This window comes from Streptomyces sp. NPDC053750, assembly GCF_044544295.1.
Lineage (GTDB): Bacteria > Actinomycetota > Actinomycetes > Streptomycetales > Streptomycetaceae > Streptomyces.
This window is the reverse complement of the sequence record NZ_JBITXB010000016.1, coordinates 113,188-160,623: the sequence shown is the minus strand read 5'-3', so window position 1 is coordinate 160,623 and position 47,436 is coordinate 113,188. Positions and strand designations below refer to the sequence as shown.

The window sequence follows — 47,436 nt, the reverse complement described above, 5'->3', positions numbered from 1 at the left end:
ACCCCTACGGGGGGGGGGCCTCCCCGGGGGGGGGGCCCGTTGGGGGGGGGGGGGGGGGGGGGGGGGGGGGGCGCCCCGGGGGGGGGGGGGGGGCCGGGGGGGGGGGGGGGGGGGGGCCCCCCCCCCCCCCCCCCCGCCCGTCGCCGTTTGATCTACCCGTCGGTAGCATCCTGGTCATGGCAGACACGCAGCAGGTTGACGCGAAGGCCGACCGGAGGGCCGAGCGCGAGGCGACCCGGCTCGCCCGGCGGATCGACTCCTTCTCCAAGGCCCACGGCGGCGCCGAGGCACAGGTGGCCTACATCGGCGAGCGCGGGGCCCGGATCGTGCTCGTCGGCGAGGACGGCGGCTGGGGCGACCTCGTCGCGCGCTCCTACGGGACGGCGCAGAAGGCCGTGGAGAAGTCCGGGATCACCGTCCACGAGGACTTCGACGGCGAGTTCGCGGCCAAGGTGACGACGGGCCGCTACGAGTGGTCGCGCATGGCAGGCATCCAGGTGGGCGGGCCGAGCAACACCTGACACCGGGTTCACCCGTTAGGACCGTAGGAAAGCCGTCAGGCACACGGTCCCAGCACGGGGAGCCCGGATGATCGAAACGCCGTCCCTGGTGGACCAGTACTGCCACGGTGTCCTGAGAACGGAGCTGGGCCTCGGCACCTTCGAGGCCCAGCTGGCCCGCACCGAGGGCCCGCCCGCGCCGGGCACCACCCTCTTCGACACCCAGACCGGCTTCGCGGTACGCCGCTGGTGCCCGCCCCTGCTCGGTCTGGAACCCCACTGCCCGCCGGCCCGCTACCTGGCCCGGCGGCGCGAGCTGGGCGTCATGGAGGCCGACCGCAGGCTGCTGCGCGGCAGCGGCATCACGACCTACCTCGTGGACGCGGGTCTGCCGGGCGACCTCACCTCGCCCGCGGAGCTGGCCTCGGCCGCGGCCGCCGACGCCCGCGAGATCGTGCGCCTGGAGCTGCTCGCCGAGCAGGTCGCCGACACCTCCGGCACCGTCGACTCCTTCCTCGCCAACCTCGCCGAGGCCGTGCACGGCGCCGCCGCGGACGCGGTCGCCTTCACCTCCGTCGCGGGCGTACGGCACGGTCTGGCGCTCGCGCCGGAACCGCCGGGCCCGGGGGAGGTGCGCGGCGCCGCCGCCCGCTGGCTGACGGGGCGCGAGGTCGGCGGCGAGCTGAGCGACCCGGTGCTGCTGCGGCACCTGCTGTGGATCGCCGTCGCCTCCGGGCTGCCGCTGCAACTGCACGCGGGCCTCGGCGAGCCGGGCCTGCGCATCGACCGGACCGACCCGGTCCTGCTCACCGACTTCGTCCGGGCCACCGCCGGCCTCGGCACCGACCTGGTCCTCCTGCACGGCTACCCCTACCACCGCCACGCCGCCCACCTCGCCGGCGTCTTCCCGCACGTCTACGCCGACTCGGGTGCCGCCCTGGTGCGCACCGGAGCCCGGGCCGCGACGGTCCTCGCGGAGATCCTGGAGCTGGCCCCCTTCGGCAAGATCCTGTTCTCCAGCGGCGCCCAGGGCCTGCCCGAGCTGCACGTGGTGGGCGCCCGCCTGTTCCGCGAGGCCCTCGGGCGGGTGCTGGGGAACTGGGTGGCCGAGGGGGCGTGGGCGCTGGGGGACGCGCAGCGGGTGGCGGGAATGATCGCGTCGGGGAACGCGGGACGGGTGTACGGACTGGAGTGAGGGACGTACGAACCGGCGTGACGGACTACGGACCGGAGTGACGGGTGTACAGAGCGGAGTGACGCGTCCACACTGGGCGCATGCCGACCGACGCCCTGCTCGACCGCTTCCTCACCGGCCTGACGCCCCTCGCCCCCGTCGCCGTCTGGGCCCACGGCTCGCTGGCCGGCGGTGACTACCAGGAGGGCCGCAGCGACCTCGACCTGATCGCGGTCCTGCCACGTCCGGCCACGACCCGCACGGCCTGGCGCCTGGGGCTGCTCCACGCCCGCCTGCGCGCCGAACCACTGGCCGGGCTGCTGCACTGCACCTACCTGTCGACCGGCACCGTCGAAGACGCCGGGCGGCGCCATCTGACGTGGGCCCACCGGGAGCTCTTCAAGCGGCCGGTCACCCCGGTCACCCGGCGTGAGCTCCACGGTTTCGGCCGCGTCCTGCACGGTGGGACGCCGAAGGAACTGCTGCCGCCGGTGCCGGACACGGAGCTGGCCGAGTTCGTCGTCCGGGACCAGCGGGACTTCTGGCGGCCGACCGTGCGCAAGGCGGAGCTGTGGCGGCAGGACGTCTGGATCGATCTCGGCCTGCTCACCTTCGCCCGTGCCACCGTCACGCTGCGGGACGGCCGCCTGATCTCCAAACGAGAGGCCCTGGAGGAGCTGCCCGCCCTGGGCGCCCCCGGGGAGGTCGTCGAGGACATCGCCGAGCGGCGGTACGGCAACCCGGCGCGGCCCACCGAGGAGTGGACCGCCCGCCGCGCCGAGCTGACCCGGAGCTACCTGGGGCCGGCCATCGACACGCTGGTGGCCGCGTACTCCTGAACCGGCAGCCCGGGCGCCGTGTCCTGCGGCCGTTCGCGCAGCGCCAGCAGCACCCGCAGCGCCGCGATCCACATCACGCACGAGCCGAACATGTGCAGGCCGACCAGGATCTCGGGCAGGTCGGTGAAGTACTGCACATAACCGATGGCACCCTGCGCGAGCAGCACCAGGAACAGGTCACGGGTGCGCGCCAGCGGGCCCTTGGGCGCGTCGACCGCCTTGAGGACGAACCACAGGGCGAACGTCAGCGTCACCACGACCCACGCCAGCACGGCGTGCGCCTTGCTCACCATCTCCCAGTCGACCGGCATCCGCGGGACGTCGCTGGAGTCGCCCGCGTGCGGACCGGCGCCGGTGACCACCGTGCCGACCGCGATCAGCACGGCGGAGACGGCGACCATCACCCACACCAGCTGCTGGATCGCCCTGCCGACCAGGGGGCGCGGCGCCCCGTCGCCCTCCCGGGTCCGCTGCCACATCACGGTCGCGACGGCGATCAGCGCGGTGGACAGCAGGAAGTGGGAGGCGACGGTGTACGGGTTGAGGCCCACGAGGACCACGATGCCGCCGAGGATCGCGTTGCCCATCACGATCCAGAACTGCGTCCAGCCCAGCAGGGTCAGACTGCGCCGGTACGGCTTCTGCGACCGCGCGGCGATGATCGCCCAGCCGACCGCGGCGCACAGCACGTACGTCAGCATGCGGTTGCCGAACTCGATGATGCCGTGGAAGCCCATCTCGCTGGTCGTGGTCAGCGAGTCGTCGGTGCACTTCGGCCAGGTCGGGCAGCCGAGGCCCGAGCCGGTCAGACGTACGGCACCGCCGGTGACGACGATGACCACCGCCATGGCGAGCGCGATGAAGGCCGCCCGCTGGACCGTCCGGGGATGCGGGGTCCAGCGTGCGGCGATGAAGGCGAGCGGGTTGCGCACGGCGGCTGCGGCGTCGGCGCGGGTCACGTTTGGCACGCCGTCCATCGTAGGCGCCCGCTTGTGCACGCTTTCACGAGGGTCGGTCCCGGGCATGTGTCCCTACTCCCAGCGGAAGAACTTCCCGGCCGCCGCAAGCCCGGCGACCGCCCACACGGCCAGGATCCCCAGGTCGCCCCAGGGCATCGAGGCCCCGTGCTGGAGCACGTCCCGCAGCCCGTCCGACAGCGCGGAGATCGGCAGCAGTCCGAGCACGCTCTGCGCCGCGTCCGGGAACTTGTCCAGCGGCACGATGACCCCGCCGCCGACGAGCAGCAGCAGGAAGACCAGGTTGGCGGCGGCCAGCGTGGCCTCCGCCTTCAGCGTGCCCGCCATCAGCAGCCCGAGCCCGGAGAAGGCGGCCGTGCCGAGGACCAGGAGGAGCAGTACGGCGAGCGGGTTGCCCTGCGGCGACCAGCCCAGCGCGAAGGCGATCACGGTCAGCAGCACGATCTGGAGCACCTCGGTGACCAGGACGGAGACCGTCTTCGCGGTCATCAGGCCCCACCGGGGCAGCGGCGACGCGGCCAGCCGCTTCAGCACCCCGTACCGGCGCTCGAAGCCGGTGGCGATGGCCTGCCCGGTGAACGCCGTCGACATCACGGCGAGTGCGAGGACGCCGGGGGCCAGGAAGTCGACGGCCTCGCCCGCCCCGGTGTCGATGATGTCCACGGAGCTGAACAGGACCAGCAGCAGCGTCGGGATGACCACCGTCAGCAGCAGCTGCTCGCCGTTGCGCAGCAGCATCTTCGTCTCGAGCGCGGCCTGCGCCGCGATCATGCGCCCGAGCGGCGCGGCACCGGGCTTCGGCGTGTAGGAGCCGGTGGTCGTCGTCATGAGCGCAGTTCCTTGCCCGTGAGTTCCAGGAAGACGTCCTCCAAGGTGTGCCGCTCCACCGAGATGCGGTCCGGCATCACCCCGTGCTGCGCGCACCAGGAGGTCACCGTCGCGAGCAGCTGCGGGTCGACCTTGCCGTTGACCCGGTAGGTGCCCGGCGTCAGTTCGGCGGCCGAGGAGTCCGCGGGCAGGGCCTTGAGCAGGGAGGCGACGTCCAGTCCGGGACGGCCGGTGAAGCGCAGGGTGTTCTCCGCGCCGCCGCGGCACAGTTCCTCGGGCGAGCCCTGGGCGATGACCCGGCCGGCGTCGATGACGGCGACGTCGTCGGCGAGCTGCTCGGCCTCGTCCATGTGGTGGGTGGTGAGGATGACGGACACGCCGTCGGTGCGCAGGTCCCGGACCAGGTCCCAGGTGGCGCGGCGGGCCTGCGGGTCCAGGCCGGCGGTCGGCTCGTCCAGGAACACCAGCTCCGGGCGGCCGACGACGGCCATCGCGAGGGCGAGCCGCTGCTGCTGCCCGCCGGAGAGCCTGCGGTACGTGGTCCGGCCGCACGAGCCCAGCCCGAGCCGCTCGATCAGGGCGTCGACGTCCAGCGGATGGGCGTGCAGCTTCGCGACGTGGCGCAGCATCTCGTCGGCGCGGGCACCGGAGTAGACGCCGCCGGACTGGAGCATCACGCCGACCCGGGGCCGCAGCTCGGGCCCCTGTCGCACCGGGTCCAGGCCCAGGACGCGCACCGTGCCGGAGTCCGGCTTCCGGTATCCCTCGCAGGTCTCGACCGTGGTCGTCTTTCCCGCCCCGTTGGGGCCGAGTACGGCGGTGACACCCGCCCGGGCCACCAGGTCGAGGCCGTCCACCGCGGTCTTCGTGCCGTACCGCTTCACCAGGGCCTGGACCTGGACCACGGGCTCACTTCGCATGGGTCACGAGTCTAGGTAGGCGCGGGAGCAGGCGGGCGCGGGGGTGCGGGAACTCCTCCGGAGGGGTTGTGGCGCGCGTCCGGAGGGTTCGCGGCGCGCCCGTCACCCGCGGGCCGCGCCACCGGCACGCGCGCCGGGGCGCGCTCACTCCCGCGGCCGGTGCAGCGGCAGCCACCGTTCCGCGTACGCGACCGCGTCCGCCAGTGGGAACAGGCGCACGACCGCCGCGCCGACCCGCCCCCGTACGACGGGCCGGTCCCGTTCGAAGTCGTGCCCCAGCTCGTCGAACCGCTCCGAGGTGATCGACACCTCGGTCACACGCTCCCAGCCCACCGGCCCCGGACGCCCCACCTCCACCAGAGGGGAGGGGATCCGGTACTCGGCGAGGTGGAAGCAGGTGCACGCCTCGTAGCCCGCGCCGAGCAGCAGCACCCGGGCGCCCAGGCGCTCCAGGGCCGCCAGCGGACTCCGCTCGCCCAGCCGGCAGTCCGTCGCGTGCCCGGCCACCACCTCGGCGGCGCGTGGGCCGAGGGCCGCGAAGGACGTCTGCGGGTGGGCGCTGCGCAGGGCACCCGGCCAGGTGCGCACGGTCTCGGGGAGCACGCCGACCCCGCGCGAGGGCGTGATCAGCGGGTCGTAGGCGGGCATGGCGGCCCGCACGGTGTCCCACCACTCCTCGGGTACCGGCGGGCTCTTCCACAGCGCCGGGTCCGAGAGGTCGCCGGTCTGGGTCGGGACCACCAGGGTGCCGTCCGGGCCGAGCGCGTCGAGCAGTCCCTGGACGACCGCGACGGGTCCGCCGCAGACCCAGCCGAGAGAGCTGAGGGAGGAGTGCACGAGGAGGGTGTCACCGGTCCGCACACCCAGCTCGCGCAGCCCGGCGGCGATCGTGCCGCGGGTGACGAGTGGGCCGGTGGGAGGGGGTGTGGGCATGCCGGGGAGTGTCCCGCAGGCCCGGCCGGGACGCCACCGGATTGATCGATCAAAGATCGTTTCCGCAGGTCAGATTAGGTATACCTAAGTGACGCAGGGCACCGTCCGATGATCCGGACGCGGCTTGCCCGGCTCGACGGAATTACGCAACAATGGCGTTGTGAAAAACGTTGGCGAGGCTCCCCAGGAGGAACTCGCGACCGGTGAGCGGTCCACCCGCAACCGCGTCGCGCGCTCCATCCTGGACCACGGGCCCTCGACCGTCGCCGAGCTCGCCGGGCGTCTGGGCCTCACCCAGGCCGCCGTCCGGCGCCACCTCGACGCCCTGGTCGCCGACGACGTGGTCGAAGCCCGTGAACAGCGGGTCTACGGCGCGCGCACGCGTGGACGGCCCGCCAAGGTCTTCGCGCTCACCGACTGCGGCCGGGACGCCTTCGACCAGTCGTACGACAAGCTGGCCGCGGACGCCCTGCGCTGGATCGCCGAGCAGGAGGGCGGGGAGAAGGCGATCGCCGCCTTCGCCCGGGCCCGGATCGCCGGCCAGGGGGGCGCGTACCGCAAGGCGGTCGAGTCGGCGCCCCCGGAGAAGCGCACAGAAGCACTGGCCAAGGCCCTGAGCGCGGACGGGTACGCTGCTACCGCGCGGAGCGCGCCCCACCCCCAGCAGGGCGAGCAGCTGTGCCAGCACCACTGCCCGGTCGCCCACGTCGCCGAGCAGTTCCCGCAGCTGTGCGAGGCGGAGACGGAATATTTCGCCGAGCTGCTCGGTACGCATGTGCAGCGGCTCGCGACCATCGCCCACGGCGACGGGGTCTGCACCACGTTCATTCCGAAGACCTCGCACGAGACTTCACACAAGACCTCGCCTGCGGCGAACCCGCCGCACGCGTCCACGCACACCGCTACCGATATCGCATCTGCAAGCACGGCCGGGAGGAACCCCGCATGACTCTCCCCACGGAGACTGCTCACCCTGAGCTCGAGGGCCTGGGCAAGTACGAATACGGCTGGGCCGACTCCGACACGGCCGGCGCCTCTGCCAGGCGCGGCATCGACGAGGACGTCGTCCGCGACATCTCCGCGAAGAAGAACGAGCCGGAGTGGATGACCAAGCTCCGTCTCAAGGGCCTGCGCCTCTTCGAGAAGAAGCCCATGCCCAACTGGGGCTCGGACCTGTCGGGCATCGACTTCGACAACATCAAGTACTTCGTGCGCTCCACGGAGAAGCAGGCGGAGTCCTGGGAGGACCTGCCCGAGGACATCAAGAACACCTACGACAAGCTCGGCATCCCGGAGGCGGAGAAGCAGCGCCTCGTCGCCGGTGTCGCGGCCCAGTACGAGTCGGAGGTCGTCTACCACCAGATCCGCGAGGACCTGGAGGAGCAGGGCGTCATCTTCCTGGACACGGACACGGCCCTGAAGGAGCACCCGGAGCTCTTCAAGGAGTACTTCGGGACCGTCATCCCCGTCGGTGACAACAAGTTCGCGTCGCTGAACAGCGCCGTGTGGTCCGGCGGCTCCTTCATCTACGTGCCCCCGGGCGTGCACGTCGAGATCCCGCTCCAGGCCTACTTCCGCATCAACACGGAAAACATGGGCCAGTTCGAGCGGACCCTGATCATCGTCGACGAGGGTGCCTACGTGCACTACGTCGAGGGCTGCACCGCCCCGATCTACAAGTCGGACTCGCTGCACTCCGCGGTCGTCGAGATCATCGTCAAGAAGAACGCCCGCTGCCGCTACACGACCATCCAGAACTGGTCGAACAACGTCTACAACCTGGTCACCAAGCGCGCCGTGGCGTACGAGGGCGCGACCATGGAGTGGATCGACGGCAACATCGGCTCCAAGGTGACGATGAAGTACCCGGCCGTCTACCTGATGGGCGAGCACGCCAAGGGCGAGACCCTGTCCATCGCCTTCGCGGGCGAGGGCCAGCACCAGGACGCCGGCTCCAAGATGGTCCACATGGCGCCGAACACGTCCTCCAACATCGTCTCGAAGTCCGTGGCGCGTGGTGGCGGCCGTACGTCCTACCGCGGTCTCGTCGAGATCGGCGAGGGCGCCCACGGCTCCAAGTCGAACGTGCTGTGCGACGCACTGCTCGTCGACACGATCTCGCGCTCCGACACGTACCCGTACGTGGACGTCCGCGAGGACGACGTGTCCATGGGCCACGAGGCGACCGTCTCCAAGGTCTCCGAGGACCAGCTCTTCTACCTGATGAGCCGCGGTCTGACCGAGTTCGAGGCGATGGCGATGATCGTGCGCGGCTTCGTCGAGCCGATCGCGAAGGAGCTGCCCATGGAGTACGCCCTGGAGCTCAACCGGCTGATCGAGCTGCAGATGGAGGGCGCGGTCGGTTAACGGACCGCCCCGAAGCAGTCGCCAGATTTCAGACGTAGGAAGAGAGCAGACCGACAGCCATGGCTGAGGCTCAGAACATCCCCGTGGGGTCCACCACCGCGGGCCAGATCGCGGTGGCCGCCGAGTCGACCGTCGCCACGCGCATGAGCGCGCCCCCGTCCTTCGACGTGGCGGACTTCGCGGTCCCCCACGGCCGCGAGGAGGAGTGGCGGTTCACGCCGCTGGAGCGGCTGCGCGGGCTGCACGACGGCACCGCGGTCGCGACCGGCGACGGTGTGAAGGTCGACGTCGAGGCGCCCGAGGGCGTCGTCGTCGAGACCGTCGGCCGTGACGACGCGCGCATCGGCAGGGCCGGCACCCCCGTGGACCGGGTCGCCGCCCAGGCCTACTCGGCGTTCGAGAAGGCCGGTGTGATCACCGTCCCCAAGGAGACGGTCCTCACCGAGCCGATCCGCATCGCCGTGCACGGCGAGGGCGGTACCGCCTACGCCCACCAGGTCATCGAGCTGGGAGCCTTCGCCGAGGCCGTGGTCGTCATCGACCACACGGGTGACGCGGTGCTCGCCGCCAACGTCGACTACGTGCTCGGCGACGGCGCCAAGCTGACCGTCGTCTCCGTCCAGGACTGGGACGACAAGGCCGTGCACGTCGGCCAGCACAACGCGCTGATCGGCCGCGACGCCGGCTTCAAGTCGTTCGTCGTCACCTTCGGCGGCGACCTGGTCCGGCTGCACCCGCGCGTCGCCTACGCCGGGCCCGGCGGCGAGGCCGAGCTGTTCGGTCTGTACTTCACCGACGCCGGCCAGCACCAGGAGCACCGCCTCCTGGTCGACCACAATGTCCCGCACTGCAAGTCGAACGTCGTCTACAAGGGCGCGCTCCAGGGCGACGACGCGCACGCCGTCTGGATCGGCGACGTGCTTATCGAGGCCAAGGCCGAGGGCACCGACACCTACGAGATGAACCGCAACCTTGTCCTCACGGACGGCGCGCGGGTCGACTCGGTGCCGAACCTCGAGATCGAGACCGGCGAGATCGTCGGCGCCGGCCACGCCTCCGCCACCGGCCGCTTCGACGACGAGCAGCTCTTCTACCTGATGGCGCGCGGCATCCCCGAGATCGACGCCCGCCGCCTGGTGGTCCGCGGCTTCTTCGCCGAGCTGGTCCAGCAGATCGGCGTGGCGGACATCGAGGAGCGTCTGCTCGCCAAGATCGAAGAGGAGCTGGAGGCGTCGGTCGCATGACCTTCGTACGCGTCTGCGGAGCGGACGAGCTGGAGGAGGACACCCCGAAGCGGGTGGAACTCGACGGCACGCCGATCTCCGTCGTGCGGACCGAGGGCGAGGTCTTCGCGATCCACGACATCTGCTCGCACGCGAACGTCTCGCTCGCCGAGGGCGAGGTCGACGACTGCCACATCGAGTGCTGGCTGCACGGCTCGCGCTTCGACCTCCGCTCGGGCAAGCCCGACAGTCTTCCGGCGACGCGCCCCGTCCCCGTATACCCCGTAAAGATCGAAGGGGACGACGTGCTCGTCTCCCTCACCCAGGAGTCCTGAGGCACCCATGGCAACGCTTGAAATCCGAGACCTGCACGTCACCGTCGAGGCCGACAACGCCACGAAGGAGATCCTCAAGGGCGTCGACCTCACCGTGAAGCAGGGCGAGACGCACGCCATCATGGGCCCCAACGGCTCCGGCAAGTCGACCCTCGCCTACTCGCTCGCGGGTCACCCCAAGTACACGATCACCGGCGGCACCGTCACCCTCGACGGCGAGGACGTCCTCGAGATGTCCGTCGACGAGCGCGCCCGCGCCGGCCTCTTCCTCGCCATGCAGTACCCGGTCGAGGTCCCCGGCGTCTCCGTCTCCAACTTCCTGCGCACCTCCGCCACCGCCGTCCGCGGCGAGGCCCCCAAGCTGCGGCACTGGGTCAAGGAGGTCAAGGAGGCCATGGAGCGCCTCAACATGGACCCCGCCTTCGCCGAGCGCAACGTCAACGAGGGCTTCTCCGGCGGTGAGAAGAAGCGCCACGAGATCCTCCAGCTGGAGCTGCTCAAGCCGAAGGTCGCCATCCTCGACGAGACCGACTCCGGCCTGGACGTCGACGCGCTGCGCGTCGTCTCCGAGGGCGTCAACCGCGTCCGCGAGACCGGTGAGGTCGGCACCCTGCTGATCACGCACTACACGCGCATCCTGCGCTACATCAAGCCCGACTACGTCCACGTCTTCGCCGACGGCCGGATCGCCGAGTCCGGCGGCGCCGAGCTCGCCGACAAGCTGGAGAACGAGGGCTACGAGGCATACACGAAGGGTGGCGCATCCGCGTGACACAGCTGCCGGGCCTCCTCGACACCGAGGCGATCCGCAAGGACTTCCCGATCCTGGACCGCGTGCTCCACGACGGTAAGAAGCTCGTCTACCTCGACAACGCCGCGACCTCGCAGACCCCCCGCCAGGTCATCGACGTGCTCGACGAGTACTACGAGCAGCACAACGCCAACGTCCACCGTGGCGTGCATGTCCTCGCCGAGGAGGCCACGGCGCTGTACGAGGGCGCGCGCGACAAGGTCGCGGAGTTCATCAACGCGCCCTCCCGCGACGAGGTGATCTTCACCAAGAACGCCTCGGAGTCGCTCAACCTCGTGGCCAACATGCTGGGCTGGGCCGACGAGCCCTACCGCGTGGACCACGAGACCGAGATCGTCATCACGGAGATGGAGCACCACTCCAACATCGTGCCGTGGCAGCTGCTGGCGCAGCGCACCGGCGCAAAGCTCCGCTGGTTCGGCCTGACCGACGACGGCCGCCTGGACCTGTCCAACATCGACGAGGTCATCACGGAGAAGACGAAGATCGTCTCCTTCGTGCTGGTCTCCAACATCCTGGGCACCCAGAACCCGGTCGAGGCGATCGTGCGCCGCGCCCAGGAGGTCGGCGCGCTCGTCTGCATCGACGCCTCCCAGGCCGCGCCGCACATGCCGCTGGACGTACAGGCCCTCCAGGCCGACTTCGTGGCCTTCACCGGCCACAAGATGTGCGGCCCGACGGGCATCGGCGTCCTGTGGGGCCGCCAGGAGCTCCTGGAGGACCTCCCGCCCTTCCTCGGCGGCGGCGAGATGATCGAGACCGTCTCGATGCACTCCTCGACGTACGCCCCGGCGCCCCACAAGTTCGAGGCGGGCACGCCCCCGATCGCGCAGGCGGTCGGCCTCGGCGCGGCGATCGACTACCTCCAGTCGATCGGCATGGACAAGATCCTCGCCCATGAGCACGCGCTCACCGAGTACGCGGTGAAGCGGCTGCTGGAGGTCCCCGACCTGCGCATCATCGGCCCCACCACGGCCGAGGAGCGGGGCGCGGCGATCTCCTTCACGCTCGGCGACATCCACCCGCACGACGTGGGCCAGGTGCTGGACGAGCAGGGCATAGCGGTTCGCGTCGGCCACCACTGCGCGCGACCGGTCTGCCTGCGGTACGGAATTCCTGCGACCACGCGAGCGTCGTTCTATCTGTACTCCACGCCGGCCGAGATCGACGCGCTGGTCGACGGCCTGGAGCACGTACGGAACTTCTTCGGCTGACGGGACGAGCGAAGAGCATGAAGCTGGACTCCATGTACCAGGAAGTCATCCTGGACCACTACAAGAACCCGCACGGGCGGGGCTTGCGGGATGGCGACGCCGAGGTCCACCACGTCAACCCCACCTGCGGGGACGAGATCACGCTCCGCGTGAAGTACGACGGCACGACGATCAGTGACGTCAGTTACGAGGGCCAGGGCTGCTCGATCAGCCAGGCCTCGGCCTCTGTGCTGAACGAGCTGCTGGTCGGCAAGGACCTGGCCCAGGCGCAGAAGATCCAGGAGACCTTCCTGGAGCTGATGCAGTCCAAGGGCAGGCTCGAGCCCGACGACGCGATGGAGGAGGTCCTGGAGGACGCGGTCGCGTTCGCCGGGGTCTCGAAGTACCCGGCCCGGGTCAAGTGCGCCCTGCTGAGCTGGATGGCCTGGAAGGACGCGACGGCCCAGGCGCTGGACGGCGCCGACGCCGAGAAGGAGACGACGGCATGAGCGAGACCGTGGAGATGAAGCCGGCCTCGGAGGAGGAACTCCGCGAGGCCCTGATGGACGTCGTGGACCCCGAGCTGGGCATCGACGTCGTCAACCTGGGCCTGATCTACGGCATCCACGTCGACGACGCGAACATCGCGACCGTCGACATGACCCTGACGTCGGCGGCCTGTCCGCTGACGGACGTGATCGAGGACCAGGCCAAGTCCGCCACGGACGGCCTCGTCAGCGAGCTGCGGATCAACTGGGTCTGGATGCCGCCGTGGGGCCCGGACAAGATCACGGACGACGGGCGCGAGCAGCTGCGCGCGCTCGGGTTCAACGTCTGAGACACACTGCTTGCGAGAACGGCGACGCCCACCGGGCGTCGCCGTTCTTGTGTCTTCGGGTTCCTGTGTGTCCGCGTCCCTCGCTATGTACGCTCGTACACATGGGATATCTGCTCCTGGCCGGAGCCATCGCCGCCGAGGTCGCCGGCACCACCGCCATGAAGTACAGCGAGGGCTTCAGCAGACTGGGCCCCTCCCTGCTGACGGCACTCGCCTACGTCCTCTCCTTCGCGCTGCTCGCCCAGACCCTGAAGGTCCTCGCCGTCGGCACGGCGTACGCCATCTGGGCCGGCGTGGGCACCGCGGCCATCGCCGCGATCGGGGTGGCGTTCATGGGCGAGGGGATGACCGTGACCAAGGCCGCCGGCATCGCGCTGATCATCGTCGGCGTCGTCGTCCTCAACCTGGGCGGCGCGCACTGATGTCCCGCCGCTACGACCCCGAGCGACGACAGCGCATCATCGACGCGGCGATCCGGGTCGTCGGGCGGAAGGGCATCGCCGGCCTGAGCCACCGCACGGTCGCCGCCGAGGCGGACGTGCCTCTCGGCTCCACGACGTACCACTTCGCGACCCTGGACGAGCTCCTGGTCGCCGCCCTGCGCCAGGCCAACGAGGGCTTCGCCGAGGTGGTCGCCGCACACCCGGCCCTGTCGGACCCGGACGCCGACCTGCCCGCGGAGCTCGCCCGCGTCCTCGGCGAGTGGCTCGGCGGCGACCGCACGGGCGTCGAGCTGGAGTACGAGCTGTACCTGGCCGCCCTGCGCCGCCCCGCGCTGCGTCCGGTCGCCGCGGAGTGGGCGGAGGGCGTCGGCGCGCTGCTCGCCGCTCGGACGGACCCGGTGACGGCGCGGGCGCTGGTCGCGGTGCTGGACGGGATCTGTCTGCAGGTCCTGCTGACGGACACGCCGTACGACGAGGAGTACGCGCGGGAGGTGCTGGCGAGGGTGATCCCTGCGACCCCGTGACCACCTCGGGAGCCGCCACCGCTTCCGTACCGCCCGGCAAGCGAGACGCCCGCGGGGCCGACTCGCTTCCACCGGCGGCGGCCGGTTAGGTTGCCCTCATGACCGACACGACTGCTTCCCGTACCACCGGCGCCGTGGCCGCCGGACTTGCCACGATCGCCGCCGACGGCACCGTTCTCGACACCTGGTTCCCCGCCCCCGAACTCGTCGCCGAGCCCGGCCCGTCCGGCACCGAGCGCCTCACCGCCGAGCAGGCGGCCGAACTCCTCGGCGGCGGCGCGACCGCGGCGATCGGTCCGGACGCCCGGCGCGGCGTCGAGGTGGTCGCGGTCCGCACGGTCATCTCCTCGCTGGACGAGAAGCCGGTCGACACGCACGACGTCTACCTGCGCCTGCACCTGCTCTCCCACCGCCTGGTCAAGCCGCACGGCCAGAGCCTGGACGGCGTCTTCGCCCACCTCGCCAACGTCGCCTGGACCTCGCTCGGCCCGGTCGCCGTCGACGACATCGAGAAGGTCCGCCTCAACGCCCGCGCCGAGGGCCTGCACCTCCAGGTGACCTCGATCGACAAGTTCCCCCGCATGACGGACTACGTCGCCCCCAAGGGCGTGCGCATCGCCGACGCCGACCGCGTCCGGCTCGGCGCGCACCTGGCCGAGGGCACCACGGTCATGCACGAGGGCTTCGTCAACTTCAACGCGGGCACGCTGGGCACCTCGATGGTCGAGGGCCGCATCTCCGCGGGCGTCGTCGTCGGCGACGGCTCCGACATCGGCGGCGGCGCCTCCACCATGGGCACCCTCTCCGGCGGCGGCAACGTCCGCATCGTCATCGGCGAGCGCTGCCTGGTCGGCGCCGAGGCGGGCGTGGGCATCGCGCTGGGCGACGAGTGCGTGGTCGAGGCCGGCCTCTACGTCACCGCCGGCACCCGCGTGACCATGCCCGACGGCCAGGTCGTCAAGGCCCGCGAACTCTCCGGCGCCTCCAACATCCTCTTCCGCCGCAACTCGGTCACGGGCACGGTCGAGGCCCGCCCGAACAACGCGGTGTGGGGCGGCCTGAACGAGATCCTGCACAGTCACAACTGACATCAGTCACACCTGACACCAGTCACAACTGACGAACACTCCCCTCAGGCCTCCGGGACAGGTGCCTGGGCGACGCCTCGCTCCAGGCACCTCCGGATGAGGTCGGTGGTGGAGACACCCGCCGTGTACTCCACGAGCCGCAACCTCCCCGCGGCGGCGACCGGGCCGAAGACCTCTTCGAGGGCCTCGGGCGAGAGATCGTCCCCGTGCACGACCACCGCGATGTCGTGTTCGTCCAGGAACTCGGTCGTCACGTGTTCCGGAGCGTTCGGAATCACCGCGTCGACGTAGCGGCAGGCCTCGACCACGGCGACCCGCTCGGCCAGGGTCATGACGGGCCGCCGCTTGTACCCGGCCACGACCTCGTCCGAGAGCACGCCGACGATCAGCCGCTCCCCGAAGCCGCGCGCGGCCTTGAGAAGCGCGACGTGTCCCGGGTGGAAGAGATCTCCCACCATGTCGACGTAGACGTTCGTCCGCGTGCTCGTCCCGGCACGGGCAGCGGGCGCCGGAAGGTGGCCGAGATGCCGGCCGACACGCTCACGCAGGAGGAGGTAATCCTCCCACCGCCGCGGCACAGGCCCCGGCGGGCGCTCGACGACACGGGCCGCGGTGACCGTCTGACCGTCCCGGAACTGCTCGCGCGTCAGGTCGAGTTCCACGCCGCTGGGTAGTTGATTCCACCAGTGGAACCCGTGCTGTTCCCCACCGTGGTGGACCTCTCCCACCATCAGGTCCCCACCGAAGACGTCGTTCACGAGCAACGCCGTGATGTCACAGTGCCCCCAGGCCGGGTTGTCGGGCCCCCAGCCGGCCCGGGCGAGATCGTCCGGCGAGCAGGTGTCGGCGGCCCAACTGACGCGGAGAGCCTTGTCGAGGACTTCCAGATTCCAAGGGGTCACGTCCGCAGCATGACAGCCGCCACTGACACGGGGGACACACCTCGTACGGATGACCGGCCATGAACTTCCGTGACCTTCCGGTGGGTTTGGCGGATGAACGGGTGGACGCGGAGTCCGATCAGACGTCGATCCGACGAGACGAGGGGCCTGGTATGACGAACGAGCGGGCGAGGAACGTGGCGCGTTGGCTGGCCGGGGCGGGGGCCGCGGCGCTGGTGTGCTGGGCGCCGGCGGGGGTCGCGCACGCCGACGAGACGACCACCGATTCGCACAACGGGCCCCGGATGGGGCTGGTCAACGCCCACGTGGGGCAGATCGACGACCCGGCGGAGGATGTGCTGGAGCACACGCTGCTGTTCGGTGACGGTTACGCCTGGGACTGAGTGGCTCCGGGGGTCAGAGCCTCGTACGCGCGCAGGAGGGCGTCGGTCGTCTTGCGGTCGGCGGGGCGCAGGGGGCTGCGGACCGGGCCGGCGGGCAGGCCCAGGGCGCCGAGGAGTGCCTTGGTGGTGACCGTGCCGGGCAGGCCCGCCGCCATCATCAGCTCGATGAGCGGGAGCGCCCGGCGCTGGAGCCGGGCGGCCCGCTGCGGGTCGCCCGCGTCGAACGCGTCCAGGACGGCGCGGAGCGGTTCCGGGGCGACGTTCGCGACCGTGCTGACGTACCCCGCGGCGCCGATCGAGTACAGGGGGAGGATCTGCTCGTCGCAGCCCGCGTAGTACGCCAGGTCCGTGCGCGCCAGCACCTTCTGCGTGCCGAGGAGGTCGTAGGAGCAGTCCTTGACGGCGACGATCCGCGGGTGCTCGGCGAGGCGGACCAGTGTGTCGGGTTCGATGCGGGTGCCGGTGCGGGCGGGGATGTCGTAGAGGGCGAGCGGCAGTCCGCAGGCGTCCGCGATCTCCCGGAAGTGTGCCTCCAGGGCGTCCTGCGGGGGCCTGCTGTAGTACGGCGCGACCACCAGCAGTCCGTCCGCGCCGGCCTTCTCCGCCGCCAGCGCCAGTTCCACCGTGTGCCGGGTGTCGGCGGTGCCCACGCCGGCGACGAGTGCCGCCCGGTCCCCGACCGCCTCCCGCACCGCGGTGACCAGCGCCGACTTCTCGGCGTCCGTGGTCGTCGGCGATTCGCCCGTCGTGCCGGACAGCACCAGGCCGTCGCAGCCCCGCGAGACCAGCCGGTCGGCGAGCCGCTGGGCACCGTCCAGGTCGAGGGCGCCCGCCTCGGTGAAGGGCGTGATCATGGCGCACAGCGCGCGGCCGAAGGGACGGGGTGAGGGGCGGTCGCTGCGGTCGTCGTCTGTCGTCATGGGAGTAGTGTCGGCGGGGTCATCTCGTAGCTCCACTTAATTCTTCTACGCGGTACCTGTAAGAGGTGCTGAGGTGTGGGGGTGTGTGCGGCGGCCTGTCAGGGCAGGGGTAGTGCCGTTCGGTCGGGGGTACCCGGGGGGCTCCGAACCGAGAGGAGGCACACCGTGACCGGGACCTTGCACACCAGGCCGGTGCGCGACGAGCACCACTCCGTGGGCGAACTCGTCGGTCAGGCCACCGAACAGCTCTCCCGGCTCGTGCGCCAGGAAGTGGCCCTCGCCAAGATGGAGCTGGCCGAGAAGGGCAAGCGCGCGGGGCGTGGCGGCGGGATGCTCGGCGCCGCGGGCGCCATCGGGTACGTCGGTCTGATCGCGCTGGCCGGTACGGCCATCGCCGCACTCTCGCTGGTACTGCCCGTCTGGGCCGCGGCGCTCATCGTGACGGCGGTGCTCTTCGTGATCGCGGGTGTACTGGCCATGATGGGCCGCGCCCAGCTCCGTCGCGCCGTGCCCCCGAAACCCGAGCAGACCATCGGCAGCGTCAGGGCCGACATGGACCAGATCAGGGAAAGGGCACATCGATGACCGACGCGACGAGCGGGGACGGCACGAAGGCCGGCTCCACCGCGCAGCCAGTGGGTGGGGCCAAGGGGCCCGACGAGTTGCGGCAGCAGATCGAAGAGACCCGCAGCCAGCTCGGCGACACCGTGGAGGAGCTGGCGGGGAAGGCGGATGTGAAGGGCCGCGCCAAGGCCCGGGCCGCCGACCTCAGGGACAAGGCCGGTGCCATGACCGTGCAGCTGCGCAGTTCCGCCGCGCATGCCGGGCACACCGTGCAGGACAAGGCGAGCCGCGCCGGGCACACCGTGCAGGACAAGGCGAGCCGCGCCGGACACGCCGCGCAGGACAAGGCGAGCCGGGCGGGGCACGCCGCGCAGGACAGGGCCGGCCGGGCCGGGCACGCCGTGCAGGAGAAGGCGGGGCAGGCCGGGCACACCGTGCGGGACCGGACGGGGCAGGCCGGGCATGCCGCGGAGCGGCGGGTGCCGGGGCGGGTGCGTGCCGCGGCGCGGGCCGGGCGCGAGCATCCGCGTGTGGTGCTCGCCGTCGGGGCGGCGGCGGGCGCGGTGGTCGCGGTGGGCGTGCTGCGGCGCCGTCAGCACGGGCACTGTTGAGGGCGAGGGTGACGGAGAGAGAGGGGGGCGGCGCGCGGTGCGGCGAGGGGCCCCGGCCGGGGTCCCTCGCCGTGTGCGCGCGTCGTGTGGTGCGTTGCACTTGACCTCAACCTTGGTCGAGGTCGGAGGGTGGTGCCTGCACCCGACGACCACCGATCAGTGGAGGCCGGCATGACCCGCCGTACCGACGCCCACCCCGACCTCGTCCGCCCGGACGTCCAGGCCCCCTTCTTCAGCACCTGGCGGGTGGGCACGCCCGAGCGGCAGCGGCAGACCGTGGACGCCATCGCCCGTACCTGGGAGCGCCGCTCCTGGCCCGCCGACGACCTGCTCGGCTACCACGTCTACACCGGCCACGACGGCAGCACGCTGCTGCACCACTCCCAGTGGGCGAGCGAGCAGGCCTACGAGGCCTTCGTCAAGACGCAACGGCAGGAACGCGTCGACGAGATCGACACCGCCGTGCCGGGCATCGAGCGGCTGGGGCTCGGCAGGTACCGGCACTACCGCAGCCTCACCCGCGAGAACGGCACGGCTCCCGTCCCAGGCTGCATCATCATCGTCGACGTCGAGTTCGAGTCGCCCGATCCCGGACGGCAGCGCGCCTGGGTCGACGCCGTCTTCGAGGCCCTGGCGAGCGAGCCGGAGCCGCGCCCCGGCGGCATCTCCGCCCACTTCCACCTCAGCACCGACGGCACCCGCGTCCTCAACTACGCCGAGTGGGAGAGCGCCCAGGCCCACATCGACGCCCTCGCGGCACCGGGCAACGGCGTCGGCTCGGCGACGCCGCAGTGGGAGCGGGTGCAGAACTGGCCGGGTATGACGAGTGGCGGCGGGGTCAGCCGCTACGACCACGCCCTCGGCCTCGTGCCGCGCTGAACCCGCCCCCGCGCGACGCCGGTCAAGGACGGAACCGCAGCACCTGCGGGTCGTGGTCGCTGACCTGGTCGTGGAACTCGGCGTTGATGTGCACGCTGTCGTACGACAGGTGCCCGCCCCACCGGACCGACGGGCTGACCAGGATCTGGTCGAGGACCTGGCTGTTGCCCTGGTAGACGTACGAGTAACGCTCGCTCCGCGGCAGTGACTTGACCGCCGACCACAGGGCGCCGTCGTCCTCCAGGATGCGGGTCGTCTGCGAGAACTCGAAGTCGTTGATGTCGCCGAGGGCGATGACGTCCGCGTTCCGCTGGGTGGCCAGGACGTCCTTGACGAAGGTGTTGACCACCTTCGCCTGGGCGTGCCGCTGGGTCTCCGAGCTGCGCGACGGCGGCTGGTACTGCGCCGTCAGGCCCTGGTCGCCCCCCTTGGAGTTGAAGTGGTTGGCGATGACGACGACGGTCCGGCCCCGGAAGACGAACTCGCCGGCCAGCGGCTTGCGGCTGTCCTCCCAGGCGGGGTTCGCCGGGTCGACGCGGCCGGGGGAGTGGGTGAGCGCCGCCTTGCCGCGCACCTTCGTCACCCCGGTCGCGGTGGTGGCGTCGCCCGCTCCGCGGTCGGTGAAGGAGACCCGCTCCGGGTTGAACAGGAACGCCTGGCGGATGTTGCCGCCGGGCTGCCCGCCGTCCTCGCCGTCGACCGGGTCGATGCCGCGCCAGTCGTAGCGCGGGCCGCCGGCCGCGACGATCGCGTCGATCAGCTTGCCGACCGTCGCGTCGGCGGCCACCGTGCCGTCGTCCGTCGCGCCGTTGTCGTCCTGGATCTCCTCCAGGGACACGATGTCGGGCGACTTCAGGTTGTGCACGATCGCCTCGGCGTGCGCCGCGAAGGTGTCGTCGGACGGGTCGAGGTTCTCCACGTTGTACGTGGCCACCGCCAGCTCGCGGCTGCTCTGCGCGCGCGTCGACTCGCGGGCGGTGCCCCCGCTCTCCAGCGTGCCGATCTCGCTCGCGACCAGCGTGTAGCCGCCGTACTGGTTGTAGTCCAGCGGGCCCGCGGTGGTGCCGGCGAGGGTGTCGCCCACGTGGGCGTCGGGGAAGTCGGCCGGCTTGCCCAGGGACTGGATCTGGAGGCGGCCGGTGTTCTGGGAGTCGTAGGAGCCGTACACCGTGCCGCCGCGGCGGTTGGCGTTCTCCCAGGGCTTCACCGTGACCCACAGCTCGGTGTAGGGGTCGGAGGCGCCCACGACACGGGCGTCGGCGACCCGGACGTTCATGCCCTCCAGGGACTCGTAGTGGTCCAGGGCGTACTTCGTCGGCCGGAGCGTCAGGCCGTTGACCGAGCCGTTCGCGGCCTCGTCGCCCTCGGGGGCGTACGCGCGCGGCACGGACCGGGCGGAGACGGTCGTCGCGGCCGGGACCGCGTTGCCGCTGGAGACGACGGTGAACGTCGGGCGGGTGATCTCGGTCAACGACTGGTTGCCGGAGGAGGTGCCGCCGGGGACGTACTCCGAGACCGTGCCGGACACGGTGACCGCGTCACCGACGGCGACGCCCTTCGGGGTGGAGCCGGTGAAGACGAAGACGCCCTCACTGGTGGCCGGGTCGGCGTCCGGCTGCGGATCCTGGATCCAGAAACCTCTGGAGCTGCCGTAGCCGCGGACGCCGGTGACGATTCCGGCCACGTCCGTGACCTGCTTGCCCGCGTACGGAGACAGCCGGGTGCTGCCCTGGATGTCGTGGACGCGCACGGAGTCCGCGTGCGCGGGCGAGGTGAGGACGACGGTGGACGTCACCGAGCAGACGGCGGCGACGGTGAGCGCGGCGAGGCGCGCGGAGGACTTGCTGGCCAACGGGATCCCTCCGGGGACGTGACAGAGCGCCGGGACGAGGGTGGGACGTGGGGAGCGAGGGGTCAACAGGGCCGGGCCCACCAGCGCACGGACAGGCCTGAGTGAACACTTGTCCCCCCGCCTTCTACGCGCGTCAATCTCCTGCCTGGTAACGCCCGTTGTCAAGGTTTCGGCCATGTACGGCAGCCGACGGGGAGATGAACCGGGCGGCATGGGTGGAAACCCGTCTAGGCTGAGCGGTTGAGCCGTACGGCGTCCGGATGGCCGTACGGCGGTCAAGGCGTGCGAGGAGAAACAGCCGATGTCAGACAGCTCCACCCTGCCGCCCGCCCGGCTGCGTCCCGAAGCGGAACTGGCCCGCGAGGCGCTGTCCGCACCGGTGCTCGCCAGGGCCGCCCGCTTGGCCCGCTGGGCCGGTCCGGACACCCGCGTCGACGCCGGGGGCGGGCTCGCCGAGGAGCAGCTGCCCGCGGCGGCCGGGGAACTCGGGCTGAGCGGGGACGACGCGGCGGCGTACGCGAGCGAGGCGTGGCGGATCGCCGTGGACACGGGCCTCGTCGAGATCACCGACGAGGAGGCGGGCACCGTCGCGGCGGGCGAGAACCTCGCCCTGCTCACGGGCGGCTCCCCACAGGACGTGCTCGGGGTGTGGCTCACCGCCCTGGAGGCGGTGCTCGCCGACGCGAGCGTGCCCGACCTCGACGACCTGGTCGACGCGATGGCCAAGGGCGGCGAGGTCGACCTGTCGTCCCTCGACTGGGACCCGGAGGCCGAGGCGGAGTTGCTCGACGGGGTGCTCGGCAACCTCTACCTGCTCACCGTCGGCGAGCAGGGTCCCGCCGACGCCGCGGTGCCGCTGCCCGTGCTGGCCGCGTCCGTGATCGTGCCCGGCGACATGGGCGAGCCCACCAACGACGTGCTGGAGCAGGTGTCCGACGCGATGATGCGGCTGGACGACCAGTTCCGGCTGCTGGAGCCGGTCGGGCTCGTCGCGTACCAGCCGGTCGACGAGGACCTGATGGCCGACGCGGACGAGGAGCCCGCGGCGCCGGTCGACGAGGCCGACGTCGCCCGCTACGGCATGGTGCGGCTCACGCCGCTCGGGCTGTACGGCCTGCGTATCCGGCTGCAGGAGGCCGGGTTCACGGCGCCGGCCGTCGGCGACCTCGCCGACAAGGGCGCCGACGCGCTGCTCGACGGCACCGCCCCCTTCCCGCCCGCGTCGGCCCACGCCGAGACCGAGCTGTGGCTGGCCCACCGCGAGCCGCTCGCCGCCGCGCGCGAACTGCTGGCCGCGGCCCGCGGCTCGGACACCGGCGCGCCCCTGCGGCGGCTGCGCTGCCAGCAGGCGCTGTCCCTGGTCGGTGCCGATGCGGAGCCCGCGCTGCGCGAGGTCCTCGACGACGCCGAGCTGGGCGGCCTGGCCCGGGTCTGGCTGACCGAACACGGCGCCCAGGACGTCCCCGCACCGCCGCAGGAGATGGTGTTCTGGCTGACCATCGACACCGTGGCCGCGCAGCTCGCGGCCGAGGGCAACTCCGAGGAGCTGCGCGCGCTGGTGGAGGGCCTGGCCCGGCAGCACAGCGGGTTCTTCGACACGGCCTGGCGGGTCGAGCACCCGGCCACGGCGGACGTGCTGGAGGCGATGGGGCGGCTGCATCCCGACAAGAAGGTGGCCAAGGAGGCCCGGAAGGCGGCGTTCAAGGCTCGGTCGCAGCACGGCGGCTGACCGCAACGGGCGGTGCCCGGTTCACGCCGGTCGGCTGGGCGGGGTGGGTGGCGCGGCCCGGCGTTGCGGGGTGCCTCCCCCACTCCCGGCTTCGCTCGAGCGGGGCGACCCCCACCGCCCACCCGCGCCGCCCCCGGGGGCACGATGGCCCGCGGCTGTGTGAGGAGACGTCGCGCTCAGTTCAACCGCCGTTCAGCCGCGGCCGCCACCGTGTCGCCGGACCGAGGTCCGCCACCCTCCACGGCACGTTCACCGTCACAGGAGACACCATGTCGCTCACCCGTAGGGACTTCGCCGGCCGATCCGCGCTCACCGGCGCCGGGGTCGCGCTGGCGGGCAGTGTCGGCGCCCTCGCCACCGCCCCGAACGCCCTCGCGTCCACGGACACCGAGAGCGTGGGGGAGGAACACGGCCGAGGTCACGGGCACGACGGGGTGGGTTACGGGCCGCTGGTCCCCGACCCGGACGGCATCCTCGCCCTGCCCGCCGGCTTCCGGTACGAGATCATCACCTACTGCGGCCGGACCAGGCTGGAGTCCGGCGAGTACACCCCGTCCAACCACGACGGCACCGCCGCCTTCGACGGCCCGCGCGGCACCACCCTCCTCGTCAACAACCACGAGATCGGCGGCCACCGCGACGACGCGCCGCACCCCGTCCCGCTCACCGAGGGCCTCGTCTACGACCCGGCCGCCGCCGGCGGCTGCACCGTCGTCGAGGTCCGCCGCGGCGGCCACGTCGCCGAATGGGTCGGCATCGCCGGCACCGCCACCAACTGCGCGGGCGGCAGCACCTCGTGGGGCACCTGGCTGACCTGCGAGGAGACCGAGGACAAGGCCGGCGAGGAGGGGATGACCAAGGACCACGGCTACGTCTTCGAGGTCGATCCCGAGGACCGGCGCGCCAACCGCGACCCCAAGCCGATCAAGGCGCTGGGCCGCTACGCCCACGAGGCCGTCGTCATCGACCCCAAGCGCGGCCACACCTACCTCACCGAGGACGCCTCCGGCCCCAACGGCCTCCTCTACCGCTGGACCCCGCCGGAGGGCTTCCGGCACGGTCGCGGCCGGCTGCGCACCCTCGCCGACGACGCCGGGGTCCTCCAGGCCTTCAAGTGCTTCGACTCCGGCGGCAAGTTCGTCGACGACCTCTCCCGCGCGACGAAGACCGGCACCGTCTACGGCGTCGACTGGATCGACGTACCCGACCGGGACGCGAAGACCACGTCCGTGCGCAAGCAGTTCACCGACGGACAGGTCACCCGCGCCCGCAAGCTGGAAGGCATGTGGTGGGCCGACGGCGGCGCCTACATCGTCTCCTCCTACGCCCGTGACGAGAGCCCCGGCCGGCCGCACGACGGCCAGGTCTGGTTCTACGACCCCAAGCGACGCACCCTCACCCTGAAGGTCCTCCTCGGCGTCAACGCCGACCCGTCCGCCGACGGCGCCTTCGACGGCCCCGACAACATCACCGTCTCCCCGTACGGCGGACTCGTCATCGCCGAGGACGGCGACGGCGTCCAGCACCTCTTCGGCGCCACCGACAGCGGGCGCACGTACCCCATCGCCCGCAACGAACTGAACGTCGGCTCCGAAGAGGAACCCGAGTACAGCGAGTTCACCGGCGTCACCTTCTCGCCCGACGGCAAGACCCTCTACGCCAACATCCAGGACCCCGGCATCATGCTTGCCATCACCGGGCCCTGGAAGCGGCAGAAGCGCCGGTAGTTAATTCGCTCGCCCGACCGAGGGTCGCCCTTTTAGAGTAATGAACGTCCAGGTGCGAAGGCAGGACCTACTTCCACTGATAATGGGGCGGCCACGGGTTCGAGTCCCGTCACCGGCACAACGCGCCGGTGTAGCTCAGGGGTTGGAGCACCTTGTCGGTTCCGCCGACCTGAACTCTGGACACCTAGAACTTCATGCACCTCCCGGTGCGCAGGCTGCGGCTACTTCTTCTCCAAAAAGAATCCGATGCCGCCGCCGACTTGATCTCGGGAGGCGCAGCAGATGGTGGGTGCCCGGTGCGCAGGCAGCGGATACTTCCTTTGACCGGACGGTTGCGGGTTCGAATCCCGTCATCGACTTCGGGTCGGTGTAGCTCAATTCGGCAGAGCATCCGATGTTCCCGCCGCCGATTCCGACCTCGGGCACCCTCCTTCTGCCGCGCCTTCCACCGAAAGGAATTCGGGGGAATTCACCATGGCGCGATTCAACACCAAGGCCGCGAAGGCGCAGCCCACCTCGCGTGTGACGTCGACGGGCCGCGTACTGCGCACCTACGAGGGCGGCCGGGGCCGTGAGCGCGACCCGCGCTCCGAGCTTTTTCTGCTGTCCGTCGCGAACTTCGTGTCCCAGCAGACCTTCTACGAGACCGGCGCCGCCCGTGACGACCGGTTCGCCACGCTGGTGCGCGAGCTCGCCGTCTCCGACCCGTCGTGGACGGCCGGCCTGCTCGGCTGGCTGCGCGGGGAGGGCAACCTGCGCACCGCATCGATCGTCGGCGCCGCCGAGTACGTCAAGGCCCGCCTCGACGCCGGTGCCACCGACGGCCCGGCCAACCGGCAGGTCGTCGCCTCCGTCCTCCAGCGGCCCGACGAGCCCGGTGAGCTGCTCGCCTACTGGACGTCGACGTACGGACGTGCCGTGCCCAAGCCGGTCAAGCGGGGGATCGCCGACGCCGTACGGCGGCTCTACCACGGCAAGTCGCTGCTGAAGTACGACACCGCCTCCAAGGGGTACCGCTTCGGCGACATCCTCAACCTGGTGCACGCGGCGCCGGACCCGGACAAGCCGTGGCAGGGCGAACTGTTCCAGTACGCGCTGGACCGCCGGCACAACCCGGACTCCGCGGTGCCGCCCGCCTCGAACCGTGTGCTCACCGCGCACCGTGAGCTGATGGCGCTGCCCGTTCCGGAACGGCGAGCGGTGGTCACGGCGCCCGACGGTGCCGAGCGGCTCGCGGCGGCGGGCATCACCTGGGAGATGCTGGCCGGGTGGCTCCAGGGGCCGATGGACAAGGCGGCCTGGGAGGCCGTGATTCCGTCCATGGGGGCCATGGCGCTCGTCCGCAACCTGCGCAACTTCGACGAGGCCGGGGTCTGTGACGAGGTCGCGGCCCGGGTGGCGGCGCGGATCAGCGACCCGGCCGAGGTGGCGCGCTCGCGGCAGTTCCCGTTCCGCTACCTCGCCGCGTACCGGCACGCGCCGTCGCTGCGCTGGGCGTACCCGCTGGAGCAGGCGCTCGGCCACTCGCTGGCCAACGTGCCCGCACTGCCCGGCCGGACGCTGGTCCTCGTGGACCGCTCGGGCTCGATGTTCTACTCGCGGATGTCGGACCGCTCCGAGCTCAACCGGGCCGACGCGGCGGCGATCTTCGGCACGGCGCTCGCGCTGCGCGCGGCAGACGCGGACCTCGTCGAGTTCGGTACGTCGAGCAACCGCGTGAAGTTCCGCAAGGGCGAGTCGGTGCTGAAGATCCTGGAGCGCTTCGGCGACCTGGGCGGCACCGACACCACCGACGCGGTCCGGCGGCACTACAAGAAGCACGACCGGGTGCTGATCGTCACCGACGAGCAGTACGCGTACAACCGGCACGGCGACCCCACCGAGCAGGTCCCGCCGCACGTCCCGGTCTACACCTGGAACCTCGCCGGCCACCGGGCGGGCCACGGTCCGTCGGGCCAGGCCAACCGGCACACCTTCGGCGGCCTCTCGGACGCCGCCTTCCGGATGGTTCCGCTGCTCGAAGCCGCCCGGGACGCCGACTGGCCCTGGGCCGCCTGATCCCGCGAGCACGGCGTCCCGGTCGTCAGCCGCTCCAGCACGTCTCGAAGGAGCCGACCCACCAGGCCCGCCGCCGACAGGACGCAGAGACGCGCCCCCGCCGCCGTCCACCGGTGGAAGCGGACCCGGAGTGGTCCCCTTCCTCCGTGTGGGCCGGGCGGGGCGCGCGGTAGGGTTCGGCGGAAGACGTCGGTGTGCAGGGAGTAGTGGGATGGCGCAGGTCAGGGCCATGCGCGCGGATGCCCGCCGCAACCGTGAACGGCTGCTGGAGGTCGCGGCGGCGGCCTTCGCCGAGCGCGGTGAAGGCGCTTCCCTGGACGACATCGCCAAGCGTGCGGGAGTCGGGACCGGCACGTTGTACCGGCACTTCCCGACACGGCAGGCGCTGCTGGAGGCCGCCTATCTGGATCGGATCGAGGCGATCGCGGCCCGGGCGGACGTCATCGCGGCCGAACGGGTGCCGGGCGAGGCGCTGCGGGAGTGGCTGAATGAACTGGCCGCCGGGATGATCCAGGTCCGCGGGATGAAGGCGCTGCTCGGCACCGCCGTCACGGCCGGCGACTCGACGGTGGACACGGCCTGCGGCGACTGCCTGCGAGGCGCGGCCGACCGGCTGGTGCGGGCGGCGCAGGAGGCGGGGGCGCTGCGGCCGGATGTCGAGCCGGTCGAGGTGCTGCGGCTGGTGCACGGGGTGGCCACGGCGGCCGGGTCGAGCGAGGGGGAGGGCGGGGAGCCGGCGTCGGTCCTCCGGTACCTGTCGCTGGTGTGGGACGGGCTGCGGGGCGGGGTCGAGTAGCTCACGATGCTCCTTCGTCGCACTCGTCCGACTTCTCGACCTCCTTCGTGAAGGAGACGATCAGACGCTTCATGGCGTCGGCGTCCCGGTGGTCGGAACCGTAGGCCTGAACCCCGGTGTAGAGCTCCTGCCCGTACTTCTCGTCGACGCAGCCTTCCGTCTTGCCGAACGCCTGCCAGTCGGAATACACGTACCGCCCCTCGTCCGCGGTCTCCTCCACCGGCTCGAGGGTCTGGCTGCGGAGGAAGTACGCCGTGTCAGCGCCGCCCTGCCACCAATCCTGGACCGTTCTGACGGCGAGCTTCCCGTCCACGGACGCATCGCACCAGATCGACGCGGGGTTGACCTCGGGCTCGACGGAGAGCTTCTTCCCCGGCGGGAGGAACGGAGTGAGTTCCTCGGCGTCGACGCGTATGCCACAGAGGGTGCCCGGCACGGAGTAGTCCCTGGTCTCTTCGCCGGCGCCGCACCCCGTGACCGTGGGGGCCAGGACGGCGAGGACGACGGCGGCGAGCGCAGGACCGGAGCGTGGTCCGGGGACCGGTCGACGGCGGGTCATGGTGGTACCTCTCGGGGGCTGCTTGGTATCCGGGTGGGGTTCGGCGACTTGGTCAGGACGTTGTCCGGCTGCCCGGGGTACGGCCGTCGACGATCGCCTGGGCGTTGTAGAAGCCCTGTTTGCCGCTGTCCCGAGCCCAGGTCTCGGCGTCGGCGGGGTCGACCATGCCGTACTCTTCCGCGGCCAGCCGAGCCGCCTGGCCCGAGCGGTTGCCGTTGCTCTGCAGGCCGTTCTGCCAGCGCTCGCCCCTCGCGTCCTCGGAGTCCTCCAGTTCCGTGCTCTTGAAGTCCTGGAACACGGATTCGAGGACGGTGCCGGTGACGGTGGTGGTGGCGCCACCCGCGAGGGCTCCGACCCAGGGTGTGGCGACGAAGGAGGTTCCCACGCCGACCGCCGTGCCGAGACCACCGGAGATGCTGCTCTTGACCAGGTCCATCGAATCCTTGTAGGCCTCGTCCTTCTCCTTCCCGGCAGCCGCCAGTTCCTCCTGACGCCCCAGGGCGAGGATGCCGGAGACCTCCCCCGACCTCTCCGCGATCTGCCGCACGACGCCTTCCGTGTCGTCGTCCACGACCTGGCCGGCCGGCAGGTCGGGGTTGAGGTGGTGCTCCATCAGCTGGCTCATGTACGCCTTCTGGCCCACCTCCACCGCCGCGTAGCCATCCGGGTTCTGGCCCACGGTGAAGAGGAGCTTCGTCACGTCCCGTGGATCGAGTACGGCCTCTTCCCCGTACATGGGGTACATCTTCTGCGTCCGCTCCCACGACGTCGACTCGGGGTCGTTCCGGTCCGCGCCGCTGATGGACCGGTTGATGTCCGGGAGGTACTCGGCGGTGATCTGACCCACGCTGTCGATCATGTGTCCGTGCTTGAGCAGACGCTCGTCCGGGTCCTCGCCGATGGACGACACGAGGCGTTCCATGAGCTTGGTCTGCTCGGCGTTGTGGTGCGGTGTGTCCAGGGTCGGCTGCTCCCCGGCTGGGTGACCTGTGGTGGCGGCCTCCAGGGCCATCGCCAGATTGTTCCGGCCCGCGATGCTCTCCTCGTGTTCGGAGTCGAAGTCGGTGGGCCAGTCGCGCTCCTCGAAGAGGTAGTCGAAGTTGGTCAGCGACTTCTTGACCTCCTTGTCGTCCTTCTTCTCGGTGAAGTCGTGGTCCTCGTCCTTGGTGAGGAAGGTGTCGTTGAAGAAGGACGTCGCGGCGTCCGGGTTGTTGGCAAGGGCCTTGAGGTAGCCCGTCATCGGGTCCCAGCCGGTGTCCGTGCCCGTGTGGTTGAGCGTCGCGTCGGGACCCAAACGCTGCCAGGCGCCGTGCCGTCCGTTGTCCGTGAACTTCTTCTCGGTGGCCATGAGCTTGTCGCCGTAGCTGTTCAGGAACCGGTCGTCGTAGTCGCCCCAGCGCATCAGGTTGCTCATCACCTGCCCGCCCAGCGGGAAACCGCCGCCGCGGCCCACGGGCTGGTCGACCAGGGCCACCATGTTGCCCTTCCAGGAGGTCATCGCGGCGCTGTCGCTCTGGGTGGCGCTGGCGAGTGTGAGGCTCAGGTGCTTCTGGAGGTCGTCGAACTGCTCCCGGCGGTCGTGGCGCAGGTCCCACCCCGTGTGCGGGTCGGTGACACCGGTCCAGAAGTCCAGTGTCTTCCGCGGTCCGAGCGTGGTGGCGAAGTGTTCGGCGAACAGCGGGTCGGCGGAGTACTGCTTCAGTCCCGCGTTGAGCCGGTCGAACTCGGCGGTGGAGAGCTTCTCCGGGTCCTTCTTGGCGAGTGCCGCCAGCTCCTCGGCTGTCTCGAGCGCTTCGGCAGCCGTGTCCCGGTCCTGGTAACTGGCGTCGCCGAAACCGTAATTGGTCTGGTCGGCCAGCGCTTTGAGAACCTTGCTGGCGGAATTGTCGCTCTCGGTGGCCTTGCCGAGGATGCCCTGGATCTCGTCGCGCAGGGCGTTGACGTCGCTCTGGGTGTGGGAGGGCGGTGTGTGGCCCTCCGCCGCGCGGTCCGGGTGGACGTTCATGGTGACGGTGAAACCCCCGTCGCCGGTGTCCATTACGGTGAGGTTCTTCTTCAGGCCGCGCTCAATGGCATCCTTCAACTGGTTGTGGTAGCCCCGCAGCTCCCCGGCGGTGTCCTTGAGGATGCTGTGGACGGACCCGGCCTGGGTGTGGGCGTCCTTTATCTCACCGGCCGTCTTGCCGATGAACTCCTTGGAGACGCGTGAGTTCTCACCGGCCCAGTTCGCCTTGTTGGCCGCCTGGCGCAGGCCCTTCTCGGCGTCCTCGGCGAGAGTGTTCAGGTTGCCGACGATGACCGACCAGTCCTCGACGGCGTCGTCGAGCAACTTGAAATTGGCGTGGCGCAGAGTGTCGAGATCCATGAGCGGCCCCCCGTTGTGCGGTTACTTCTTCTTCTCGCCGTAGATCGGATTCTGTTCCCCGGCCGGTCCGACCCGCTCGTCGAAACCGGCGTCGAGGGTGGCGATGCTGCTCATCTGCCGCAGGATGTAGGCCTCGTCACCGTTGTGGATCTTCTTGGTGACCTGCATGTGGTTGGAGATGTGTGCGCAGGCGTCGAGGACGGTGTTCAGCTGCGTGGACCAGCGGTTCGACAGGTGCTGGAGTCCGGAGCCGAGCGCGAAACCCTGCGAGGTCAGGTCGCCGGCCGCCTCGTCAACGCTCGTGTTGTCCAGGCGGGCCTGGTCCCAGAGCTGGTTGTAGAGGGTGTGCGCGTGGCTACCGATCTTGGACAGGTCCTGCTGGTCGACGTTGAGGTCACCCGTCTTACCGGGCGTCGTCGGGGCAGGACCCGGACCGGAGTCGCCGGGATACTGGTTCAGCTGCATGTGGGTCGCGCCGCTCTGTTGGCGTTCGAGCGCTTCACTCTTCAGCTGTTCCCACTCGTCCCACGCCACCGCGCTGAACCCCTGTCCTCTGAAGAAGGTCACCGAAGGGCCACTGCAGGGCCCGGGCTTTGCCAGCATAGTCAATCGTCCTGGAGTGCGAGACTGCTGCTCGAAGTCTTCACAGAACGCCGGGAGCCCGGGGACTGCCGTCACCGGGGTGGGCGCTCCCGGTGCGGCAGCGCCCACCCGGTCGCCTACAGCGCTTTCGCCGCCGGCTTCACCATTCCCCGGACCGTGCGGGACTTGACAAAGTCGCCCATGGCGGTCATCTCCCACTCACCCGAGTACTGCCGGATCAGCTTCGCCATCATCACGCCGGTCTGCGGCTCGGCGCTGGTCAGGTCGAAGCGGACCAGCTCCTCGCCGGTCGCGGCGTCCATGAGACGGCAGTAGGCCTTGGCGACCTCCGTGAACTTCTGGCCGGAGAACGAGTTGACCGTGAAGACCAGGCCGCTGACCTCCTGTGGGAGCCGGCCGAGGTCGACGATGATCACCTCGTCGTCGCCGCCGCCCTCACCGGTGAGGTTGTCGCCGGAGTGCTTGATGGCGCCGCCCACGATCGACAGCTTGCCGAAGTAGCAGCTGTCGATGTGGTTGCGCTGCGGACCGTACGCGATGACCGACGCGTCCAGGTCGATGTCCTTGCCGCGGTACGCCGGCTCCCAGCCGAGGCCCATCTTGACCTGGGAGAGCACCGGACGGCCGCCCTTGACGAGGGAGACGGTCTGGTTCTTCTGGAGGCTGACCCGGCCCTTGTCGAGGTTGATCTTGCCGGTGCCCGGCGCCGGGGCCGGCGGGGCGGCCGGTGCCGCCGGGGGAGCGGCGGGCATGGACGGCGCGGCGGCGGGCGGCGGGGGAGTGGCCGCGTGCGACCGCGCCGGGGGCGCGGGCTGGGCGGGCGCGGCGGGCTGGGCCGGGGCGGCCGGCTCCTCCACGGTGACGCCGAAGTCGGTGGCGATGCCGGCGAGCCCGTTGGCGTAGCCCTGGCCGACGGCGCGGGCCTTCCAGGCGCCGTTGCGCAGATAGACCTCCACGATCACCAGTGCGGTCTCGGTGCCGAGCTGCGGGGGCGTGAAGGTGGCGAGGACGGAGTTGTCGTCCGCGTTGCGGATGGTGGCGGTCGGTTCGATGCCCTGGAAGGTCTGCCCGGCGGCGTCCGGGCTGGCGGTGACGACGATCTTCTCGATGCCCGGCGGGACGGCGGCGGTGTCGACCACGATCGCGTCCGGGGCGGTGCCGCCGCCGGAGCGGTAGGTCACGCCCTGGCCTGTGGGCTGGTTGTAGAAGATGAAGTCGTCGTCGGAGCGCACCTTGCCGTCGGCGGTGAGCAGCAGGCCCGATACGTCGAGCCGCACGGGCGCGGCGACGTCCACCGTCACGCGGGCGGCGGCGAGGGGGATGTTCGAGCCGGGGGTCATAGCTGTCATGCCGGGTGAACGAGCGGGGGCGTTTTACCGTTCCCTTACCCGGGGGCCAATCGGGGTGGAGGCGGGGCGGTGGGGCGCCGGTGGGTTTTCGCCCCCGCCGCCCCTTCCCTTCCCGTCCCTGGGGGCTGCGCCCCCAGACCCCCGCTTTCGGCCTTGACGGCCTCGTCCTCAAACGCCGGACGGGCTGATCCTTCACGGCACGACCACGATCTTCCTTCCCACCCCCGCCGCGAACTGCTCCAGTGCCTGCGGGTAGCGGGCCAGCTCGATGCGGTCGCTGATGAAGACGTCCGGGTCGAGGACGCCGTTCGCGAACAGTTCCGCCGCGCGTTCGTAGCTGTGCAGGACGGCCATGGAGCCGGTGATGGTGATCTCCTGGTTGTAGATGCGGTACGGGTCGATCTGTACGCGCGTCGCGTAGTCGGCCACGCCGAACTGGAGGAACGTGCCCGCCTTGGCGACCCGGTCCAGGCCGTCCTGGATGGCCGCCGCGTTGCCCGTGGCGTCGATGACGAGGTCCCAGCCCTGGGGGCGGTCCAGTTCGTCGGGGGTCGCGGCGGAGGCCGAGACGCCGAGGTCGCGGGCCGTCTGCAAGCGGGTCGGGTTGACGTCGACCATGTCCACGCTGGCCGCCCCGGTGCGCTTGGCCAGCTCCAGCATCATCAGGCCCATCGTGCCGGAGCCGTAGATCAGGACGTGGGCGCCGAGGCGGGACTGGAGGACGTCGTAGCCGCGGACCGCGCAGGAGAGCGGTTCGATCAGGGCCGCGTCCTGGGTACGGACGTGCTCGGGGAGCTTCACGCAGTTCGCGACCGGTGCCACCGCGTACTGGGCCGCGCCGCCCGCCGTTGTGACGCCGATGGCCGCCCAGCGTTCGCAGAGGTTGTTGTGGCCGGTGCGGCAGTAGCGGCACTCGTGGCAGTAGAGGGACGGGTCGACGGCGACCTGGTCGCCGACCGCCACCTCCGTGACCTGGGCGCCGACGCCGACGACCTCGCCGGCGAACTCGTGGCCCGGCACGATGGGGAGCTTGGGCGCGAACTCGCCCTGGAGGATGTGCAGGTCGGTGCCGCACAGGCCGCAGGCGGCGACCTCGACGACGACCTCGCGCGGGCCCGGTGCGGGGTCGGGGACCTCGGTGACGACGGCGCGGCCCACGGACTCGATGACGGCGGCCTTCATTTCACGGCTCCCAACGACAGGCCCTGGACCAGTTTGTCCTGGGCGGCGAACCCCGCGGCGAGCACCGGCAGGGAGATGACGAGCGACGCGGCGCACACCTTGGCCAGGAACAGGCCCTGGCTGGTGATGAAGCCGGTCAGGAAGACGGGGGCGGTCTCGGCGACCACGCCCGTCAGCACCCGGGCGAAGAGCAGTTCGTTCCAGCTGAAGATGAAGCAGATGAGCGACGTGGCGGCGATGCCGGGCAGCGCGATCGGGGCGACCACCCTCGTCAGGATCGTGGGCAGCTTCGCGCCGTCCACCCGTGCCGCCTCGATGATCGCGACCGGGACCTCGGCCAGGAAGGACTGCATCATCCAGACCGCGATCGGCAGGTTCATCGAGGTGTAGAGGATGACCAGCAGCCAGATGTTGTCCAGCAGGTCGGTGTTCTTGGCGAACAGGTAGATCGGCAGCAGGCCCGCCACCACCGGCAGCATCTTGGTGGACAGGAAGAAGAACAGGACGTCCGTCCACTTCTTCACCGGGCGGATGGAGAGGGCGTACGCGGCGGGCAGGGCCAGGACCAGGACGAAGAGGGTCGAGGCGATCGACGCCACCGCCGAGTTGATCAGCGCCGGCCAGGGGCTCGCGCCGCCGTCCGCGCCGAAGAACTCGCGGTAGCCGTCCAGGGTGAGGGAGGCCGCGAAGGACGGCGGGTTGGTGGCGGCGTCCTCCTCCGAGTGGAAGGAGGTCAGGGCCATCCACGCGATGGGAAGGAAGAAGACGATCCCGGCCAGCCATGCCACCAGGCCCAGGCCGGCGCCGGCCCTGCGGCGGACTCGTGCGGGCTGGGCACCGGCGGTGCCGGTGGCGGCGGGTCGTACGGCGGTGGCGCTCATGCGCGGCCGACCTCCTCGCGGAACAGGGACGACACCACGCGCAGCGCGAAGGTCGCGATGATGATCGAGCCGATGACGACCAGGACGCCCGCGGCCGAGGCGAGGCCGTTCTCGTGGGCCTGGTAGAAGCTCTGGTAGACGGTGTAGGGCAGGTTGGCCGTGCCCAGGCCGCCGGACGTGATCGTGAAGACCGCGTCGAAGTTCTGGACGATGTAGATCGAGCCGAGCAGGGCGCCGAGTTCGAGGTAGCGGCGCAGGTGGGGCAGGGTGAGGTGGACGAAGATCTGCCAGTCGCTCGCCCCGTCCACCCGGGCGGCCTCGATCTGCTGCTGGTCGCGGCTCTGCAGTCCGGCCAGCAGGATGAGCATCATGAACGGCGTCCACTGCCACACCAGCGAGGCCTCGACGGCGAGCAGCGGGGTGTCCGAGATCCAGTCCGGCTGTGGCCCGCCGACGTAGTGCAACAGGCCGTTGAGCAGGCCGTATTCGGGGTTGTAGAGGACGTGTTTCCAGAGCAGGGCGGCCGCCACGGGGACCACGAGGAACGGGGCGATCAGGAGGGTGCGGACGACGCCGCGGCCCTTGAACCTGCGGTCGAGGAGCAGGGCGAGGACCAGGCCGAGGACCAGGCTCGCCAGGACGACCGCGACCGTCAGCAGGATCGTCGTCCACACCGACTTGCGCAGGGCCGGGTCGCTCAGGACGTCGCCGTAGTTGGTGAAGCCGGTGAAGTGGCGGGCGTCCGGATAGAGGGCGTTCCAGTCGAAGAAGGAGATCACCAGGGTCGCCACGAAGGGCAGCTGGGTGACCACGATCATGAAGATCAGGGCGGGGAGGAGGGGGGCCCGGGTGGCCCAGGCCTTCAGCCGGGAGTACGGCGGGCGGACGGTGGGGCGGGCGTGGTCGGGTGCGGCCGAGGGGGCCGTGGTCGTGGCGGTCATCGTCCCTCGTACTCCTCGGAGATCTGCTCGGCGAGCTGCTGGGACTTCTTCAGGGCCTCCTCGACGGACTGGCGTCCGGCGATGGCCGCGCTGATCTCCTGGGAGACCTTGGTGCCGAGGTCGGTGAACTCGGGGATGCCGACGAACTGGATGCCGGGCGCGGGGCGCGGCTGGACACCGGGGTCCTTGGGCCTGGCGCCCTCGATGGCCTCCCTGGTCATCTCCTGGAAGGCGGCGGCCTCCTGGCGGTACGCCGGGTTCTCGTACGTCGAGGCGCGCTTGCCGGCCGGCACGTCGGACCAGCCGATCTCGTCGCCGACGAGCTGCTCGTACTCCTTGCTGGACGCCCAGGAGACGAACTTCCAGGCCTTGTCGGCGTTGCGGGAGGCCTTCTGGATGCCCCAGGCCCAGGTGTAGAGCCAGCCGGACGTGTCCGTCTTCTCGACGGGGGCCGGTGCGTAGCCGACCTTGCCCTTGACCGGGGACTGGGCCGAGTCCAGGGAGCCGGCCGCGGAGGTGGCGTCGTACCACATGGCGACCTTGCCCTGCGTCATGTTGTTCAGGCACTCGGCGAAGCCGGACTGGGCGGCGCCGGACTGGCCGTGCTCGCGGACGAGGTCGACATAGAACTTCGTCGCCTTCTCCCACTCGGGCGAGTCGAGACGCGCCTGCCAGTCCTGGTCGAACCAGGTGCCGCCGAAGGTGTTCACGACGGTCGTCAGGGGGGCCATCAGTTCGCCCCAGCCGGGCAGTCCGCGCAGACAGATGCCCTTCATGCCGGGCTCGGCGCCGTCGAGCTGCGCGGCGAGGTCGGCCACCTGGGTCCAGGTGGGGTGCTCGGGCATCGTCAGGCCCTCTTCGGCGAACACGTCCTTGCGGTACATCAGGAAGGACGACTCGCCGTAGAAGGGCTGGCCGTAGAGCTTGCCGTCGTCGCCGGTGAGGGACTCGCGCATCGGCTTCAGGATGTCCTGCTGGTCGTACGCCGGGTCCTCGGCGACGTAGGAGTCCATCGCGTGCAGCCAGTCGTTGCGGGCGTAGATCGGTATCTCGTAGTTGGAGAGGGTGGCGACGTCGTACTGGCCGGCCTGGTTGGCGAAGTCCTGGCTGATCTTGTCGCGGACGTCGTTCTCCGGCAGGACGGTGAAGTTCACCTTGATGCCGGTCTCTTCGGTGAAGTGGTCCGCGGTGAGCTTCTGCAGCTCGACCATCTGGGGGTTGTTGACCATGAGGACGTTGATGGCGTCGCCGCCGGATCCGGCTCCGCCCGCCCCGACCCAGCAGCCGGAGAGCAGCGGGGCGAGCAGCGTCCCTGCGGCGGCCATGGCGAGCGTGGCTCGCGGCAGCCTCCGTCGGCTCTGGGTTCGCATGGATCGCTCCTGAACATATGGGGAGGTATGGGGCAGCGGAGGGTGTGAGGGTGCCCTCCGGGGACGGGAGTCGGTTGGTCAGACGCGGATGACCTGCGGCCCGAGCAGGGAGTAGCGGTGGGCCTCGGCCGTGGGCAGCAGCGTGCTGGTGACGATGGCTTCGAGGGCGCCGATCTCCGCGAACCGGCAGAAGCTGACCGCCCCGAACTTCGTGTGCGTGCCCGCGAAGACGGTGCGGCGGGCGGCCCGGATCGCCTGGGCCTTGACCTCGCTGACGGCGGGGTCGGGGGTGGTGAGGCCGTGTTCGCGGGAGATGCCGTTGGCGCCGATGTACGCCAGGTCGATGACGAATCCGGCCAGCATCTTCGTCGTCCAGTGGTCGACGGTGGCGAGCGTGCCCGAACGGACCCGGCCGCCGAGCAGCAGGACGGAGGTGTCGCCGGCCTCGGCGAGCGCGCCGGCGACGGGCAGGGACGCGGTGACCACGGTCAGCGGGCGGTCCCGGGGGAGGGCCTCGGCGATGAGCCGGGGGGTGAAGCCCTCGTCGACGAAGACCGTCTCGGCGTCGCCGAGCAGTTCGGCCGCCGCGGCGGCGACCCGGCGCTTCTCCGGCACGTGGCTGGTGGCGCGGAAGGCGAGCGTGGTCTCGAAGCCGGCGCTCTCCACGGGGTAGGCGCCGCCGTGGGTGCGGCGGACCAGGCCGTGGTCCTCCAGGGCGCGCAGGTCGCGTCGTACGGTCTCCTTGGCGACGCCCAGGTCGGCGGCGAGCGCGGTGACGTCGACCGAGCCGGTGGCGCGGGCGATCCGCACGATCTCGCGTTGGCGTTCCTCCGCCGTCCTCGTGCCCATGCCCCACACCTGCCTCACCGCCTCGGCGCCGCGTCCTTGCCCGTTCGGGCCCGTGGGGCCCATGGGGGAAGTTCTACAGCGGCCGTGCGGCACTGACCAGGCCTGTTGCGGAGCCGATGCTGCCCGCTTGTGCCCGTTGCGGCCGTCGGGTGCCCGTCTCGGACCTGGGCCGCAGCGGGGCGCGGGGTGAGAACGGGCAGGGCGGATGCCCGTATGCCGAGGCGGGCGGGCCCGTTCGGTGCCCGCCCGCCTCGATGGCCGCCCGGTTCCGGTCAGTACGGCCAGATCGGGGGGTCGGTCACGAAGTGGCCGCCCAGGCGGGCGTGCGCCGGGTTGCCCGGGTCGAGGTCGCCCTGCTCGGCGATCAGCTTCTCGGCGTACGGCTCGGAGTCGTCCTGCGGCTCGTAACCGAGCGCCCGCGCGGAGGTGAGGTCCCACCACAGGCGGGTGTTGGCGGAGGAGCCGTGGACCACGGTGTGCCCGACGTTCTCGGCGGTCAGGGCGGCGTGGAAGAGACGGGCGCCGTCGGCGGGGCTCATCCACACGGAGAGCATGCGCACGCTGGTCGGCTCGGGGAAGCAGGAGCCGATGCGGACGGAGACGGTCTCGATGCCGTGCTTGTCCCAGTAGAGCTGGGCGAGGTCCTCGCCGAAGCACTTGGACAGGCCGTAGAAGGTGTCCGGGCGGCGCGGGGTGTCGATCGGGATGAGGGGGTCGTCGCCCTGGGGGCGCGGGGTGTAGCCGACGGCGTGGTTGGAGGAGGCGAAGACGATGCGGCCGACGCCCTCCTCGCGGGCGGCCTCGTACAGGTTGTACGTCCCCTCGATGTTGGCCGCCAGGATCTTCTCGAACGAGGCTTCCAGGGAGATGCCCGCCAGGTGGATGATCGCGTCGACGCCCCGGACCGCCTCGCGTACGGCCGCCCGGTCGGCGAGGTCGGCGACGATCGCGTCCGGTTCGCCCTCGACCGGGCGCAGGTCGAGCAGACGCAGCCGGTACCCGTGGTCGGGGAGCAGCTCCCGCATCAGGGTGCCGAGGCCGCCGGCGGCGCCGGTGAGCAGGACGGTGCGGGGTGCGGGCATCCTCGGGACTCCTAGGTTCCGGTGGGTCTCGTGAAGCGGCTTCCGACAGGTCTCGTGAAGCGGCAGGCGTGCGGAGGGGCGCCTGGCGTTCATATGCGTGGACACGCTAAGGAACCGGTGGTCAGCCGTCAAGGGCTGGCCTGCTTGACGGTGTTCGCGGGGCCGCTTAGCGTGGGGGCGTTCAGAAATATAGACGCAGATCATGGATATGGAATGGGGAGCGCCCGTGACCACAGCCCCTCTCGCCGCCCGGCTCACCGTGCCCAGCGGGCCGCTGTTCTTCCCCGTCACGGCGTACGCCCCCGGGGGTGAGGTCGACCTCGCCGTCTTCCGCGCGCATGTGCGCCGCGGGGTCGAGGCCGGGGCCGCCGCCGTGTTCGCCTGCTGCGGCACCGGCGAGTTCCACGCCCTCACCCCCGAGGAGTTCCAGGCCTGCGTGCGGGCGGCCGTGGAGGAGACCGCCGGACGGGTGCCCGTCGTGGCGGGCGCGGGCTACGGCACCGCCCTCGCCGTGCACTACGCGCGCCTCGCCGAGGAGGCGGGGGCCGACGGCCTGCTCGCGATGCCGCCGTACCTCGTGGTCCCCGGGCAGGAGGGGCTGCTGCGGCACTACCGGGAGGTGGCCGCGGCGACCTCCCTGCCCGTGATCGTCTACCAGCGCGACAACGCCGTGTTCACCCCTCGGAGCGTGGTCGAACTGGCCCGCACGGACGGGATCGTCGGCCTCAAGGACGGGCTCGGCGACCTCGACCTCATGCAGCGGATCGTCAGCGCCGTGCGCACCGAGGTGCCCGGCGGCGACTTCCTCTACTTCAACGGGCTGCCGACCGCCGAGCAGACCCAGCTCGCCTACGGCGCCCTCGGCGTCACGCTCTACTCGTCCGCCGTGTTCTGCTTCGCCCCCGAGATCGCCCTCGCCTTCCACCGGGCGCTCCGCGCGGGCGACGAGAGCGTCGTGCACCGTCTGCTGGACGGCTTCTACCGGCCGTTCGTCGAACTGCGCGCCCAGGGACGCGGGTACGCCGTCGCCCTGGTCAAGGCGGGCGTGCGGCTGCGCGGCCTGGACGTGGGGGAGGTGCGGCCGCCGCTGCAGGAGCCGGCCGAGGACCATGTGAAGCAGCTCGCCGAGGTGATCGAGCGGGGGTACGCGCTGCTCGACGACGTGGACGCGGCCGTGGACCTGGAGGAGGCCAAGTGAAGGCGTCGGCGTTCGTCTACCCCTGGGACGTCAACGGGGACCCGGAAGCCGCCGGCTTCATCGCGGGCACCGGCGTGGAGCAGGTGACACTCGCCGCCGCCTACCACTCCACCCGCGCCCTCACCCCCCGGCACCCGCGCCACCGCGTCGTCACCGCCGAGTACGCCGCCGTCCTCTACCCGCCGGACGCGGCCCGCTGGGAGGGCCGCGAGCCACGCCCCTACGAGGCCGGCGACTGGGCGCCCGGCGACGCCTGGGGCGAGGCCGCCGCCGCACTCGCGGACGCGGGCCTGGAGGTGCACACCTGGGTCGTCCTCGCCCACAACTCCCGCCTCGGTGCCGAGCAGCCGCACACCTCCGTCGTCAACGCCTACGGCGACCGCTATCCCTGGGCGCCGTGCATCGCGCAGCCCGCCACGCGCGCGTACCTCACCGACCTGGCCGCCGAGGCGGCCGTGCGGCCCGGGGCACGCGGGACCGAACTGGAGTCGCTCGGCTGGTACGGGCTCGCCCACCTGCACGCCCACGACAAGACCGGCGGGGTCGGGCTCGGGGACGCCGGGCAGTACCTGATGTCCCTGTGCTTCTGCCCGGACTGCCGGGAGGGCTACGGCGCGCAGGGCCTCGACCCCGACGGACTGGCCGCCGCCGTGCGCGCCGCGCTGGAGCCGGTGTGGCGGGGGACGGCCGCGTCCGACGGAGGCTGGGCGGGCGTCGAGAAGCTGCTGGGCGAGGCGTCGGCGAACGCCACACGCGCGTGGCGGGACGAAACCGCCCGCACCCTCCAGGAGGCGGCGGTCGCGGCCGTTCGCGCCGCCGCGCCCGACGGCTTCCAGGTCCTGCTGCACGCCGACCCGGTGTCGTACCACTGCGGTGCCAACGCCGGTGTCGACCCCGCGCACATCCTGTCCGTCGCGGACGGCGTGACCGTGCCCTGCACGGGCGGCGCGGGCCTGCTGACCCCGTTCGCCGAACAGGCCCGCCCCGGCGCCGTCCTCGCCGCCAACCTCACCGTGGTCTCCGGCATGGGCGGCAGCCCGCACACCCTCGCCACGGACGCCTCCCGCGCCCGCGACCTGGGCGCGACGGAACTGCGGCTGTATCACGCCGGGCTGGCGTCGGACAGCGACCTGGAGGCGGTACGGGGGGCGCTCGCGGGGCGGTGAACGGGGGTGCGCCGGCGGCCGGGGTGCGAGGGGCGGGCGGAGCCGGTCGGCCCTCGGCTGTCGCCTGTCGGCAGCGTGCCCTCGGCAGGCTCCGGGTGGGTGCGCGAGCGGGGCGGTCCGGTGTGTGACGGTGACCGAGCGGGAACGGCCCGGTTCCGCCCCGCCGACCTCCGGCCGGTGCGCCGGGGCGTCGCCGTGTCAGTCCGGGGCGGTGTCGGACGGTGAGCCGGAGGCCGGGCGGTCCGTGCGTGCCGGGTGGCGGGCGAGCGGGGCCGCCGTCGCCATGAGTGCGGCGGCGACGGCAGGCAGCAGGAGGCGGAGGTCGGTCAGCTCCACCAGGGCCGCGCCCGCGGCCAGTCCGATCACGTTCGGCGTGAAGACCAGGGAGTTGGCCGTCGCGGTGACCCGGCCCAGCAGCTGCCCCGGCGTCTCGTGCTGGACGGCGGTCAGGGCGGCGATCAGCACCGCGGGGAGCCCCGCGCCGATCGCCGCGCTGGAGGCCAGGGCCACCGCGTCGTCCGGGACGGCCCGCACCGCCACCGCCACGGCCAGCAGGGCGATCCCGGCCGCGGCGAACCGCCGCCCGCCCAGCCGCCGCAGCGCCGGGCCCGCCAGCAGCCCGACCAGCACCGACCCGGCGCCCTGGACGGCGTACAGCGCACCGGCGTACGCCGGGGAGTGCCCGAGGGCGTCGACGACGGCGTAGGCCGTGGCGCCGTTGACGCCCGCGCACAGCATCGTGGCGCCACCCGCGAGGACGAGCGGGCGCAGGCGCGGGTGCCCCCACAGGTACCGGGCGCCCTCGGCCGTCCGCCGCCGCCAGTTCGCCGCGGGCCGCTCCGGCGGCGCCTCCCGCACCCGCAGGGCGGCGTACAACCCGGTGGCCAGGACGAACGTCGCCGCGTCCAGCAGCGCCACGCTCGCGCCGCCGTACGCCGCGTACACGCCCGCCCCCGCGAGTGGCGCCACGAGCTTCATGCCCTCCGTGGCGGTCATGCGCAGTCCGTTGAAGTCGCCGAGCAGGCGGGGGTCGACGGCGGCGGCGACGAGCGCCGACTCGGCCGCGTCGTGGACGACGCCCGCCGCGCCGTACAGGAACAGCACCGCGAACAGCAGCCACACCGTGCCCGGCGAGTCCACGGCGAAGAGGGTGAGCAGGAGGCCGGCCACGAGGAGGTTCGTGGCGATCAGCAGCGGCTTGCGGCGGACGCGGTCCGCGAGCGTGCCCAGCGCCGGGCCCGCCGACGCCGGTGCCCACATGGCGAGCATGCACAGCGCCGCGAGCCCGTCCGAGCCCGTGAGGTCCTTGACCCACACACCGGCCGCCAGCCACAGCGCCGAGGTGCCGAACCCGGACACCACCACCCCACTCAGATACAGGCCCGCGTTGCGATCGCGCAGCACGCGGGCCACGGGCCAGGAATGCTGCGCCGTACTCGTTGGAGCCGTTGTCCTTGGCGTCATGCCTGGTCATCGTGGCTCTAAGGGGTGGCGGTCGGCATCGGGAAGATGCCTCGGAAACGGGCGCGGCGGCCGATGATTTTCGCGGGCGTGATCGGTCTACCTCCTCAGAGAGCCGGCCTCACGACCCCGGGAGCATCCGATGACCGACGACACCTCCACCCTCGACCTCGGACCGCAGACGCAGGTCCTCGCCCGCCTCGCCGAGGGCGTGAGCGACGCGCGGCTCGCGGACCCGACACCGTGCCCGGACCTGGCCGTCCGCAACCTGCTCGGCCATCTGACCGGCCTGGCCGTCGCCTTCCGCGACGCCGCGCGCAAGGACCTGGGCGTCACCACCGACACCAGCCCCGAGGCGACCGTGCCGGACATCGGCCCCGGCTGGCGCGAGGAGCTGGCCGAGGTGCTCGGCGAACTCGCCGAGGCGTGGCGCGCGCCGGAGGCCTGGACCGGCATGACCCGGGCCGGCGGCATCGACCTGCCCGGCGCGGTCGCCGGCGCCGTGGCCGCCGACGAGCTGGTGATCCACGGCTGGGACCTGGCCCGCGCGACCGGCCAGGAGTACCGCCCCGACCCGGCCGCCCTGCAGGCGTCGTACGACCTCCTGGCGGCGTCCGCCGAGGAGTCCGACCGGGACACCGGCATGTTCGGTCCCGTCGTCGCCGTCCCCGCCGACGCACCCCTGCTGGAGCGGGCGGTGGGGCTGAGCGGACGCGACCCCGGCTGGACCCGGCCCGCCGAGCGCGACGGAACGCGACGCGCGTAGCGCGCCACAACCGCCACAACTTTCTTTGTCAGAAGCATTGACGCGGCCCAGCGCCCCTCCTACCTTCAACGCGTCGTACTCCGTACGTCATATATGAGACGCGATACGCGAGATCAGATACGCGAGTTGCCCGTTCCGTGTCATGGGATCCGGCCTGCTCGCATCCGGCCCGCGCATCCGACGCGAGATTCCGAGAGGCGCGCATGACCTCTGTGCCCACGCCGATCCCCTCCCGCACGCAGTACGTGCTGGAGGAGATCAAACGCCGCATCCTCACCGGCCGACTGACGCCCGGCCAGGCCCTGGTCGAGACCGACCTCGCCGCACAGTTCGGGGTGTCCAAGACACCGGTGCGCGAGGCGCTCAAGACGCTGGCCGGTACCGGACTGGTCGTGATGAGCCAGTACAAGGGCGTCACGGTGCGCATGGTGGACGCGGACATGGCGCGCGAGGTCTACGACGTGCGGCTGCTCCTGGAGCCCGAGGCGCTCCGGCGCGCGGTGCGCCGGGGCGCCTCCCTGGACGCCGCCCGCGACGCGCTGGCCCGGGCCGACCAGGCCACGGACACGGCCGAACGGTCGCTCGCCAACCGCGAGTTCCACCGCGCCCTGTACGTGCCGTGCGGCAACCCGCTGCTCGGCCGGATGCTCGACGAGGTCCGCGACCAGGCGGCGCTCGTCTCCGCCGTCGCCTGGGCCGCCGACCCCTCCTGGGAGCGGGAGGCGCGCGAGCACCAGGAGATCCTGCGGCTCGCCCTCGCCGGCGACGCGGACGGCGCGGCCCGCGCCCTGCACGCGCACATCGGGTCGTTCGTCGAACGGGCCTTCCCGCACGGGGAATCCGAGGACCAGGACGTCCGGGCGGCACAGGCCCGGAAAGCCCAGGAAGAGGACGGTCAGGCATGACGACGACGTTCGAGACCCAGCGGGCGGCCCTGGCCGACGTGGTGGCGATCCCGGTGACCCCGTTCGCCGAGGACGGCTCCGTCGACCCCGCCACCTACCGGGCCCTGCTGCGTCGCCTTCTCGACGGTGGCATCACGACCCTCACCCCCAACGGCAACACCGGCGAGTTCTACGCCCTCACCCCGGCCGAGCGCAGCCTCGTCACCGAGCTGACCGTCGAGGAGGCCGGTGACCGCGCCGCGATCCTGGTCGGCGTCGGCCACGACGTGCCGACCGCGGTCGCCTCCGCCCGGCACGCCCGCGAACTCGGCGCCCAGATGGTGATGGTCCACCAACCCGTCCACCCCTACGTCTCCCAGGGCGGCTGGGTCGACTACCACCGCGCCATCGCCGAGGCCGTGCCCGAACTGGGCGTCGTGCCCTACATCCGCAACCCCCAGCTCACCGGCGCCCGGCTCGCCGAACTCGCCGACGCCTGCCCCAACGTCATCGGCGTCAAGTACGCCGTCCCGGACGCCGCCCGGTTCGCCGCCTTCGCCCGCGACGCCGGCCTCGACCGCTTCGTGTGGGTCGCGGGACTGGCCGAGCCGTACGCGCCCTCGTACTTCTCGGCGGGCGCCACCGGCTTCACCTCGGGGCTGGTGAACGTCGCCCCGGCCGTTTCGCTGAACATGATCGAAGCGCTTCGATCCGGCGACTACGTGGGCGCCATGAAGGTGTGGGAGCAGATCCGCCGCTTCGAGGAGCTGCGCGCCGCCAACGGCTCCGCCAACAACGTCACCGTCGTCAAGGAGGCCCTCGCCTCGCTGGGCCTGTGCCGCCGGGAGGTCCGCCCGCCGAGCAAGCCGCTCCCCGAGAGCGAGCGCGCCGAGGTCGCCGCCATCGCCGCGGGGTGGTCGGTATGACCGACCGGAAGTCCCCCGAACAACTCAGAAGCCACCAGTGGTACGGCACCGACGGCCTGCGCTCCTTCAGCCACCGCGCCCGCACCCGCCAGCTCGGCTACCTGCCCGAGGAGCACCTCGGCAAGCCGGTCATCGCGATCCTCAACACCTGGTCCGACATCAACCCCTGCCACGTCCACCTGCGCGACCGCGCACAGGCCGTCAAGCGGGGTGTCTGGCAGGCGGGCGGCTTCCCGCTGGAGTTCCCGGTCTCCACGCTCAGCGAGACCTTCCAGAAGCCGACCCCCATGCTCTACCGCAACCTGCTCGCCATGGAGACCGAGGAGCTGCTGCGCTCCTACCCGGTCGACGGCGCCGTGCTGATGGGCGGCTGCGACAAGTCCACCCCCGCCCTGCTCATGGGCGCCGCGTCGGCGGACCTGCCCGCCGTCTTCGTGCCCGCCGGGCCCATGCTCCCCGGACACTGGCGCGGCGAGACCCTCGGTTCCGGCACCGACATGTGGAAGTACTGGGACGACAAGCGGGCCGGCCTCATCGGCGACTGCGAGATGCAGGAGCTGGAGAGCGGCCTGGCCCGCTCGCCCGGCCACTGCATGACGATGGGCACCGCCTCCACGCTGACCGCCGCCGCCGAGGCCCTCGGCGTCACGGTCCCGGGCGCCTCCAGCATCCCGGCCGTCGACTCCGGGCACGACCGGATGGCCGCCGCGGCCGGACTGCGCATCGTCGAGCTCGTCCACAAGGACCGCAGGCTCAGCGACATCCTCACCGCGGATGCCTTCGAGGACGCCGTCACCACCGTGCTCGGCCTCGGCGGCTCCACCAACGCCGTGATCCACCTGATCGCCATGGCGGGCCGCGCCGGGGTCACCCTCACCCTCGACGACTTCGACCGCATCGCCCGCACCGTCCCGGTGCTGGCCAACGTCCGCCCCGGCGGACAGACGTACCTGATGGAGGACTTCCACTTCGCCGGCGGCCTGCCCGGCTTCCTCTCCCGCATCCCGGACCTGCTCCACCTGGACCGGCCCACCGTCTCGCACGACACGATGCGCGAACAGCTGGCGGACGCCCTCGTCCACAACGACGACGTCATCCGCCCGCGGGACAACCCCGTCGCGGACGAGGGCGGGGTCGCCGTCCTGCGCGGCAACCTCTGCCCGGACGGCGCCGTCATCAAGCACATCGCCGCCGAACCGCACCTGCTCAAGCACACCGGCCCGGCGGTCGTCTTCGACGACTACCGGACGATGCAGCGGACCATCAACGACCCGTCGTTGAACATCACCGCGAACAGCGTGCTCGTCCTGCGGGGCGCCGGCCCCAAGGGCGGCCCGGGCATGCCCGAGTACGGGATGCTGCCCATCCCCGACCACCTGCTCAAGCAGGGCGTGCGCGACATGGTCCGGATCTCCGACGCCCGCATGAGCGGCACGAGTTACGGCGCGTGCGTGCTGCACGTGGCGCCCGAGTCGTACGTCGGCGGACCGCTGGCCCTGGTGCGCAGCGGTGACCCCATCACCCTCGACGTCGAGGCGCGCACCCTGCACCTGGGCGTGGACGACGCGGAGCTGGAGCGCCGCAGGGCCGCGTGGACACCGCCGCCCGCCCGCTACGAGCGCGGTTACGGCGCCCTCTACAACGAACAGATCACCCAGGCCGACACCGGCTGCGACTTCGAGTTCCTGGCCCGCCCGGGCAAGGTGCAGGACCCGTACGCGGGCTGAAGCAGCCGACCGCACCCACCCACCACGTTCACGGAAACGGCCGTGGACCCCGCGCCCTTAGAAAGCGCTTCACCCCGCACGAACCACGCACGACGCACCAGAACGGAGAACTGTCATGGCCCAAGCCGCAGCCGTGGCGAAACCGCCCGCGCCACCCCGGCGGCGCCGTGCCTCCGCCACGCCGCGCAGGCTCCCGTACCTGCTGATCGGACCGGCCGCCCTGCTGATGCTGGGCTTCATCGCCTACCCGGTCATCAGCGTCTTCTACTACAGCCTGCAGCACTACAACCCCACCAAGCCCTGGCGGGACGGCTACGCGGGTTTCGACAACTTCGTCAAGATCTTCACCGACGACCCGATGTTCTGGGACACCCTCGTCTTCAGCGCCAAGTGGGTCTTCGTCGAGGTCGGACTGCAACTGCTCTTCGGTCTGGCACTGGCACTCATCGTCAACCAGACCTTCGTGGGCCGCGGCATCGGGCGCGCCATGGTCTTCTCCCCGTGGGCCGTCTCCGGCGTGCTGACCTCCGCGATCTGGGTGCTGCTCTACAACTCCCAGACCGGCATCACCCGTTACCTCGCCGACATGGGCATCGGGGAGTACGGCACCAGCTGGCTGTCGGACACCTCGACCGTGTTCTCCGCGGCGGTCGTCGCCGACCTGTGGCGCGGCGTGCCCTTCTTCGCGATCCTCATCCTCGCCGACCTCCAGT

General features: G+C 71.5%; 47 protein-coding genes and 1 pseudogene (1 of these 48 only partly in view). 29 read left to right on the top strand and 19 right to left on the bottom strand.

All coding sequences use genetic code 11. From position 1 onward, the window contains the following. Positions 1-176: 176 nt before the first annotated feature. The 3 genes from ACIGO6_RS33250 (at position 177) to ACIGO6_RS33240 (ending at position 2,513) form a co-directional block, all read left to right on the top strand. A complete protein-coding gene (locus ACIGO6_RS33250) occupies positions 177-521 on the top strand; it encodes a hypothetical protein (RefSeq protein WP_399882851.1) in 345 nt (114 codons plus the stop codon). A gap of 67 nt (positions 522-588) precedes the next feature. Then, positions 589-1,695 (top strand): amidohydrolase family protein, encoded by a 1,107-nt coding sequence (locus tag ACIGO6_RS33245; RefSeq protein WP_399882849.1) that lies wholly within the window; start codon positions 589-591, stop codon positions 1,693-1,695. Between the two features lie 80 nt (positions 1,696-1,775). Next, positions 1,776-2,513, top strand: a complete 738-nt coding sequence (locus ACIGO6_RS33240) for a nucleotidyltransferase domain-containing protein (RefSeq protein WP_399882847.1) — start codon at positions 1,776-1,778, stop codon at positions 2,511-2,513. Here ACIGO6_RS33240 and ACIGO6_RS33235 read toward each other — a convergent pair. The 4 genes from ACIGO6_RS33235 to ACIGO6_RS33220 all read right to left on the bottom strand — a co-directional run bounded on the left by ACIGO6_RS33235 (position 2,468) and on the right by ACIGO6_RS33220 (position 6,171). Then, positions 2,468-3,490 (bottom strand): heme A synthase, encoded by a 1,023-nt coding sequence (locus ACIGO6_RS33235; RefSeq protein WP_399882845.1) that lies wholly within the window; start codon positions 3,488-3,490, stop codon positions 2,468-2,470. The genes ACIGO6_RS33240 and ACIGO6_RS33235 overlap by 46 nt on opposite strands. Before the next feature lie 54 nt (positions 3,491-3,544). Further along, positions 3,545-4,318: an ABC transporter permease gene (locus ACIGO6_RS33230; RefSeq protein WP_399882843.1), complete on the bottom strand. Its 774-nt coding sequence runs from the start codon at positions 4,316-4,318 to the stop codon at positions 3,545-3,547. After that, positions 4,315-5,238: an ABC transporter ATP-binding protein gene (locus ACIGO6_RS33225; RefSeq protein ID WP_399882841.1), complete on the bottom strand. Its 924-nt coding sequence runs from the start codon at positions 5,236-5,238 to the stop codon at positions 4,315-4,317. Before ACIGO6_RS33225 ends, ACIGO6_RS33230 begins: the two co-directional genes overlap by 4 nt. A gap of 144 nt (positions 5,239-5,382) precedes the next feature. Continuing rightward, the gene (locus ACIGO6_RS33220) at positions 5,383-6,171 is read right to left on the bottom strand and encodes an aminoglycoside N(3)-acetyltransferase (RefSeq protein WP_399882839.1); all 789 of its coding nucleotides are present in this window, start codon (positions 6,169-6,171) and stop codon (positions 5,383-5,385) included. 160 nt (positions 6,172-6,331) lie between these two features. On the opposite strand from ACIGO6_RS33220, the gene ACIGO6_RS33215 reads away from it, so the two are divergent. The 11 genes from ACIGO6_RS33215 to dapD all read left to right on the top strand — a co-directional run bounded on the left by ACIGO6_RS33215 (position 6,332) and on the right by dapD (position 14,993). Next, on the top strand, positions 6,332-7,120 hold the full coding sequence (locus tag ACIGO6_RS33215) for a helix-turn-helix transcriptional regulator (protein WP_399882837.1): 789 nt from the start codon (positions 6,332-6,334) through the stop codon (positions 7,118-7,120). Next, the gene (gene sufB, locus ACIGO6_RS33210) at positions 7,117-8,538 is read left to right on the top strand and encodes a Fe-S cluster assembly protein SufB (protein WP_030403772.1); all 1,422 of its coding nucleotides are present in this window, start codon (positions 7,117-7,119) and stop codon (positions 8,536-8,538) included. Before ACIGO6_RS33215 ends, sufB begins: the two co-directional genes overlap by 4 nt. 59 nt (positions 8,539-8,597) lie before the next feature. Then, entirely contained in the window at positions 8,598-9,782 is a 1,185-nt protein-coding gene (sufD, locus tag ACIGO6_RS33205; RefSeq protein WP_399882834.1) for a Fe-S cluster assembly protein SufD, read from the top strand. Further along, on the top strand, positions 9,779-10,096 hold the full coding sequence (locus tag ACIGO6_RS33200; protein WP_019329250.1) for a non-heme iron oxygenase ferredoxin subunit: 318 nt from the start codon (positions 9,779-9,781) through the stop codon (positions 10,094-10,096). Before sufD ends, ACIGO6_RS33200 begins: the two co-directional genes overlap by 4 nt. A gap of 7 nt (positions 10,097-10,103) precedes the next feature. After that, the gene (gene sufC, locus ACIGO6_RS33195) at positions 10,104-10,868 is read left to right on the top strand and encodes a Fe-S cluster assembly ATPase SufC (protein WP_399882832.1); all 765 of its coding nucleotides are present in this window, start codon (positions 10,104-10,106) and stop codon (positions 10,866-10,868) included. After that, complete coding sequence (locus ACIGO6_RS33190) at positions 10,865-12,121, top strand: cysteine desulfurase (RefSeq protein ID WP_399882830.1); 1,257 nt, start codon at positions 10,865-10,867, stop codon at positions 12,119-12,121. Before sufC ends, ACIGO6_RS33190 begins: the two co-directional genes overlap by 4 nt. 17 nt (positions 12,122-12,138) lie before the next feature. Further along, positions 12,139-12,609 carry a Fe-S cluster assembly sulfur transfer protein SufU gene (gene sufU / locus ACIGO6_RS33185; RefSeq protein ID WP_399882828.1) on the top strand — a complete coding sequence of 157 codons (471 nt, stop codon included), beginning with the start codon at positions 12,139-12,141 and terminating at the stop codon, positions 12,607-12,609. Beyond that, a complete protein-coding gene (locus tag ACIGO6_RS33180) occupies positions 12,606-12,938 on the top strand; it encodes a metal-sulfur cluster assembly factor (RefSeq protein WP_030403776.1) in 333 nt (110 codons plus the stop codon). The genes sufU and ACIGO6_RS33180 overlap by 4 nt, the downstream gene beginning before the upstream one ends. A 101-nt stretch (positions 12,939-13,039) precedes the next feature. Further along, positions 13,040-13,360, top strand: a complete 321-nt coding sequence (locus ACIGO6_RS33175; RefSeq protein ID WP_395572624.1) for a DMT family transporter — start codon at positions 13,040-13,042, stop codon at positions 13,358-13,360. After that, positions 13,360-13,905: a TetR/AcrR family transcriptional regulator gene (locus ACIGO6_RS33170; protein ID WP_399882825.1), complete on the top strand. Its 546-nt coding sequence runs from the start codon at positions 13,360-13,362 to the stop codon at positions 13,903-13,905. Before ACIGO6_RS33175 ends, ACIGO6_RS33170 begins: the two co-directional genes overlap by 1 nt. A gap of 98 nt (positions 13,906-14,003) precedes the next feature. Next, positions 14,004-14,993 carry a 2,3,4,5-tetrahydropyridine-2,6-dicarboxylate N-succinyltransferase gene (gene dapD, locus ACIGO6_RS33165; protein WP_399882823.1) on the top strand — a complete coding sequence of 330 codons (990 nt, stop codon included), beginning with the start codon at positions 14,004-14,006 and terminating at the stop codon, positions 14,991-14,993. A 44-nt stretch (positions 14,994-15,037) separates the two neighbouring features. Here dapD and ACIGO6_RS33160 read toward each other — a convergent pair whose 3' ends face one another. Together ACIGO6_RS33160 and ACIGO6_RS33155 are read right to left on the bottom strand one after the other, a co-directional pair. Further along, positions 15,038-15,451 (bottom strand): adenylyltransferase/cytidyltransferase family protein, encoded by a 414-nt coding sequence (locus tag ACIGO6_RS33160; RefSeq protein WP_399882859.1) that lies wholly within the window; start codon positions 15,449-15,451, stop codon positions 15,038-15,040. A 42-nt stretch (positions 15,452-15,493) separates the two neighbouring features. Then, positions 15,494-15,895: pseudogene (locus ACIGO6_RS33155) on the bottom strand (hypothetical protein); the annotation flags it as partial. 152 nt (positions 15,896-16,047) lie between these two features. Here ACIGO6_RS33155 and ACIGO6_RS33150 point away from each other — a divergent pair. Beyond that, positions 16,048-16,278, top strand: a complete 231-nt coding sequence (locus ACIGO6_RS33150; protein ID WP_399882821.1) for a hypothetical protein — start codon at positions 16,048-16,050, stop codon at positions 16,276-16,278. Here ACIGO6_RS33150 and dapA read toward each other — a convergent pair. Beyond that, complete coding sequence (gene dapA / locus ACIGO6_RS33145; RefSeq protein ID WP_399882819.1) at positions 16,263-17,198, bottom strand: 4-hydroxy-tetrahydrodipicolinate synthase; 936 nt, start codon at positions 17,196-17,198, stop codon at positions 16,263-16,265. The two genes, ACIGO6_RS33150 and dapA, sit on opposite strands and share 16 nt — an antisense overlap. A 165-nt stretch (positions 17,199-17,363) precedes the next feature. Here dapA and ACIGO6_RS33140 point away from each other — a divergent pair, with 165 nt between their 5' ends. The 3 genes from ACIGO6_RS33140 to ACIGO6_RS33130 all read left to right on the top strand — a co-directional run bounded on the left by ACIGO6_RS33140 (position 17,364) and on the right by ACIGO6_RS33130 (position 19,252). Beyond that, positions 17,364-17,783, top strand: coding sequence for a phage holin family protein (locus ACIGO6_RS33140; RefSeq protein ID WP_399882817.1), 420 nt, complete (start codon positions 17,364-17,366; stop codon positions 17,781-17,783). Continuing rightward, entirely contained in the window at positions 17,780-18,373 is a 594-nt protein-coding gene (locus ACIGO6_RS33135; protein ID WP_399882815.1) for a DUF3618 domain-containing protein, read from the top strand. Before ACIGO6_RS33140 ends, ACIGO6_RS33135 begins: the two co-directional genes overlap by 4 nt. Before the next feature lie 171 nt (positions 18,374-18,544). Beyond that, positions 18,545-19,252, top strand: a complete 708-nt coding sequence (locus tag ACIGO6_RS33130) for an antibiotic biosynthesis monooxygenase (RefSeq protein ID WP_399882813.1) — start codon at positions 18,545-18,547, stop codon at positions 19,250-19,252. 22 nt (positions 19,253-19,274) lie between these two features. Here ACIGO6_RS33130 and ACIGO6_RS33125 read toward each other — a convergent pair whose 3' ends face one another. Further along, a complete protein-coding gene (locus tag ACIGO6_RS33125; protein WP_399882811.1) occupies positions 19,275-21,104 on the bottom strand; it encodes an endonuclease/exonuclease/phosphatase family protein in 1,830 nt (609 codons plus the stop codon). A gap of 301 nt (positions 21,105-21,405) precedes the next feature. Here ACIGO6_RS33125 and ACIGO6_RS33120 point away from each other — a divergent pair, with 301 nt between their 5' ends. The 4 genes from ACIGO6_RS33120 to ACIGO6_RS33105 all read left to right on the top strand — a co-directional run bounded on the left by ACIGO6_RS33120 (position 21,406) and on the right by ACIGO6_RS33105 (position 27,414). Next, a complete protein-coding gene (locus ACIGO6_RS33120) occupies positions 21,406-22,833 on the top strand; it encodes a hypothetical protein (RefSeq protein ID WP_399882809.1) in 1,428 nt (475 codons plus the stop codon). Between the two features lie 269 nt (positions 22,834-23,102). Next, a complete protein-coding gene (locus ACIGO6_RS33115) occupies positions 23,103-24,560 on the top strand; it encodes an alkaline phosphatase PhoX (RefSeq protein ID WP_399882807.1) in 1,458 nt (485 codons plus the stop codon). Between the two features lie 474 nt (positions 24,561-25,034). Continuing rightward, positions 25,035-26,618 carry a TROVE domain-containing protein gene (locus ACIGO6_RS33110; protein ID WP_399882805.1) on the top strand — a complete coding sequence of 528 codons (1,584 nt, stop codon included), beginning with the start codon at positions 25,035-25,037 and terminating at the stop codon, positions 26,616-26,618. A 211-nt stretch (positions 26,619-26,829) separates the two neighbouring features. Further along, positions 26,830-27,414, top strand: a complete 585-nt coding sequence (locus ACIGO6_RS33105) for a TetR/AcrR family transcriptional regulator (RefSeq protein ID WP_399882803.1) — start codon at positions 26,830-26,832, stop codon at positions 27,412-27,414. Between the two features lies 1 nt (position 27,415). Here ACIGO6_RS33105 and ACIGO6_RS33100 read toward each other — a convergent pair whose 3' ends face one another. The 10 genes from ACIGO6_RS33100 to ACIGO6_RS33055 form a co-directional block, all read right to left on the bottom strand. Further along, positions 27,416-27,973, bottom strand: coding sequence for a hypothetical protein (locus tag ACIGO6_RS33100; RefSeq protein WP_399882801.1), 558 nt, complete (start codon positions 27,971-27,973; stop codon positions 27,416-27,418). 52 nt (positions 27,974-28,025) lie between these two features. Beyond that, positions 28,026-30,338, bottom strand: coding sequence for a DUF6571 family protein (locus ACIGO6_RS33095; protein WP_399882799.1), 2,313 nt, complete (start codon positions 30,336-30,338; stop codon positions 28,026-28,028). Between the two features lie 21 nt (positions 30,339-30,359). Then, positions 30,360-30,872 carry a hypothetical protein gene (locus ACIGO6_RS33090; protein WP_399882857.1) on the bottom strand — a complete coding sequence of 171 codons (513 nt, stop codon included), beginning with the start codon at positions 30,870-30,872 and terminating at the stop codon, positions 30,360-30,362. A gap of 185 nt (positions 30,873-31,057) precedes the next feature. Further along, positions 31,058-32,281, bottom strand: a complete 1,224-nt coding sequence (locus tag ACIGO6_RS33085) for a TerD family protein (RefSeq protein ID WP_399882855.1) — start codon at positions 32,279-32,281, stop codon at positions 31,058-31,060. Between the two features lie 201 nt (positions 32,282-32,482). Continuing rightward, a complete protein-coding gene (locus tag ACIGO6_RS33080; protein ID WP_399882797.1) occupies positions 32,483-33,472 on the bottom strand; it encodes a zinc-dependent alcohol dehydrogenase family protein in 990 nt (329 codons plus the stop codon). Then, on the bottom strand, positions 33,469-34,353 hold the full coding sequence (locus ACIGO6_RS33075; RefSeq protein WP_399882795.1) for a carbohydrate ABC transporter permease: 885 nt from the start codon (positions 34,351-34,353) through the stop codon (positions 33,469-33,471). The genes ACIGO6_RS33080 and ACIGO6_RS33075 overlap by 4 nt, the downstream gene beginning before the upstream one ends. Then, positions 34,350-35,294, bottom strand: a complete 945-nt coding sequence (locus tag ACIGO6_RS33070) for a carbohydrate ABC transporter permease (RefSeq protein ID WP_399882793.1) — start codon at positions 35,292-35,294, stop codon at positions 34,350-34,352. Before ACIGO6_RS33070 ends, ACIGO6_RS33075 begins: the two co-directional genes overlap by 4 nt. Beyond that, positions 35,291-36,664, bottom strand: coding sequence for an ABC transporter substrate-binding protein (locus tag ACIGO6_RS33065; protein ID WP_399882791.1), 1,374 nt, complete (start codon positions 36,662-36,664; stop codon positions 35,291-35,293). Before ACIGO6_RS33065 ends, ACIGO6_RS33070 begins: the two co-directional genes overlap by 4 nt. A 78-nt stretch (positions 36,665-36,742) precedes the next feature. Then, positions 36,743-37,513: a DeoR/GlpR family DNA-binding transcription regulator gene (locus tag ACIGO6_RS33060; protein ID WP_399882789.1), complete on the bottom strand. Its 771-nt coding sequence runs from the start codon at positions 37,511-37,513 to the stop codon at positions 36,743-36,745. A 272-nt stretch (positions 37,514-37,785) separates the two neighbouring features. Then, complete coding sequence (locus ACIGO6_RS33055; protein ID WP_399882787.1) at positions 37,786-38,595, bottom strand: NAD-dependent epimerase/dehydratase family protein; 810 nt, start codon at positions 38,593-38,595, stop codon at positions 37,786-37,788. A gap of 226 nt (positions 38,596-38,821) precedes the next feature. On the opposite strand from ACIGO6_RS33055, the gene ACIGO6_RS33050 reads away from it, so the two are divergent. Both ACIGO6_RS33050 and ACIGO6_RS33045 read left to right on the top strand, forming a co-directional pair. Further along, entirely contained in the window at positions 38,822-39,793 is a 972-nt protein-coding gene (locus tag ACIGO6_RS33050) for a 5-dehydro-4-deoxyglucarate dehydratase (RefSeq protein WP_399882785.1), read from the top strand. Then, positions 39,790-40,959, top strand: coding sequence for a hypothetical protein (locus ACIGO6_RS33045; protein ID WP_399882783.1), 1,170 nt, complete (start codon positions 39,790-39,792; stop codon positions 40,957-40,959). Before ACIGO6_RS33050 ends, ACIGO6_RS33045 begins: the two co-directional genes overlap by 4 nt. 198 nt (positions 40,960-41,157) lie before the next feature. Here ACIGO6_RS33045 and ACIGO6_RS33040 read toward each other — a convergent pair whose 3' ends face one another. Then, positions 41,158-42,423 carry an MFS transporter gene (locus ACIGO6_RS33040; protein WP_399882781.1) on the bottom strand — a complete coding sequence of 422 codons (1,266 nt, stop codon included), beginning with the start codon at positions 42,421-42,423 and terminating at the stop codon, positions 41,158-41,160. Positions 42,424-42,562: 139 nt separating this feature from the next. Between ACIGO6_RS33040 and ACIGO6_RS33035 the strand changes: the two genes are divergently transcribed. From ACIGO6_RS33035 to ACIGO6_RS33015, 5 genes are all read left to right on the top strand, one after another. Then, the gene (locus tag ACIGO6_RS33035) at positions 42,563-43,186 is read left to right on the top strand and encodes a TIGR03086 family metal-binding protein (protein ID WP_399882779.1); all 624 of its coding nucleotides are present in this window, start codon (positions 42,563-42,565) and stop codon (positions 43,184-43,186) included. 203 nt (positions 43,187-43,389) lie between these two features. Continuing rightward, positions 43,390-44,091, top strand: a complete 702-nt coding sequence (locus tag ACIGO6_RS33030; protein WP_399882777.1) for a GntR family transcriptional regulator — start codon at positions 43,390-43,392, stop codon at positions 44,089-44,091. Beyond that, complete coding sequence (locus ACIGO6_RS33025; protein ID WP_399882775.1) at positions 44,088-44,996, top strand: dihydrodipicolinate synthase family protein; 909 nt, start codon at positions 44,088-44,090, stop codon at positions 44,994-44,996. The genes ACIGO6_RS33030 and ACIGO6_RS33025 overlap by 4 nt, the downstream gene beginning before the upstream one ends. Then, positions 44,993-46,723, top strand: a complete 1,731-nt coding sequence (gene araD, locus ACIGO6_RS33020) for an L-arabinonate dehydratase (protein WP_399882773.1) — start codon at positions 44,993-44,995, stop codon at positions 46,721-46,723. The genes ACIGO6_RS33025 and araD overlap by 4 nt, the downstream gene beginning before the upstream one ends. A 115-nt stretch (positions 46,724-46,838) precedes the next feature. Then, positions 46,839-47,436, top strand: the 5' portion of a protein-coding gene (locus tag ACIGO6_RS33015) for a carbohydrate ABC transporter permease (protein ID WP_399882771.1). Its footprint extends 338 nt past the window's final position; 598 of the gene's 936 nt are visible here — the first part of the coding sequence; the start codon lies at positions 46,839-46,841; its stop codon lies beyond the right edge, outside the window.

Excerpts from the sequence above, each read along its gene's own strand:
- ACIGO6_RS33250 (WP_399882851.1), top strand. The coding sequence starts at position 177 with ATGGCAGACACGCAGCAGGTTGACGCGAAGGCCGACCGGAGGGCCGAG.
- ACIGO6_RS33245 (WP_399882849.1), top strand. The coding sequence starts at position 589 with ATGATCGAAACGCCGTCCCTGGTGGACCAGTACTGCCACGGTGTCCTG.
- ACIGO6_RS33240 (WP_399882847.1), top strand. The coding sequence starts at position 1,776 with ATGCCGACCGACGCCCTGCTCGACCGCTTCCTCACCGGCCTGACGCCC.
- ACIGO6_RS33235 (WP_399882845.1), bottom strand. The coding sequence starts at position 3,490 with ATGGACGGCGTGCCAAACGTGACCCGCGCCGACGCCGCAGCCGCCGTG.
- ACIGO6_RS33230 (WP_399882843.1), bottom strand. The coding sequence starts at position 4,318 with ATGACGACGACCACCGGCTCCTACACGCCGAAGCCCGGTGCCGCGCCG.
- ACIGO6_RS33225 (WP_399882841.1), bottom strand. The coding sequence starts at position 5,238 with ATGCGAAGTGAGCCCGTGGTCCAGGTCCAGGCCCTGGTGAAGCGGTAC.
- ACIGO6_RS33220 (WP_399882839.1), bottom strand. The coding sequence starts at position 6,171 with ATGCCCACACCCCCTCCCACCGGCCCACTCGTCACCCGCGGCACGATC.
- sufB (WP_030403772.1), top strand. The coding sequence starts at position 7,117 with ATGACTCTCCCCACGGAGACTGCTCACCCTGAGCTCGAGGGCCTGGGC.
- sufD (WP_399882834.1), top strand. The coding sequence starts at position 8,598 with ATGGCTGAGGCTCAGAACATCCCCGTGGGGTCCACCACCGCGGGCCAG.
- ACIGO6_RS33200 (WP_019329250.1), top strand. The coding sequence starts at position 9,779 with ATGACCTTCGTACGCGTCTGCGGAGCGGACGAGCTGGAGGAGGACACC.
- sufC (WP_399882832.1), top strand. The coding sequence starts at position 10,104 with ATGGCAACGCTTGAAATCCGAGACCTGCACGTCACCGTCGAGGCCGAC.
- sufU (WP_399882828.1), top strand. The coding sequence starts at position 12,139 with ATGAAGCTGGACTCCATGTACCAGGAAGTCATCCTGGACCACTACAAG.
- ACIGO6_RS33180 (WP_030403776.1), top strand. The coding sequence starts at position 12,606 with ATGAGCGAGACCGTGGAGATGAAGCCGGCCTCGGAGGAGGAACTCCGC.
- ACIGO6_RS33175 (WP_395572624.1), top strand. The coding sequence starts at position 13,040 with ATGGGATATCTGCTCCTGGCCGGAGCCATCGCCGCCGAGGTCGCCGGC.
- ACIGO6_RS33170 (WP_399882825.1), top strand. The coding sequence starts at position 13,360 with ATGTCCCGCCGCTACGACCCCGAGCGACGACAGCGCATCATCGACGCG.
- dapD (WP_399882823.1), top strand. The coding sequence starts at position 14,004 with ATGACCGACACGACTGCTTCCCGTACCACCGGCGCCGTGGCCGCCGGA.
- ACIGO6_RS33160 (WP_399882859.1), bottom strand. The coding sequence starts at position 15,451 with ATGGTGGGAGATCTCTTCCACCCGGGACACGTCGCGCTTCTCAAGGCC.
- ACIGO6_RS33150 (WP_399882821.1), top strand. The coding sequence starts at position 16,048 with ATGACGAACGAGCGGGCGAGGAACGTGGCGCGTTGGCTGGCCGGGGCG.
- dapA (WP_399882819.1), bottom strand. The coding sequence starts at position 17,198 with ATGACGACAGACGACGACCGCAGCGACCGCCCCTCACCCCGTCCCTTC.
- ACIGO6_RS33135 (WP_399882815.1), top strand. The coding sequence starts at position 17,780 with ATGACCGACGCGACGAGCGGGGACGGCACGAAGGCCGGCTCCACCGCG.
- ACIGO6_RS33130 (WP_399882813.1), top strand. The coding sequence starts at position 18,545 with ATGACCCGCCGTACCGACGCCCACCCCGACCTCGTCCGCCCGGACGTC.
- ACIGO6_RS33120 (WP_399882809.1), top strand. The coding sequence starts at position 21,406 with ATGTCAGACAGCTCCACCCTGCCGCCCGCCCGGCTGCGTCCCGAAGCG.
- ACIGO6_RS33115 (WP_399882807.1), top strand. The coding sequence starts at position 23,103 with ATGTCGCTCACCCGTAGGGACTTCGCCGGCCGATCCGCGCTCACCGGC.
- ACIGO6_RS33110 (WP_399882805.1), top strand. The coding sequence starts at position 25,035 with ATGGCGCGATTCAACACCAAGGCCGCGAAGGCGCAGCCCACCTCGCGT.
- ACIGO6_RS33105 (WP_399882803.1), top strand. The coding sequence starts at position 26,830 with ATGGCGCAGGTCAGGGCCATGCGCGCGGATGCCCGCCGCAACCGTGAA.
- ACIGO6_RS33100 (WP_399882801.1), bottom strand. The coding sequence starts at position 27,973 with ATGACCCGCCGTCGACCGGTCCCCGGACCACGCTCCGGTCCTGCGCTC.
- ACIGO6_RS33095 (WP_399882799.1), bottom strand. The coding sequence starts at position 30,338 with ATGGATCTCGACACTCTGCGCCACGCCAATTTCAAGTTGCTCGACGAC.
- ACIGO6_RS33085 (WP_399882855.1), bottom strand. The coding sequence starts at position 32,281 with ATGACCCCCGGCTCGAACATCCCCCTCGCCGCCGCCCGCGTGACGGTG.
- ACIGO6_RS33080 (WP_399882797.1), bottom strand. The coding sequence starts at position 33,472 with ATGAAGGCCGCCGTCATCGAGTCCGTGGGCCGCGCCGTCGTCACCGAG.
- ACIGO6_RS33075 (WP_399882795.1), bottom strand. The coding sequence starts at position 34,353 with ATGAGCGCCACCGCCGTACGACCCGCCGCCACCGGCACCGCCGGTGCC.
- ACIGO6_RS33070 (WP_399882793.1), bottom strand. The coding sequence starts at position 35,294 with ATGACCGCCACGACCACGGCCCCCTCGGCCGCACCCGACCACGCCCGC.
- ACIGO6_RS33065 (WP_399882791.1), bottom strand. The coding sequence starts at position 36,664 with ATGCGAACCCAGAGCCGACGGAGGCTGCCGCGAGCCACGCTCGCCATG.
- ACIGO6_RS33060 (WP_399882789.1), bottom strand. The coding sequence starts at position 37,513 with ATGGGCACGAGGACGGCGGAGGAACGCCAACGCGAGATCGTGCGGATC.
- ACIGO6_RS33055 (WP_399882787.1), bottom strand. The coding sequence starts at position 38,595 with ATGCCCGCACCCCGCACCGTCCTGCTCACCGGCGCCGCCGGCGGCCTC.
- ACIGO6_RS33040 (WP_399882781.1), bottom strand. The coding sequence starts at position 42,423 with ATGACGCCAAGGACAACGGCTCCAACGAGTACGGCGCAGCATTCCTGG.
- ACIGO6_RS33035 (WP_399882779.1), top strand. The coding sequence starts at position 42,563 with ATGACCGACGACACCTCCACCCTCGACCTCGGACCGCAGACGCAGGTC.
- ACIGO6_RS33030 (WP_399882777.1), top strand. The coding sequence starts at position 43,390 with ATGACCTCTGTGCCCACGCCGATCCCCTCCCGCACGCAGTACGTGCTG.
- ACIGO6_RS33025 (WP_399882775.1), top strand. The coding sequence starts at position 44,088 with ATGACGACGACGTTCGAGACCCAGCGGGCGGCCCTGGCCGACGTGGTG.
- araD (WP_399882773.1), top strand. The coding sequence starts at position 44,993 with ATGACCGACCGGAAGTCCCCCGAACAACTCAGAAGCCACCAGTGGTAC.